Genomic DNA, 54,948 nt, shown 5'->3' with positions numbered 1-54,948 from the left:
AATTGCTCGATGCATTGCCTGCGATCGGTGGAAAACCAGGGCGTGCGCGACGCTGGCCAGGCAAACTGCATGCCGACAAGGCCGACGACATCGACCGTTGCCGCAACGCCCTCAAGCAGCGCGGCATCATTGCGCGGATTGCACGCAAGGGCATCGAACGCAACGACCGCCTGGGCCAGCACCGCTGGGTCGTCGAGCGCACGCACGCTTGGTTTGCCGGCATGGGCAAGCTGCGTATCCGCTTCGAACGCCGCATCGATATCCACTTGGCGTTGCTCTCGCTTGCATGCTCCATCATCTGCTTACGCATGCTTCCTGGGTTTTGTCAGCAGCTCTAAGCCGCTTCTCCCGCGCTCGCCGTGCATGACACGCGCTACGGTTGCGCCGGCCAGGACTGCATGGCCGGCAGCGCCGCTTGCACCTGGGCCGGATCGATGCGCGTACGCAGCCAGGCCAACGCAACCGGCAATGGACACAAGGCCTGACCCCGACAACCGGGCAACACCAGCGTGGACGAGGCCAGCGCATCGCCGTCCAGGCGCCCGCGACGCAGCGCCGCCAGGCTTGGCATCAGGGTGCGCACGCGCAGCGACGGCGCGTCGTTGCGTTCGAGCACGTCCAGCACCAACGCGCCGCCGGGCGGATAGTCATCGGGGCGATCACGGCGATGCTACTGCACGCCGAGCAGTCCACCGAGGGTGGCCAGATTGGTGTCGTGGCCGACCAGCACCAGCAGCCGCGTGGAGGGCGGCGCCAGGGTCGCCACCGACGGTGTTTGCCCGACCGCGGCCTGCACGGTGGCCAGCAGATGCACGAGCAGGTTGGATGCCGCCGCGCGGGCGACCGGCAACGGACGCTTGCTCTGGGCGAACGAGGTGTTGTGCAGGGCAATCAATTGCGTCACTGCGGCGCGATCCACCCTGCCCCAGCCCAGCTGCGCCGCATCGAAGCCTTCGACGTCTTCCAGCATCAGGTTCTCGGCCAGTCCACCGGCCAGCTTCAGGGTGCTGCCCGCGGCCGGCGAGCCGTCGCGCGTGGCCGGCTCGTAGAGCAGGCGGGCCGGCGGCGGCGTGGCGCAGCGTCCGTGCTGGCAGGCACTCAACACCGCCTGCAAGTGCGCCAGCTGCGCGCGTGTTTCGGCCTCCAGCCGCACCGGCGGTGCGGGCGCCTTGCCGCCATCAAATACGGCGTTGCGCTCGCCTTCCGGCAGGGCCTGGTAATGCACTGCGCAGCCAGGCGCCATGCCCTGCAGCAGCGCCTGCGCGCTGGCGTGGTTGCGGGCGGTGCTGTCGGCGAGGGTGACGATCTGTTCGGTGCCCACGCAGCCACTGGCCGCCAGCCCGAGCGGCGGTGCCAGCAGTGCGCGATAACGTGCGCCCAGCGCCTGCATGCCCGCCCGTCCGTGCGGCGTCAGCTGGCCCTCGGCCACCGGCCACCGGCCACTGCGGCCATGGCTGCGCGCTGTAGCGATCCAGCTCGCTGCCGGGCTGGGTCGGTGCACGGATGCCATGCCGCACCAGCACGATGCTCAGGCGCAGGTGCGCGGTTGCGGCGGCGGTCTCTTTTGCGGCGACCGGTTTTGCCATCGGCATGCAGAGCGCCAGACCGAGCAATGCCTGCCGCATCGTCCTGGCAAAAAAGTGATTGCGCATGGCTTTCCTCAGAACGTCGTCGACAACGCGAGCATTACCCCGCGTCCAGGCTGACCGACAGACCTTGGTGCATGGATGCAACAACGCGCGCCGGCGGCGCGCGTGCGGCGAGGCCGGACATCGCAGTGGCGCCATGGCTGCCGCTGCAGGAACAGCGGCAGCGATCTACCGAAGCACACGACAGACATCACCAGCCCAGAAAAATGCGCCCAGCCTGCGTAGACCGGATGACGCATGGATGACAGCGGTCAAACCCGTTGCCGCGCGGTGCGCCTGGTAGTTGATGAGCGGCGATGGCGATGCGCGATCTGCGAAACAACGACGCGGCGTCAGGTCTGCCAAACGCCGCGGCGGCCATCTGTTTGCCGATGCCGGGGCCCACACGGTCCACGCTGCCGGCTATGCCGTGAGCGGCGGCGTTCCCAAGACACGCCCCGGCACACAGGCTGCCCACAATATGTCGTGACCACACCCGACGGGGTCGCACGTGGCCGTCCCCCTCAAACGACAAAGGCCCGCCGAAGCGGGCCTTTGCCTGGGCAGCAGCCAGAGCGCTTACTTGGCCGCGGCATCCTTCGCCGCAGCATCGCCGGCCTTGGCCTGCAGGGCTTCGGTGGTGATGCGGATCTTCACTTCGTCGCTGACGTTCGGGGCGTACTGGCTCAGGCCGAAATCGCTGCGCTTGATGGTGGTGGTGGCGTCGAAACCCGCGGCCGGCACCTTCTTCATCGGGTGCTCGCCGGCACCGTTGAGGGTGACGTCCAGCACGACCGGCTTGGTCTGACCCTTGATGGTCAGGTCGCCGGTGACGGTCAGCTTGTTGGTGCCGGCAGCTTCCACCTTGGTGCTCTTGAAGGTGGCGGTCGGGAACTTGGCCGCGTCGAAGAAGTCACCGCTCTTGAGGTGTTCGTCGAACTTGGCGGTGAAGCTGTTCAAGCCGGACAGCGGCAGGGTGACCTGCACGGTGGACTTGGTCACGTCGGCCGCGTCGTATACCAGGGTGCCGTCGACATTGCCGAAGTTCGCGCTCGGGTTGGAGAAGCCGAAGTGGCTCCACTGCGCCAGCACGTCGGTATGCGCCGGGTCCAGGGTGTAGGTGCCCGACGCCACTTCCACGGCCGGGGCGGTCGAGGCGGCCGGGGCGGTGGCAGCGGCCGGGGTTTCGGCGGCCGGCGCGGCGGCGTTGTCGGCCGGCTTGGAGCAGGCGGCAATGGCCAGGGCCAGGGCGAGCGGCAGCAACAGCTTGTGGGTGGTCTTCATTGGAACTCCATGGGATGAGAGACGCGTCGGATCGACGCGGGTGGGACAGATGCAGACGGACGAGGACTGCAGGAAATCGAGGAACCATGTACGTCGAGACCGTGAGCCAGATCAAGCGGTCAGCCTGCGAACGGCCAACTGCATCGCTTGAACGCGGTAGGCATGCGCGGTGCGCCGGGGGCGCACGCATGCACCGGCTTACTCGAAGCGCGCGGCTTCGTCGAAGCTCAGGCGTGGCGAGCGCGGGAACAGCCCGGCCGGGTCGCCGTAGCCGAGATTGACCAGGAAGTTGGACTTGATCGGGGTACCGGCAAAGAACGCCGCATCCACCTTGGCGTTGTCGAAGCCGGACATCGGGCCGGCATCCAGTCCCAGCGCGCGCGCGGCCAGGATCAGGTAGACGCCCTGCAGCGAGCCATTGCGGAACGCCGATTCGGTGCGGCCCTCGCGCGGGCCGTCGAACCAGCTCTTGGCATCGGCATGCGGGAACAGGTACGGCAGCTTCTCGTGGAAGTCTTCGTCGTGCGCCACGATCACCGTCACCGGTGCGGCCAGGGTCTTGGCGGCATTGCCCTCAGACAGCGCGGGCTTGAGCTTGGCCTTGCCTTCGGCGCTGGTCACGAACACAAAGCGCGCCGGACAGCTATTGGCCGCGGTGGGCCCCCACTTCACCAGCTCATACAGCTCACGCAGCACCTCGTGGCTGACCGGCGTGTCGGCAAACGCGTTTTGCGTACGGGCGGTGCGGAACAGTTGATCCAGTGCGGCGGCGTTGAGCGAGTCGGACATGAGCACTCCAGGGGAAGGGGCGTGCGACGGTAGGCTGCGGCGTCGGCGCCAGTGTGAAGACCCGCAGTGTAGAGTGGCGCGATTGCCGCCACACGCGTTCAATCTGAAACAAATCTATGTCGGATCTGAAACGATGGGGCTGACCTGGGCACTGAGCGACGGCCGTGCCGGCAATGCGTGCCAAGCCGAGGCGCTGGCGCGTGCAGTGCAGCCCGATGCCTACCAGCCCCTGCACCTGCAGCCCAGCGCGCCATGGCGTTGGGCGGCGCCGCGGCGGCTACCCGGCGCACGGCAGGCGTTTGGCGCAGCCTTTGCCCGGCAACTGCAGCAGCCCCCGGCGCTGGCCATCGGCTGCGGCAGGCAGGCGGCCCTGGCCACCCGGTTGCTGCGTGCCCACGGCAGCCGCAGCGTGCAGATCCTGGATCCGCGGCTGGACCCACGGCACTGGGACCTGCTGATCGTGCCCGAGCACGATGCACCGCGCGGCAGCAACGTGCTCACCCTGCTCGGCAGCCTGCACCCAGTGGACGATGCGTGGCTGGCGGCCGGGCGGGTGGCCTTCCCCGCAATCGGCGGCTTGCCGGGCCCGCGGCTGGCCCTGCTGGTCGGTGGGCCCACCGACCAGGTGCCCTGGACGCCACAGGCGCTGGCGGCGCTGTGCACGTCGTTACGCGCCCAACTACGCGCGCTGGGCGGCAGCCTGCTGGTGACCACCTCGCGCCGCACACCGGGCGATGCAATCGCAACGCTGCGCGCGGCCTGCGCCGGCCTGCCGCATCTGCTGTGGTGCGACGAACGCGATGGGCCCAACCCGTATGCCGGCCTGCTCGGCTGGGGCGACGCCATCGTGGCCAGCGCCGATTCGGTCAACCTGCTCTCCGAAGCCTGCGCCACCCGCGTGGCGGTGGCCGCCGCGTTTGCCGAACAGGCACGCGGGCGCGTGGGCACCTACCTGCATGCATTGCGACAACGCCAGCGTCTGCACCCGGTGACTGAAGTTCTCGCCGGTGCTGTCGATATCGTGGCAGTGCGCGAAACCGAGCGCATCGCCATGCAGGTGCGCGCGCGCCTGCTGCCGTGACCCCAGGCCCGTCAGCGGGCCACTGAAACTCTGGACGCTTCGCATGACAGGGACAATCGACGCGCGATGGATGGGGCACACCCGGCGCCGGGCAATCGCGCTGCTGGTCCTTGCCGCATTACCGCTGGCTGCCATCGTAGCAGCACCGCGTTGCGTACCGCGTTACCCCACCCCGCAAGCCACCGCCGCGATGTTCGACCTGGCCGGTTCCACCGCGCAGGCACTGGATGCACTGCCCGACGCCAAGGTAGTGCTGCTGGCGCGCGGCGGCCAGGACCTGAGTCGCTATGGCCTCAAACACAGCCACCTGGCGTTCGCCATGCGCGACGACGATGGCATCTGGCGCGTGCGGCACCTGCTCAATCGCTGCAAGAGCGACGCCTCGCAGCTCTATGTCGAAGGCCTGAGCAATTTCGTCGGCAAGAGCGCGGTCAGCCACGATCTGCGTGTCGGCGTCCTGAAGCCCGCGGTCCAACAGCGCCTGCAGGCATTGTTGAGTGACTCCGGCGAGCTCGCGCATCGCCTGCATGAAACGCGCTACAGCATGGTCGCCTATCCCTTCTCCACCGACTACCAGAATTCCAACCAGTGGGTGCTGGAAGTGCTGGCCGCGGCGCTGGCAGCCGATGCGCAACCACCGACGGTCATCGGCGATCGCCGCGCAGCGCAGGCCTGGCTGCAAGCGGCGCGGTATCACCCCAGCATCCTGCATCTGGATTTGAAGCAGCGCGTGGGCGCACGTTTTGTCGCCACCAATGCCACCACCACCGATCATCCTGTCGGCGAGCGCGTTTCCGGCAACTATTCGGTGGTCACCGTCGAATCGGTGTTCGATTTCCTGCATCAACGCGACGCCCTTGCACAGGAGCTGTCGATCCCGCCCGCCACTGCCACGACTGGAGCCGCGCCATGACACGCCCGCTGTCCGCCCGGGTTGCCGCTGCCCTGTTTTGCTCGCCGCCCTGTCACCAACCTGCGTGCAGGCCGGGGAGATGACCACGGCCGATAAGTCCGGGTTCTATGCCATGTTGACCGTCTCTGTCCCAGTGGTGGCGGCGAGCGCTATCGTCGCGTCTCCTTTCGTTGCGTCCTTCAACGCCTACGCAGACAGACGCGATGACCGCCGTCAACCGCGCGCAGGCACGCTGCCACCGATGCGAGTCGACGCGGTGCAGACCTTGCCCGCGGGCGAACGCGAGGTCAGGCTGCAGGATCCGCAACAGCCTGAGGCGACCGTGATGCTGCGCTGGCCCGCGCGCCAGGACGACCCGGCAGCCGGATTTCGCGTCGGCGACATGGTGTCGTTCCAGCCCAGCCCGGCGGGCAGTGGCTGGACCGTGCATGCGCCGCAGGGCCAGGCCCTGGCGTTCCTGCCAACCAGCGACGCGGCGGCCTACAACAGCAGCCGCAGCTGGTGATTTCAACGCACTGAGCAACAGCGCTGCCTGCACGGCGATCACGTGCAGGCGTGTGCGCTGCGGGGCAACCGTCGGCCCGCAGCGGCCGTGGACCAGGGGTGTCTATTAGGGTCGCGATGCGTGCGTGTTGCCTTCCTGCGGGCAGCGGTGACCTTGCATCGCCCATCGGTCGCGCCCCCAACCCTCGAAGCGGAGCAAGAGCACACAGCACTACCACGCACTGTGCGCTCTACCGCTCCCTCACCGCACCGACAAGGCACCCCCGCCGGCGCAGCGACACTGCCCGTTACGGATTGCTGGGAGAACGCGGAATGCCTGCCGGCGCCGCGTCCAGCGCGCCGATCATCAGCCGCACGATCGGGGTTCCCAAGCCGGTGGTGTAGTTGTACTTGCCGGCGATCGGCACGTCGTTGCTGACGACCCCGTTATTGCCGGGAATACCGCGGTGGTAGGCCTGCGGGCCGTTGGCAGCCAGGCGATATAGGTAATCGTTGAGATTGCCCTGCCGGCCCTGCTTCTGCACCAGCAACGCGGCCACGCTGGCGAACTCCGGTGCCGCCACGCTGGTGCCGATCAACTTGGTGATGGCACCGGCCACGTAGATGGACACCGAGCTGGTGCCTTGCTGACAGGGATGCACGGCGATTCCCGGGCAACCACCGACCAGCATGCCGACATCGGGCAATGCGCGCATCGAGGTGCGCGTGCCGCCCAGCGCGCGCAGCTGATACGCCGGACGCTGGAACAGCGTGCTGACGCCGCCACCGGCACCCCAGTAGCCGCCGCTGAGCAGCGCGCCGACGCCATACGGGTCCTCGGCCTGCAACGGGTCGGCAAACGCACTTTCGCTGAAGTAGCTCGCATCCAGGCTGCCCTTCGTGTAGGCAGTGAGCAGGTTGCCACCACCGACCGCGGTCACATACGCATCGGCGGCAGGCCAATGCACGCTGGGGACGTACCGGCCGTTCTTGCCCTCCACCAGGTATTGCGTGTCCGGACAATCCAGGCCGGCGTTGTCGCCGCTGGAGGCGACGAAACTGATGCCCTGCGCGTTGCCTTGCTTGAAGACCGAATCGAACACGCCAAGGATGGAAGTGGCGTCCTTGCCGTTATAGGCCGCGGTGAAGACCTGTTCGCAGAACCCGAACGAGGAGCTGACCACGTCTGCCTCATTGTCCTGCACGATCTGTCGGTAGCCGGCCAAGATGGAATCGATGGACAGGTCGGGGATCACGTACAGCAGCACGTGCGCGCCCGGTACGCCGCCAAGCGCCATGTCCACATCGAGCGTTGCCTCGCGCGCCGCCGCGCGATTGCCGTCCTGCACCCCGAGCTTGGCACCGGCCACATAGCGGCGTGCATACAGCGTCGGATTGGCATGGTTGCCGGCATAGCGGCTGAAGCGCTCGTGGTCGAACATCGCGGCGATGTCCGTGTCCAGCACGTCGCTGCCGATCAACACGGCGATCGTGCTGCCGCTACCGTCGAGCCGCTGTTGCTTGTTGCCTGGCGCACCCATCATCGTCTGGTAGGACGGATAGCCGTAGGCCTGCTTGAGATCGTTGTACCAATAGCTGGTGGTGCCATGGCCAGTGCGGTTGCCGGGGTCGCCGGCCAACATGCGCGAGTCCATGCGTGCCGCCGGCAGCCCGCGGCTCAGGCCGGTGACGGTGACACCGTTGGCACGCAGCGCGGCCGGCAGCTGCAGCGGAGCGGCGGCGGCCAGGCGCACCTGCTGGCCGGCCTTCAGATCGGCGACCAACGGCGCGGCAAACAACCGCTCTACGCTATCGGCATTCGCGCTGACATGCAGGGTTGGCCCCTGCTGCACCACGGTCATGTGTGCTGCCTGCAGGGCGGCGCGCACCTGCGCGAGCTGTGCAGGCGCTGGACCAAAACGCCGCTGGAATTCGGCCGCCGACAGCCACTTGTGGTACTGCGGCGACAGCGGATCCTGGATGTCGGCCAGCAGCGCGTCCAGGGCCACCTGGTCGCGTGATGGCAGATGCACGTCGAATGACACCGGGCGCTGCGCGCAAGCTTGCCGTCATCGCGTCAATCTGGGCATCGGGGACGGTCGTGGCAGCGTTGGCGCTACTGAGGGCGAACAGCGAAGCGAACAATACGGCAGCCAGCAGCGGCCGACAGCGGGTGCGAGTAAGCATGGATCTCTCCGGGGGCAGAGCAGTGAGCAAGGCCGAATGGCATCGCCGGGGCGTGCACGAGCGTTCGCGGACCAAGGGTGCGATCATGTCGACACGAAAACAGCACGCAGGTGCCGGCTGCGATAGATGGCCGCGCCGGCCGCAATGCACATGGCTGGCCGCTGTCACAGACGACGGCAAGGCCGAGAGCTGCCAGTGCACCATCACGACACTGCACATTCAGCGGCTATTTGCATCGGCATCGGCAGGTCGCGGGGCTGGCAAGGGCCGTCATCAATCAGACGACGTGGGTCATGAGCCGGGACGATACGTGCGATGTCCGCGGCCGAAATGCCAGCGGGCGAGATTGTGTCGCCAACAGCGAGGTGCGCGTGCCTGCGGCTGCAGGTGCCGCTGCATGCCAGTCCGCCGCGCGTGGATGTCGCAAAGTGCGCGCCGTTGTGGCGAGCACCTGCAAGCGACCATGCGCGCCCATGCGCCCGCTCACGCCACCCCTTTCCCAGGTCGAGGCCTGCCGCCCGCTTTGCGATCACCATGTGCTACCGATGCCGTCGGTCAGGCGTCTCGTGCACACGTCACCGATGACGACCCGATGTCGTGGCGCAGGCTTGCCCCCTCACATCACATGCCGACAATGCCGCCGAGCGTCAGCGTGGCCACGAGCGCCAGCGCACGCGCCTCTGGATTGCGGCCGCGATATGCGCACGCGCCCAGTCGGTCGCCGCCGGCGCGACGGGCACGGTCCGGCGGCAGGCGCCTGCGCACTAAAGGAGGGCGTTGCGTACCGGCGCTGTGTCCGGCGAGCGCATCGCTGCGCGGGTCCATCCCGGCCCTCGAAGCGATAATTGCGCGCCCCATCAGCACCGTGTCGCCATGCGTCTTGCCTCGCCACCCGCATTCGCCCCGCTCACCGCCCGTGCATTGCTCTGGGCGGTGCTGGCAATGGGCGCGGTGGTCCTGCTGTCCAACATCCTGGTGCAATACCCGATCAACGACTGACTGACCTGGGGCGTGCTCTATTAACCCCCTGGCGTTCCTGAGGGTCGGCAGGGATTCGTGTGAAAAAACAGCCAAAAGCGAGCTAGCTCTCTGTCAGAGTACGAATCCCTGCCGACCCTCATATCGACCGCAGACCCCGAATTCTAGCTGGCATCGAATCGTGGGGAGTCGACAGGAGGGATGTATCCCATGTCCCCGACCACTGATCGCTACCCGGGCTATTACGTCGGTTACGGCTCCGGCGCGGGTTGGTGCGAAGTATTAGACACAGCCAGGTCCTGATATGGAATACGTTTGTTCAAGGGAGTTTCGCCATATCCAAGTTTACGGGCCAGCGCGGGAAGGGCCTCGAAGCTTGCATTCATGCCTTTGACAATTGCGGTTCCTACATGACGAAGGAACTCGCTTTTGGGAGCCAAAATCTGATGCAATTCTTCTGCAGTAATTTCCCGTGCCCCGCTTTCCATTTGCTCGCTTGCTCGCGCCAGAATGGTTTGCACGACCCGCGCGTGCTTAGCATTGTCTGATTCAAATAGCCCAGGAACATGAATGCGTCCTCCAAGCGCCAGTGCATTCAGAGCGATGGCTTCGATCGGATTAAAGACGGTACTCCGGAAGATACGCAGCACTCTTTCCGAGAGTAATCCTGTGGCTTTGTTGCCGGCGATCAGCGGGATCATCCCGACAATGGATGCCAGCCCCATAGACTTGACGGCGGTGCTCTCGCCAGGGGCAACATCGAGCGCATGACGCGCCACCTGCTCAATCGCCTCTTCCGGGCCCATCTTCTCGCTGGGGCGCGCCATGACACCGTCCTTAATGCTCTGGAACAATCCAGCACGCATCAACTCTTCGCTTTCCTTGACTTCGGGTGGAATGCCAGAGGCGGCGCCAAAGATGGCCGCTTCGGTTGTCGTCATATTGGCCGCAAGATTACCTAATCTTGATTTAAAGCCTGTGTACTGCAAGACGTTATTGGGGAATGACACAATTGAGGAGATGGCACCGGCTTTCATTGCCTTGGGGAGCAGGTCGCGCATGGACCAGTCCTCACCCTTCATACCCTTGATGATTGCAAGCACACACATGGTGTCCATGGTCTCGATTAGCAAAGGCGGCACTGAATCGATTCCTGCCAATTGCAGAGCATACTGACTGGGCGAGAAATTTTTGCCGAAGATGGCTTTTTTCAACAGTTCCGAAGCGCCGAGCTCCCATGCGGAGCCGAGTATGCTGCTGACACCAATACTACCAGCCAAGCCACCGAGCTGGAACTCTTTCTTGGTCGCAACATATAGCAATTCCTGTGCACCCAGACGAACCTGGAGGTCCTCGTCCCCTTTGAGTTTCTGGTTGATGAACACCGACAGGACATCGTCATTGGACATGACATCTGGGGCACACGAGGCGAGGAAGGCTTTCGCGCTGATCTGGCTGCCGTCTGCCATCTCGATCAAAGCGCTTGGGCCAAATGCTGCGGAGCCCCGTTCAATCGCCTTAAGCAATAAGGGGATATGAATGTCAGCATCGATTTGCTCAGCTGTCCGCTCTGACGAGTTGGCGGCAGGCATCAATTGCGCCGTCTTAACCGTGAATGCGTCCTTGAACTCCTCAAGCGCTTTCTCCGGGTCTCGACGCGACACCAACTCTAGTCGGACCCCGTCAGTGCTCGCGACCTGCGATGGAAATGCCTGGTCAAGCTGCGCGAAAGATAGCAACGCGTGCACCACCGGGTCGGCAGAAACAAGTCGGCCCGATTCCCTGCGCACCAATCCCATATGCCTGGGCTTTTGGAAGCCTGTTAACGAGATCGGTCGCAAAGTTTCTAATCCACTGTTATCAGTGTAACCGGAGCCTTGCCCAGTGGACCTGGGGCTAGTCGACCCGCTGCTTGTGCCGCGTCGCCGGGGGGGCCTGGTGGTGGGCAATATGCTATCTTCGGACTGACGGAAGACGCTATGGTTGGGCTGTGCACCAGCTTCTAGATCACAGTCGTAGCCCATACCAGATTCGGGGTGAAGTATGTCCTCGAGTGACGACAGTGAATGGGATCGTGCGAGCTCTGTCTTCATGTCTTCCTATCCTTTTTTGTGAATTATTTGAAAAGTCAGGATCTTTAGAGCGGCTAACAAAACTAATGCGCGGCCGTTAGGCGAGCGCGGTTGGTGATCGGAATCGGCATCTTCCACTCGTAAAATCCGGTTCTGCGCGCCGCCCGCACCCATCTGACGATCGCTGGCTACGTTGTATTAGCCGCATTTGGTATTGGTGAAACCTCGAAATCAATTTGAGAATTTATTTCTAAGGATGGTCTGATCAATCTGCCCTGTGACAGGGGTCGCATAATGTTCAGGTGAGCATGCAGGCACGGCTTTGAACTACATAGTCCCGTGTTGATCTCCTGCAGTGAGTGTTGAAGAAAGTTTAACGCAGAGCTTTCTGAATGTCGTTGTTTGCCCGAAGTCATGGTTGGGACGGCGAAGCATTGCAGGGTAAACCGCCCCGGGAAGTTGGGAGGCTCAAACTCCTGAGAAGATGGGGCCATGAGCAAGACAAAGTATTCCTTGGAAGCGTAAGAGTGGGCGGTTCGGCTGGTGCGGGAGCACCAAGGAAAGTCAGCTCGCGATGGGCGATCGAATCGATTCCCGCGAAAATTGGCTGTTGGTCGCAGACGCTGTGCAATTGGGTGCGTCAGGCCGAGCGTGATGCCGGCAGCGTCAGGGGGCCGACGACGGACGAGCGGACGCGGATAAAAGCGCTGGAACGCGAAGTGCGCGAGCTGGGGCAAGCCAGCGAGATCCTGCGCAAGGCCAGTGCGTATTTCGCCCAGGCGGAGCTCGACCTAAGCTTCACGCCCTGACCCAGGGTCAGCAACCTGATCCACCGCCGCTTCGGTCCGCGTGCGGCGCGCCAGGTTGCCTGGTGCGGATTCGCGCTGGCGGTGCTGCTGTCGATCTGGCTGGCGACGCCACGCATTGCGGTGGCCTCCTGCAGCGCCTTCATCGCGGCGCGATTGCTGGACATCAGCGTGTTCAACCGCCTGCGCGACGGCAGCTGGTGGCGCGCGCCCATCGTGGCCACCACCTGCAGCGCCACCCTGGATACCACCATCTTCTGGAGCATTGCGTTTGCCGGCGCGAGCCTGCCGTGGGCCAGCTGGGCCGCAGGCGATCTGGCGGTAAAACTGGGCATGGGCGTGTTCCTGCTTGGCCCGTTTCGCGCCCTGCTGTGGCGGAGTGCGCCGCGTCGGTAGAGCGCTTGACGCCCATGGGTGCGTTGCCTCCGCCAGGACGGCAACGCACCGTTGCTGCCGTTTGCTGGAGCTGCATCCAAAGCGGCGTACTCACCACTGCACCTACAGCGCTGTTTCATCCTTGCCCAGCGGAAATGTCAGGCCCTGCCCACGCGCTGCGTTGAAAATGATGCCACGTGCCTGCTGGATGGCCGGCGTCGGTGCGATCAGCCGCGGGCGGCGGTCCAGCGTGCAGCTCAGGCCGGCATCGACCAGCGTTGCATGCGCCTGATGCAGCAGCACGGCGCTCTCGTGCGGGAGCCAGTGCGTGCGCGCCAGTGCATCGATCAACGCGGGCGTGTCGCAGGCATCCAGCAGATGCGGCTGCTGCGCTGCCATGCCGAGCACGCCAGCCTGCAGCACGAATTCCAGATCCACCAGGCCGCCAGCGCCTTGCTTGAGATCCAGCCGGCCGGCATCGCTGCGATCCAGTTCGGCGCGCATGCGCGCACGCATCTTGCGCACGTCCTCGTGCAACTGCGCGGTGTCGCGCACCCGCATCAGCGTCTCGCGACGCATCTGTGCGAACGCATCGCAAAGCGCCGCGTCGCCGGCCACCGCGCGTGCGCGCACCAGGGCCTGGTGCTCCCAGGTCCAGGCGCGGTCGCGCTGGTATTCGCGGTAACTGGCCAGCGAGGACACCAGCGCGCCCTTGGCGCCATCCGGGCGCAGCCGCACATCGATGTCGTACAGCCGGCCGGCGCCGGTCTCGGCAGCCAGCAATGCCATCACTTTCTGCGCAAGCCGCGCAAACCAGCGCCCGGCCTCCAGTGGGCGCTTGCCGTCGGAGGCATCCACCTCGGGCGGATGATCGTAGAGAAACACCAGGTCCAGATCCGATCCGAATCCCAGCTCCAGCCCGCCCAGACTGCCGTAGCCGACGATGGCAAAGCTGCCGCCCGGCACGTGTCCGTGCGCGGCCGCCATGTCGCTGCGCGCCAGCTGCAGCACGGTCTGCACCACCGCTTCGGCAAGCCAGGCCAGTTGCCGGGTGCTCTCCACCGCCTGCTGGCGGCCATCCAGCGTGGCCAGCGCAATGCGGAAGCTCAATGCGAGCCGGCGCTCGTTGAGTTCACGCAGCGCCGCTTCGGTGTCGTCGATGTGCAAGGTCTCGGCGCAGGCCGCGTGCAGCGCCGCGCGATCCGGTAGCGGGCCGCTGATGCGGGTGTCGAGCAATTCGTCCAGCAGCAACGGATACGCCGCCAGCCGTTCGGCCAGCAGCGCACTGCGCGAGAGCACATCGACCAGGCGTGCCAGCGCGCTGGGTTGCTCGTCGAGCAAGGCCAGGTAGCTGGTGCGGCGCAAGGTGGCCTGCAGCAGACCAAGCATGCGACGCACGGCCGCATCGGGCTGGCTGGCGCGGGTGGCGGCGTGCAGCAGTGCCGGCATCACCCGATCCAGCCGCGCACGCGCGCTATCGGACAACGCGCGCACGCCGGAGGACTGCGCGAAATCGGCCAGCGCCTGGTGCGCGCCCGCGGCATCGTGCAAGCCAATCCCCGCCAACGGCGCAGCATCGCCTTCCGGCAGCGCGCGCCAGTACTCGGCAAGCGCGTCCGGTGCGATGGCGCGCACGCGTGGAGCCAGCAGCTCGACAAATTCGGCCGCAACCCGCGCGCGCTGCGGTGCCAGTGCGTCGAGCAGGGCCGACCACTGCGCGTAACCCAGACCCAGCGCAATACGCTCGCGATCCAGCGGCGCCTGCGGCAATGCGTGGGTCTGCGCATCGCGCAACATCTGCAGGCGATTTTCCAGCCGGCGTAGAAAACGATACGCCGTCGACAGCGCCTGGCCGTTCTCATGGTCGATCTGGCCTGCAGCCACCAACGCCTGCAGCGCGGGCAGCAGCCGGCGTTCGTGCAGGCTCGGCTCGCGTCCGCCACGAATCAGCTGCAGCGATTGCGCCAGAAACTCGATTTCGCGAATCCCGCCGGGCCCACGCTTGATGTCGTCCAGACGATCGTGCCGCGCCACTTCGGCGGTGATGGCCGCCTTCATTTCGCGCAAGCCATCCAGTGCGGTGAAGTCCAGATACCGCCGGTAGACGAAGGGGCGCAGCGTTTCCAGCCAGGCTTCACCGGCGTCGATATCGCCCGCCACCGCGCGCGCCTTGAGCCATGCATAGCGCTCCCAATCGCGACCTTCGCGCTGGAAATATTGGTCCATGCCGGCGAACGACAACGCCACGCGGCCAGCGGTGCCGAACGGACGCAGGCGCAGATCCACGCGATGGCTGAAGCCGTCGGCCGTGGTTTCGTCCAGCAACTTGGCCAGCTGCTGGCCCAACCGTGCGAAATATTCTTCCGCTGCCAATGGACGCGCGCCATCGGACTGGCCGCCCTGCGGATAGGCGTACACCAGATCCACGTCCGAGGAAAAATTCAGCTCGCCACCGCCCAGCTTGCCCAGCCCGAACACCACCAGGCGTTGCACGCTGCCGTCTGCAGCAACGACCTTGCCGTGGCAGGTGTGGAACTGCTGCTCCAGCGCCTGCAGCCCGCATTGCAGGCACTGTTCGGCCAGCCGGGTTGCGCCGGCCAGGGTCGCCTCCACGCTGTCCAGACCGAGCACATCGCGCCACACCAGGCGCGTGGACTCGGCGCTGCGGTAGCGTCGCAATTGCGCAGGCCACAGTTGCGGCTGCGCCGGATCGAGCTGCGGCAATGGCAGCGGCGGCGGATCGGGTTGTGCCAGGTGCTGCAGCAATGCCGGTTGCCGCGCCAACGTATCGAGTGCGAACTCGCTGGCCAGTGCGACCTGCGCAAGCTGCCGATCGAACGCGCCGCCCGGCCACGCCTGCTCGACAGGCAATGCTAGACGGACACGGGCCACGGCCCGCTCGATCAGGGCGGTGAGCGCAGCAGACATGGAAACGGTAGGCATCGACATGACCGGATTTTGGCATCCCCGCCACGCAGGGAGTGCAAGCATGCGCAACATTCCGCATGGCGACTGCAACAGGGCGTGCCGCATTTTGCCGCTTTGAACATCTCGCTTACGCAGCCCTGACGACACCCATGGTGCACTGCGTCTTTCGTACGAGGTCCTGCCATGTCGCCCACCACCTTGCCTACCCACTTGCTGCCCTCGCAGATTCCGCTCCAATCCGATGGCAACGATCCTGCACTGCCGCCCAGCCTGCCCTTCCTGCATCTGTGGACGGGACCGGATGGCAACAGCTGCCTCAACGTCTCGCAGCTGCCCGGCTTCGGTCGCAAGAGCGTGGGTGGCGGTGCCGCACCGCAGTGGTTGCGACCGTTTCCCGGCGAGGTGCTCGGCATCCAGTTTGCGGTGCTGCCGGTGGGCTGGGTCGGCGACTGGCATGAGAGCCCGCACCCGCAGTGGGTCATTCCGTTGCGCGGCCGCTTTCATCGAAACCGGCGACGGCACACGCGTGGAAATGGGCCCTGGCGACATCCACTTCGGCCAGGATCAGGGCACCCGCGATCAGCGCGGCCATCGCTCCGGCCAGCTTGGCGATGAACCTTGCCTGCAGATGATGGTGCAGTTTGCGCAATCGCCAGGCGCAGCCACCGCACATCCGTTCGGCCATCCGGCGCCGCGTTGATGGATCGCCACTGCCGCCTGCGCGCGCCCGGCGCCGCCCGGCCAGCCGAGTGCCCGCCGCCCACCACGCACCACGCCGCGCTGGCGGCGCGGCTGGGCAACGCGCGCCTGCAGACCCTCTACGACCAGGCCACCTGGAGCGAGGGCCCGGCCTGGTGGGAGGCACAGCGCACGCTGGTGTGGAGCGATGTGGTCGGCCGCCGCGTGCTTGGCTGGCGCGAGGACGGCGCGGTGCACGTTTTATTGGATGCCACCGCCTTCACCAACGGCAACGCGGTGGATGCACAACAGCGACTGGTGCACTGCGAGCACGGGCGCCGCGCGATCACCCGTAGCGATGTGGATGGCCGGGCGCATTTGCTGGTCGGGCGGTTCGAGGGCAAACGGCTCAATTCGCCCAATGACCTGATCGTGGCGCACGACGGCACGATCTGGTTCACCGACCCGCCCTTCGGGCTGCTCAAGCCCAGCCAGGGCTGCCCGGGCCCGCAGGAGCTGGACCATCACGGCGTCTACCGGCTGCCGCCCGATGGCGGTACCCTGCAATGCATGGTCAGCCTGGATCACCCCAACGGGCTGGCGTTCTCCCCGGACGAACGGGTGCTGTACGTGTCGCAGACGCCCGAAGGTGACCCGACCACGCCCGAGATCACCGCCTTCGACTGGCGCGATGGCGCATTGCACAACCGCCGCCGCTTCGTGGTGGTGCCGGACGGCCTGCCGGATGGCTTTTGCGTGGATCGCCAGGGCTGGCTATGGAGCAGCTCCGGCGCGGGGGTGTACATCTTCGACAACCAGGGCCAACGGATCGGTCTGGTGCCGACCCCGGAGACGGCGTCCAACTGCACCTTCGACCTGGCGCAACGGCGGTTGTTCATCACCGGCGGCAGCACGCTGTGGCTGCTGGAGCTGCAGGACTTAAGAACGGCAACTGCCCGGGCGGACGCGGCCGGTGCTGGTACGGCGTGGATCGCTTGTGCTGACGGTTCCGAGCGCGCTGTGCACATCCAGCAGCAGGATCGCTGGCCGGGTTTCGGGTGCAGCTCCAGGCCATGCAAGTCTGCTCGCCACACTGCGCGCGGGCGGCAACTGCGGCATGCAGGGCGGGCTTCATCTCCGGCGGATCTTGCGCGGGCTGATGCTTGCTCCGACAAGCAGCAGGCATAAAAAGCCCGCTTGCAGCGAACTGCCAGCGGGCTTTGCTCCCATCCCCCCACGTCGGGATGCAGGATCATAGTGCGCGCCTGGAATCGGACTTGCACGCTGCACTGCAAAACAACACCAAAAATTACATAACTGTTGTTTTTTCTTCACGCCAGCGCGCGCGATGCGGGCCTCAGCGCAATAGATCCGGCTGCGCGCGATACCACTCCAGCGCACGTCGCAGATGCCAGTCGGGTGTGTCGCCGCGCAAGCCCACTGCCGCGCTCAGCATGCCCCAGCGTGCAAGCAGACTGCCGCTGCGTTGATTGCCCTGCAAGCGCAGCCGCGATCGACCTGAAAGCGTTCGTTGCGCGCCTGCAGCCGATCGACGATGACCGTCGCGCCTTGCCAGTGCGCGCGTGCGGTCAGTTGCGCCTGGCCTGCATCCACCAGCCGCAGCATCCAGTTCGGAATCGAGCGGTCGCGCGCATACAACGCCACCAGAAATGCCAGATCGCGCACCTGGATGCGTACACGCCCATCCACGCCAACCGGTTGCCGCCATTGCATGCGCGCATCGTCCAGCACGATGCGCGCCCACCAGCCATCGCGACGTTGTCCATCCGGGCCGGTGAATCCGACATTGCGCAGCTGGATGCTGCTGGCATCGAGACTGAACTGTTCGGCGCGTAGATCGCCGCGCTGCAGGCGCAGATCCGCATCCACATCGCCGCGCAACACCAGGCCGGCAAACTGCAGCCGCGCTGCACGCGCGCCGATGCGCAAACCGCCCTTGCCGATGCGCCCACCCGGCTCGATCTGCAGATCGCCGCTGAGCACGCCATTACCGCCGTCGAAGCGCAGTTGCTGCTGCGGCAGGTAGCGGTTGTAGGCACGCAGATCCGGCACGCGGGCATTGGCGAATACCAGATGCGCGCGGGTGGCATCGCGCAGGCTGCTCAGGTTGCGCGCATCGGCGCGTGTGCGCAGATCCAGGCGCAGATCTCGGCCTTGCACGAACGGCCGCGTGGGTGGGTCGGTATGCGTGATCGAGAACTGCTGCATCTGCAGTGCAAGCGCCGGCAGCAACTGTCCGTTGGCATCGGCGTCCACGCGCAGATCGGCACTGGCCTGCCCCGTGATCGCATGCCCCATCACGCCCACCTGCGCTTGCACATGCGGCACCTGCAGGTGGCTGCCGGCAGCAAGCTGGCCACGATCGATCCGCAGATCGGCATCGACCAGGCCTTCGCCTTCCAGGGTCAGCCAATCCACATCCGGAAACAGCGCAGGAATCCAGCTGAGCGAAGACAGCTGCCAATGCAGCCGCGCATGCCCGGACGTGCGCGGCAACAGGCTGCGCATGGCATGCACTGGCAATTGCCTGCCTTGCACGCGCACATCGGCGTCCAGCGTCAGCCCGGCATCGGCCGGCTCGGGCATGCTGACCTTGAGCCGCATGTTCTGATCGACCTGTAACTGCGCCGTCAGTTCGCCCAGCAATGCGGCCGGTGCGCGCGTGCTGTCGTGCAGCGGCGCGCGCCATTGCAGCTGGCTGCCAGGCTGCAAGGCACCGCGTCTCCAGCGCAGCTCGCCATCTGCACGCCCCTTGCCGGCACGCGTCGCCAGCGTGTGGCGGCCCGGCGGATTACGGGTGACATCCAGCGCTGCGGTGTCGCCATGCACGGCGCTCAGCGCATCGGTGAGTTGCAGCACCGCGCTTCCACTTGCCTGATCCGGTGCATGCAGCGCGATGCTGGCTTCGATGCGCAGCTGCCCATTGCGCATCACTTCGTCCTGCCCCCACCGCACACGCGCCGATTCGAACACGGCACGTGAGGGGAAGAGTTCCATCGGCACGCCACGCAGTTGTTTGAACAGGCCCAGTTGCAATTGGCCCTGCCCTTCGATGTGCAGCTGACGCAGCGACACGGACTGCACCTGCTCGGCAACGATGCGGTCCAATTGCAGACTCCAGGCGGTTGGTGGCGTGGGTGTGCTGGCTTGGGCATGCGCGCGGTGGGCTGGGTGCGGCGTGTTGGTTGGGGGCGTTGTGGGCTTCGCCGTCGTTGTCGTCGTTGCAGTTGTGACGCGCAGATTCTGCTCGGGCGGCTGCGTCGTCGCCGTTTTTTCGCCATTGGGCGTTGCTGCGGTCGCCTGCGCGTTGGCTGAAGCGGCCGGCATGTCAGCGACACCCTTCACCGGAGTAGGCGCAGTCCGCGTCGCTTGCGTCGCCGCAGGCGATTGCCTCGACACTGTCCCGGGCGCCACGACCTCAGGCTGCACACCGCCACGCACACCGCGCGCATACAATTTCGGCACCAGCAGTTTGCCGGTGCAGCAACGGCAGCAACCGAATCTGCCCGCTCATCCGCTGCGCACTGACACTCCACTTCGTGCGCGTCGAATGGCCTTGCAGATCGACATCCCACAGCACCACACGCCCAAGCCACCAGGTCAGCGCCGGGCCCCAGTGCATCGTGAGCTTGTCGGGCGAGCGGTTCAGCGCAGCCGGGCCGAGCGGTGTGTTGAGCAACAGATTGCCCAGCAGCAGATAGCTTGCGTACAGCGCAATCAGTGCCAATAGCGGCCATCGCAGGACGCGCGGCAAGGCACGCCAGCGGGCGCGAACAGGCATCGTCATGACAGCTGGCTCCTGAAAACCGCGCATGCGGCTGGGCACAGTGTGCCAAGCCAACCGTGAGCGGGGCGCAGCACGATCACGCCAGCGGCTGCATCACGGGGTCTTGGAGGCCGCCGGTAACGGTCCCGGCTGCGCGTCATACCACTCGCGCGCGCCGGCCAGATGCCACTGCCGCTGCTTGCCATCCAGTTCGATGCCGGCACCCAGCACACCCCAGCGCAGATACAGATCGCCGCGCCGCTGCGCATCGTTCAAGGCCAGACGCGCACGCAGCGACAAGCGCGCATTTTCCGCCTGCAGGTCGTCGATCAGCACCTGCTGCTTGCGCCAGCGCACTCGGCCAGTGGCATCCAGTTCGCCTGAATCCAGCAACCCCAGTACCCAGCGCGGATAGTCGGCACGCTGCGCGAACACCGAGAGCAGTGGGGCGATATCGCGCATGCGAAGGGCAGCGTCGGCATCCACCTGGAACGGTGCCTCGGCCTGGATAGTGCCGGCGCCCACTTGCAACTCGCCCCACCAGTCGGCGTCGTTGCCATCGTCGCCCACGCGCATGTTGCGCAGGCGTATGCGCGTGCCGCTGAGGTCGAAGAACTTGTTCTTGAAATCGGCGCGTTGCAGCGTTGCCTGCAGCTCGGCATCGCCGCGCATCTGCACGCCAGCCAACGCCAGATGCGCGCCCTGCCCGCGCAGGTTCGCATGCCCGTTACCGACATCGCCGGACGCATTGAGCGCCACATCGCCGGTCAGGCTGCCGCTACCGCCGAGCAGGCGCACGGTATTGCCCGGCAGATAGCGGTTGTAGGCGGTGAGATCGGGCACACGCGCATCGCTGAAACGCAGCTGCGCCTTGAGCGTGTCGCTCAGGCGGGCCAGCTCGGCATCGCCATGCATGGCCAGTTGCAGATCGCGGCCGTCCAGCAAGAGCTGTTTGGGCGCATCGCGCGGCGCCGCCTTGAAGGTGGGAATGCTCACATCCAGATGCGCCTGCGGGGTGGCCGGCATGGTCGATGCGCCCGTGCGCCTTGGCAACGCCGCTCAGGCGCGTGTCGAACACCTGCGCCACCGCTTCCACGCGCGGAATATCCAGCGTGCTGCGGGCACTCAGCCGGCCCTGTGCAAGGCGCAGGTCCGCTTCGACCAGACCGCCACCTTCCAGCTGGAACCACGGCTTGCGCACGAACAGCTCGGCGATCCAGTTCAAGGATTCGAACTTCCAGCGCCCACGCACCTGCCCCGACAGGCGCGGCAACAGCTGCGCCGGCTGTTCGAACGGAACGCTGCGCCCGGCGATGTGCAGATCGGCGTGCAGCTCGCTGCCGGTCTTCTCATCGCGCGGCAGCCGCGCCTGCACGCGGATGTCCTGCGCCACGTCCAGTTGCAGCGCGAGCATGCCGCGGTCGGTGGCGCCAACGCCGGCCAGCAACGGCAGCCGCCACACCGCACGGCTGCCCGGCTGCAGCGCGCCGCTGGCCAGGCGGATATCGGCCTCCACGCGCGCGGCCGATGGCCCGCTGCCGATGTCCACATGCGGCGCCCCGGTATCGATCTTCAGCGCCACGGAGTTGGCCTTGAGCTGTAGCCGAACGTTGGTGATGCCGAGCTTGCGCAGGCCCAGTGCTTGGTCGCGGTAGTGACGTGGAAACTGGAACTGCGCATCAAGCTGCGCGCCGTTGAATACCTGCACCCCGTCGTAGCTGACCACCGCATCGGTAAAGCCCGCTTCCGAAGGAAACAGCTCCAACGGCCCGCCCTTGAGTTGCTTCAGAAGACCGACCTTGCCGTGTCCTTGCCCGGCGATCAGCAATTTGCCCAGGCGTGCACTGCGAAGGCTGTTGCTGGTGATTGCGTCGAAGCGCAACGTCCAGCCCTGGTTGCCCCGCGGCGGTGGCGGAATGGGCGTATCGGACGTTTCCACTTCTGCGCTCACGCCGGTGGCATGCAGCCACGGCAGGCGCACTTCGCGCCGAAACAAGGCCAGCAGGGCGATACGCGCATGCGCGCGGTCGGCGTGGAAGACGTACACAGTACGGTTGGCCTGCCCGCGCATGCGCACGTTCCAGGCAATGACCTCACCCGGAAACAGGGTCAGTGCCGGGCCGGTCTGCATGGTGAACTTGTGCGGCTGCCGATTGGTGCTGGCGTCGAACAACGGGGTATTGAGATAGAGGTTGCCGGCCAGCAGATACAGCACGTACAGCGCCAATACCACGCCCACTGCACGACACCACGGCCGTGGCCAACGCTGGAAGCGGTCGCGAAGTGAGGGCATGGGCGCAGGCAGGAAAGAGTCTGCCGCCACTATCCCGGTTGCGCTGACCGCGAGGCGTGAACGAGGCTGGTGCCGTTGCGGGATTCGGGATTCGGGATTCGGGATTCGGGAATTGGGAATTGGGAATCGGCGGCGAGCTTGGAGATTGGCGCGCGGCCGATGACCAGTGCAGAAAGATCGCCTCCCTTCCCGTGCAGGCGTTGGTGGTCTTCTGGACTAGAGATCACGCAGCCGAGCGTTTAACGCTTCTCAAACTTCATTGCTGCGCACAACATGCAGCGACATCGCAGGGTCACGTGCCAGGCGGATAATGGTCCTGCCCGCTCGCTTCATGTGACAGGAAGGCTCTCTCCCCCTGCTGTCACTGAGCGAAACCGGCCATCACTGGGTGGTGTCCAATCCGTCGGGCCGGCTCCCTGCGCCGGCCCGACGTTCTTGGTCTGCAGCAGCCAGCGGGACGCCTTCGCTCACGGCCAGGCCGATGGATGTATTTATGGTGAGTAGTGGCCGAGCGTTCAGCGCACCCACTTCATTGCTTGCGCAGTTGCCGACGCTCGCTGCACCGACGCATGTGCCAGCCGTGAGACGCTTTTCCCATCGGAAGAAGGTGACGCCTAGCGCCGGATTAGGGGACGCGCGAGGCCTCACGCTCACCGCAGACCAGCCAACGCGCTGCCTCGCAATCACTCCGAGTTGGCGCTACCCCACGCAGCATCAGCAAGCGTTCCCGCCGATGCTGCTGCGCCGCAACTCACGCAGCTTCGGCGATCCGGCGCATGCGCCGTGCGCGCACTGCGGTCGCCAGACGCTCCAGCACCTGCACCGAACTGTCCCAGCCGATGCAGCCGTCGGTAATGCTCTGGCCGTAGGTCAGCTCGCACCCCGGCAATAGGTCCTGACGCCCACCGACCAGGTGGCTTTCCACCATCACGCCGACGATGCGCGTTTCGCCGTTTTCCAGCTGATTGGCGATGTCCTCGACGACCTTGGGCTGGTTCTCGGGATTCTTGCTGCTGTTGGCGTGACTGGCATCGATCATCAGGCGCGCGGGCAAGCCGGAAGCGTTCAGCACCTGGCTGGCCGCTTCCACGTTGGCCGCATCGAAGTTGGGCTGTTTGCCGCCACGCAGGATCACATGGCAATCCGGGTTGCCCGTCGTCGCTGCCACGGCGGTATGTCCGTCCTTGGTCACGGCCAGGAAATGATGCGGATGCGAGGCCGCACCCACCGCGTCCACCGCAATCTTGACGTCGCCACCGGTGCCGTTCTTGAAGCCCACCGGGCATGACAGCCCGGATGCCATTTCGCGATGCACCTGGCTCTCGGTGGTACGTGCGCCGATTGCGCCCCAGGCCACTAGGTCGGCGATGTATTGCGGCGAAATGATGTCGAGAAATTCCACGCCGGCCGGCAGGCCGAGGTTGTTGATATCGCGCAGCAGGCCACGCGCCACGCGCAGGCCCTTGTTGATCTGGAAGCTGCCGTCCAGGTCCGGATCGTTGATCAGGCCCTTCCAGCCGATGGTGGTGCGCGGCTTTTCGAAGTACACCCGCATCACGATCTCCAGCGCGTCGCCGAACTGATCGCGCAACGGGCGCAGGCGCTGCGCGTACTCCATCGCCGCGACCGGGTCGTGGATCGAGCAGGGGCCGATCACCACGGCCAGGCGGTCGTCGCGACCTTGCAGGATTTCGTGCAACGCGGCGCGCGCGTTGGTCACGGTTTCGGAGGCACGCTCATCGCAGGGCAGCAGCGACAGCAGCTGCGAAGGCGGTGTGAGGGCTTCGATCTTGCGGATACGCAGGTCATCGGTTACAGGCGGCATCACAGTGTCTCGGTGGGCGGTGTTGCATCAGGGAGCCAGGCGCGGCGGCAACAAAAAAGCCGCCAGGTGTGCGCTGGCGGCTTTTCGGGAATGCTGCTGAAGTTTCCTTCAGGGTGAGCGCAATCCTTCCTCCGCCAGCGGCATCGGAAAACCGTAGTACCAAAAATAAAACTGGCTGCGGGGTGCGTTCATGGGGTGCATTGATAGCACGCACTTTTGCGTGTTGCCACTGTTTCATTGGCAACGGACCGGAACGCAGGTGGAAGCAAACGTCCCTCCACAGGCTCCGGGAAATCCCGCGTTGAAATGCGTGCGGCCGGACCGGAGCGTTGAATTCGGCACAGATTCCCCGGGCAATCGCCGGTCCAACGGGTGGCGATCGCGCCCGCGCCAATCGGTGCGATGCACATCATCGATGACGCGTTGATCGAGTCGGCGGTCTCGGGAGGTCTGCCGCCTGCCGGGAGCATTGCAGACACAAAACACCCGCACGCCACGGCACCCACCGTGGCGTGCGCAAGCGCCGCACTCACTCAGAACGTGAACACGTATTCGGCGGCCACTTCGCGGCCGATCGGGTTGAACAGCGTGGTGTTGTAGAAGCCGTAGCCGTAGAAGCGTTCCTTGTGGTCGTAGCCCACTTCGTTGAACACGTTGTTGACGTAGAAATTGACCTTGGCGTGGTCAGTGATCTTGTAACCGGTGCTCAGGTTCCAATAGATCGCCGGGCCCACGCGGCCGAAGTAGCGCTTGCTGGTTTCGCCCAGGTGCACGTTGCCGGTATCGGTCACCAGGCACGCATCGGAGGCGCTGGGTTGATAGCCGTCGTCGAAGCGTTCGCAGGTGCCCCAGTTGACGGCGCGCATCGAGCCGATCCGGCGGAAGTACACGGTCCAGTCCCAGGCGCCGCCGTTGTCCCACTGCACGCTGCCACGCACGCGGCTGCGCACGCGTTCGTCGCGACGGTTTTCGTCACTGTCGGTGCGGTAGATCTGCTCGCGGTAAGCGATCAGATTGTTGTAGTCCAGCGACAGCTGGAAGTTGCCCCAGCCGGCGGTAGCCAGCCGATACTTCAGCGACGCATCGATGCCGGAGGTTTCCATCTGCGCCAGGTTGATCGGGCCGCGCTCGATGCTGGCGATGGTGCCGTCGGCATTGCGCGTCACGCGCGAGGTGATGGTGTCGCAATAGCCCGCGCCGCCGGGATTGTTCCAGGTGCCGCCGCTGATCGTGGTGCCGGTACGGCAGCCGGCTTCGGCCGACAGGATCTCGTCGCGGTCCAGGTCCTTGATCATTTCCTCCAGCTGGATGCGGTAGTAATCCACGCTCAACGACAGCCCTTGCGCGATGTCCCACACCACGCCACCGGTGAACGAGCGGCCGGTTTCCGAGCGCAGGTCCGAGGTGCCGCGACGATTGACGTCTACGGTGTAGAAGATGTTGTTGTTCTCGTCGTTGCAGCCGCCGGTCAGGTACGCGCCCGAGGCAATGCAGCGGTACTGATCGATCACCGTCTGGTTGGTGGAGCTGGGTTCGCCCAGCACGTAATGCATGTCCGGCGCGCGGAAGCTGGTGGCCAGGGTGCTGCGCACCAGCAGGCTTTCCACCGGCCGCCATTCCAGGCCCGCGCTCCAGGTGGTGTCGCTCTGCGTGCCCACATCGGTGGGAATGGCGGCCGAAGAACGGTAATTGCCATAGCGGTCGTAACGGCCGGCCACATTCGCGCTCAACGTGGACAGCAACGGAATCTGGAATTCCAGACCGGCCGAACTGCGCATGCGTTCGCCGCCGCCGCTGTCCACCACGTCCACCGGGTAGCACTCGTTGGCGCACGGGTCGGGCGAGAGTTGATAGCCCTGCTTTGCCACTTCGGCCACGGTGGCGAAACGGATCGGCCCGGCCCAGCCCTGCACGACATCGCCGCTCACGCTGGAACTGGCTTGATTCACCCACGAATAGGCCGAGTTGTGCGATTTGGCGACCAGTGTGTCGTACTGGTCCGACGACAGCGGCGTGTACAGGCGCGCTTGGTTGATCGCATAGATCGGCGTTCCATCGGCGGCAGTGCCGAGGGAGCTGCCGCGGAAGTAGTCGGTGGCGCGCGCGGTGTCCACGGTGCGGATGTATTCGTCGACGGTGTAGCGCGAGCGGCCCACGCTGAACTCCCAATCGAAACGGTCGGCCCACACGCCGCGCAAGCCGGCGCTCAGATCCCAGGACTGCTCCTTGTTGTAGTTGGCAAGCCGGTCCCAGCCGCCGGCTTCGCGCCGGGTGAGCTGGCGGATCAGGTTCAACGAACGCCCGGTGGCCGCGTCCTGGAACGGACCCAGGTAGGCGTACGGCGGGTCGTAGGTCCAGCGGCCGGTGCTGCGATTGGCAGAGAGCGTGGCCCAGGCTTCGGTGTGTTCGCCGAACTTCCAGGTGCCGTAGAGATATGCCGAATGATCCTCGCTGCCGGTGACCAGCCCCCAGTCGCCGTAATCGCGTGCCACGCCGCAGTAATCGCCGGCGTTGGTGAGCGCGCCGGTGTTCTGGTTGTAGCTCAGCCGCTGCGCGTCGATGAACTCGCCCCCGAAGCGCGCGCAGGTGCCGGCCGGCGGTGCCAGCCGCTCGTTGGTATTGGCATCGATCAGACTCAAACCGGTAAACGGATTGAAGCCGTACAGGCGGTTCTGGCCGGTCCAGTTTGGAGTAGGACATGTCGTCCGAATCATCCATCTGTGGGCGATCGCGTCCGCTCAACGGGTCGCGCCTGGTGGCCTGCAGCGCGTAGGTCAGGCTCCAGTTCTCGCCGGTGCGCCCGCCGGCCCAGGACACGTCGAAACTGTCGCGTCCACCTTCGGTGGCGGTGCCGCCACGCAAGCGCACCTGGTCGCCCTGATAGTCGCGCTTGAGGATCACATTGATCACGCCGGCCACTGCGTCCGAGCCGTAAATCGCCGACGCACCGCCAGTGAGGATGTCGATGCGCTCCACCGCAGCGGAAGGAATATTGCTGTAGTTGGAGAAGTTGCTCTCGCCGCCGTAGGGCAGCGGGTAATCGGCCACGCGATGCCCGTTGACCAGCACCCGACCGCTCGGCGCAAACGCCTGCCCAGCGACGCTAAGGCTGCGATGACATCGGTTTCAACAGGTGGTCGCAGAGTGTGACGGCCGTAGAATATCGGGCGCCCTGTCGCGCTCCTTCTGGTGGTCTGCGCGCTCGAAGCGCACGCGACCATGCGCGGGTGGCGAGGTGTTGCGCGGTCACAAGTTTCCGTCGTGTTGTTTCATTGATTCTTCTTGCAGTGCAGCACTTCGCAACGCGCTACATCGGCTGGGCACGTTTGTTCGAATGATGCAGGCGGGCCAGCCCTTGCGAGCTAGCCGCTCCCCCTTACCGAGGAAACCCTCCATGGAGATCAAAAACCAGCAAACCGCAGGCCCGTCTTCTCTCGCGCCATTGCACGACGTCCATACGGATAGCGCCCCCGTCTCCGACGTTGCCGCCTATGCATCACCGAGGCAACCGCCGCTCAACCCCAGCTTGTTGGCGCTTACTCCGCGCGGCCGTTCGCGCGCTGCCAGCGCCGACTCCGAGCACAGCGCTTCGCCGACGGCCTTGCATGACCATGACACGCAGGCGCATTCACCCGAACGCGGCTCCGGCACGTCCAGTTCCGCGACAGTTGCCGCGCGCGCGAACGCTGCATTGGCAGGCGGCATTCAGCAGGCCTACGCTGCGGTATCGAAGGGTGCGTCCAATCTCTGGTCGCTCGCGGATCTGCGCACCATGCTGCAGATCCATGCGGACGATCCCGCGTTTCTGGCAATCCTACGGGGCGCCGATCCGGAACACGTGACGCCGCATACTTTGGCCTCCTGCCGCCAGCAGATACAGGAGCTAGGCCGGGTCATCGAGACAGCAGACGGACTCGGAGCGCGTCAACGCAATCAGCTGCTGGGCGACGTTAAGCAGGTACTGGACGCCCTGCAGCCGCTCGATCACGCCGTACCGGTCGCCTCACGAGTACTGAAATCGATTGGCAACCTCATCAATTTCTGGCCGATCGTGGTTCCCAGCCCGCTGATGGGCAATCAGGCCAAAACCTTCGCCTTCACTATGTCCACCGCCACCAAGGGGGTACTTAGTATGTCGGCCTCGGCGTTACGCCCCACTGCTGACGGCTTTCCCTTTCCGCTCGCCGGGGGCCAGCTAGGCCGCGAGGCGAACGAAATGCATCTCTACAACGCGCTGATCAACACGTTGTTCCTCACTACCGAACTTCCAAAGAAATTTGGCGATCCGGGATTGCGCAGAAACGCCGAGGACATCAGCAAAAACATGGGCTACGCCGCGGGCATTTCGGTGAGCTTCACGGCCATGATGCTGACCCCATTTCTTTGGAACAGCCTCAGTAAGCTCGGCAACAGACTGCTGGACAAAACGACACGCCTGGGCGCCGCCGCAGCGCAGGCAACGGGTCTGAACAACCAGGCGCAGCAACTGCGCGCCCGCCTGACACCTGCCCGCATTAACGAAGAGGTCCGCTCGCAGCTGCAGCTAATCCGCAAACAGCTGGACGCCTCCTGCGCGGCTTTTCAGCAGGCGCGCCGCGACTTTATCCATCAGGATGGAGGGCGCGAACTCACCAGGACGGTAAATACGCAATGCACGCATCTGTTGGAAACGCTGGACAGGTGCAGCAAACGGCTTTCAAGCGTATTGCACCTGGATAGCGAACAGACGCCGAGCCTTCCGCGCCAAATGCCCAACCAGGATGTGTCCTCCAAGGTGGCATTGATGATACTGGCAACTGCGGTGACCGGCTCGACCGTCTACCTTGTCCAACCGGATCGGTTGGGCACGATCAACCTGCTGAGCGACACCTGCATCGTCACAGCGGTGATGGCGCAGTCGACATGGAATAAACAGGCCACGCGGCAAGACGCAATGGACCGCTTCAAGGCCATGTGTGGCGGCAGCATGGTCATCGCCCTTGCGCTGGGCGCAGAAAAGTTGTCCAAGTTGCTCACCGACAAAAGCTTGATCGAATTCTCGCCGAACGCTCAGTTTTATGCTGGGGTCATCATGTCGCTGATGGCGGTGACGATGCCAGGCCCAATCGCACGCGGTGCGGAGCTGGCGATGAACTGGGGCGGACGCCAGCTTGGCCGCAGGTTCACCGGACCGGATGGCACACCGCTGGAAACCCGTGTTCCCTCCTCTACCGAAGAACTGCAGCAAATATCGCAACGCACGTTGGGGTATCTGCTGAGCCTGAGAGATGAACAGCAGCTACAGGAGTACGCGGACAACGTGGGAGATTCGATCCTGCAAGCCATCCAGGAAGCCGGCGAAGCGGCGCAAGCCCGCCCCAGCAGCAGCGTGACCCTTACCGAGATCGATGACAGCCAACCCGCTGCGCCAGAGCGTGCGCAGGGGGGGCGCTGACAGGCCGCGCTCGGATTAAGCGCCGCCGCGCCAACGGTGCATTCGCAGCGAGTCCAGTGACGTCCACGGCCCGCAATGCCATGACATCCACCTCGGCCGCCACAGGAATCAACCGCTGCGGAACGAACGCGCCGTTCCAATGACTCTGCTAGTGCCCAAATCCTATCGTCCCCAATCACCCCAAGGAATATCCCATGCAGATCAAGCAAACGAATCAAGCGGAGGCGGCCATCCAGCCGCACACGCAACTCCCCCAGGAAACCGCACCGGCGACATCGCAGCCGACACCTGAGGGTGCGCCCCCCCAACCCCAACTCAACCCGAGATTGAGCGAGCTCAGCCAGCGCGCACGCAGGCCCTCGTCGCCGGCCGGAAGCTCCGACACCGAGATCATCGAAGCAGACACCGCCAGCGTTGGTACAGATGCGGCACCGCCCCAGGGCACCATGCTGCAGCCTAGGTCGCCTACGGTGGATGGACCCAGTTCTGTGTTTCGCAAAGCAACCGCCGGCTTGGCCGAGGGGGCGCTGCAACTCTCCGGGACGCTCAGAAACGCCGCTTCCAATCTCTGGTCGCTGGCAGACCTGCGCACCATGCTGCAGATCCATGCGGACGATCCTGCATTCCTGCAGATGGTGCGTCACACCGACCCGGAACAGCACGCGCCGCACAGTCTGGCCGCGTGCCGCCAGCAGATCACGCAGCTGCGCGATGCCATCGAAGCGGCACCCGATCTGGAAGCACGCTTCCGTCAGCAATTGCTCGGCGACATCAAGGCCGTGGAAGACGCGCTGCAGCCCCTGGAGCACGGCACACCTGCGGCCGGGCGGGTGCTGAAGTCGCTGGCCAACCTGGTCAATCTCTGGCCCCTGGTGGTCCCCAGTCCGTTGCTGGGCAACCAGGCCAAGACCTTAGCCTATTCCATCGCCGCGGCAACCAAGGGCGTGATGACGCTTTCGGCCTCTGCGCTGCGCCCCACCGCCGACGGGCTTCCGTTCCCACTGATGGGCGGGCAGCTGGGGCGCGACGCCAACGAAATGCACTTCTACCCCATTTTGCTCAACGGACTGTTTCTCACTACCGAACTGCCCAAGAAATTCGGCAACCCATCCATCCGGCACCAAGCCGAAACAGTGGAAAACAGCCTGGGATTTGCCGCGGCCGCATCGACGGCTTGCGCGGCGATGGTGCTCACGCCCTTCCTTTGGAACAGCCTCAACGCGCTTGGCAATCAACTGCAACACAAGGCGTCGCATCTGGGCGCCCAATTTGCACAAAGCGCCGGCTTCCAGAGCCAGGCGCAGCGGTGGCGTGCGCGCCTGACGCCTGGCAAGATCAGCGCGCAGCTGCGCACGCAACTCAACGAGATCTGCGCCGCTCTGGAGAATGGCCGAGAGGCATTTCAACAGGCACGTCGCGCGTTCACCGACCCGAGCCAAGGGCACGAGCTCACCCGCACGCTCAATGCCCAGTGCACGCACCTGCTGGAGACGCTGGACCGATGCAGCAAGCGACTGAGCACTGCGCTACAAGTGGATCAGAACCAGGACCAGCCAACCAAGATCCCGCTCCAGGTAACCAACCACGACATTGCACCCAAGCTGGCATTGACGTTGCTGGGGGCCGGAGTGACCGGGCTGACGGTCTACCTGATCCAGCCCGACCGCATCGGGACGGTGGACCTGGTCGCCGACTCTGTCCTTGTGACGACGGTGATGATGCAGTCGGCGGTCAACGCACATGCGACCCGTCAGGACGCAATGGAGCGCTTCAAGGCCATGTGCTCCAGCAGCTTGGTGATGGCGCTGGCCCTGGGCGTGGAGAAACTGTCCAAGACCTTCGCAGACAAGAGCCTGATCGAGGCATCCTCCTCATCGCCCTACTACGCCGGCGCGATCATGTCGTTGATGGCGATGACCATGCCGGGCCCCATGGCGCGTGGCGCAGAGCTGGCGATGAACTGGGGCGGGGCGCAGGTCATGCGGGTCTTCAAAGGGCCCGATGGCACCACGCTCGCAACCCGCATGCCCTCCTCGCCCGAGGAGCTCATCCAGAACGTGGAAGACACGGCCAGCTATGTGCAAAGCCTGTCGCCGGAACATGCGCAGGAGTACGCGCAGCAGGTCAGCGATATCGCCCTGCAGGTCATCGAGGACGCCGGCATGCAGGCGCAGACCAGGCCCAGCAGCGTCACGATCACCGAGATCACCGAGATCACCGAGATCAACGAGACGAACGACGCCGCCGCGTTGGCCTCAGCCAGCACATCGCCTGAGCAACGCTCGCCTGCGCACACGCATCCGTCGCCGAATCAGGCCGCAACCAGCACAGCGCCTTTGTCCTGACGCTACGACCGTCGGCGTCGGCAACTGCCGCGTGCATGCGCAATCGTGACGCGCATAAAAAAACCCCGCCGTTCGGCGGGGTTTTTTTACTGCAACAGCCTAAGTGGCGTGGATCAGAAATCCATGCCGCCCATGCCGCCCATGCCACCGCCGGCCGGCATTGCCGGCTCGTCCTTCTTCGGTGCATCGGCCACCATGGCTTCGGTGGTGATCATCAGGCCGGCGATCGAGGCGGCGTTCTGCAGTGCCGAACGGGTCACCTTGGTCGGGTCCAGAATGCCGAATTTGACCATGTCGCCGAACTCGCCGTTGGCGGCGTTGTAGCCGTAGTTGCCGGTGCCTTCCTTGACCTTGTTCAGGATCACGGACGGCTCTTCGCCGGCATTGGCCACGATCTCACGCAGCGGGGCTTCCATGGCGCGCAGGGCGATCTGGATACCGTGGGTCTGGTCTTCGTTGGCGCCCTTCAGCTCGCCCACGGCCACCAGCGCACGCACCAGGGCCACGCCGCCGCCCGGTACCACGCCTTCTTCGACGGCTGCACGGGTCGCGTGCAGGGCGTCTTCGACGCGTGCCTTCTTTTCCTTCATTTCGATTTCGGTCGACGCGCCGACCTTGATCACTGCAACGCCACCGGCCAGCTTGGCCACGCGCTCCTGCAGCTTCTCGCGGTCGTAGTCGGAGGAGGTTTCCTCGATCTCCGCCTTGATCTGCTTGATGCGCGACTCGATCGCGGCGGTGTCGCCGGCGCCGTCGATGATGGTGGTGTTTTCCTTGGAGACCTGCACCTTCTTGGCGCGGCCCAGATCCTTGATGGTCGCCTTCTCAAGCGCCAGGCCCACTTCCTCGGAAATCACAGTGCCACCGGTCAGCACGGCCATGTCGTGAAGCATCGACTTGCGACGCTCGCCGAAGCCCGGGGCCTTAACCGCCACGACCTTGACGATGCCGCGGATGGTGTTGACCACCAGGGTCGCCAGCGCTTCGCCTTCGACTTCTTCGGCGACGATCAGCAGCGGCTTGCCGGCCTTGGCCACGCCTTCCAGCACGGGCAGCAGGTCACGCACGTTGGAGATCTTCTTGTCGTGCAGCAGGATGAACGGGTCGTCCAGGTCGGCCGACTGGCTCTGCTGGTTGTTGATGAAGTACGGGGAGAGGTAGCCGCGATCGAACTGCATGCCCTCGACCACGTCCAGCTCGTTTTCCAGGCCCGAGCCTTCTTCAACGGTGATCACGCCTTCCTTGCCGACCTTCTGCATCGCTTCGGCAATGATGTTGCCGATCGACTCGTCCGAGTTGGCCGAGATGGTGCCGACCTGGGCAATGGCCTTGTCGTCGGTGGTGGGCTTGGAGATGTTCTTCAGCTCGACGACCGCAGCCTTGACGGCCTGGTCGATACCGCGCTTGAGATCCATCGGGTTCATGCCGGCGGCCACGGCCTTGGCGCCTTCGCGGATCAGGGCCTGGGCCAGCACGGTGGCGGTGGTGGTGCCGTCGCCGGCGTTGTCGTTGGTCTTGGAAGCGACTTCCTTGACCATCTGCGCGCCCATGTTCTCGAACTTGTCAGCCAGTTCGATTTCCTTGGCGACGGAGACGCCGTCCTTGGTGATGGTCGGGGCGCCGAAGCTCTTCTCGAGCACGACGTTGCGGCCCTTCGGGCCCAGGGTGGCCTTCACGGCATTGGCAAGCACGTTGACACCACGAACCATGCGGGTACGTGCGTCTTCACCGAAACGAATGTCTTTAGCAGCCATTGGTTATTACTCCGGAATTTGAGATTGGGGATTGGGGATTGGCTAGAGCGGGATCTGGAGGAGAGGCGGATTGGTGCGGCAAGCCGCGGTGAGCAATCCCGAATCTCGACTCCCGAATCCCGCCGTCAACGGCTTCAGCCGATGACGGCCAGGATGTCGTCTTCGCGAAGCACCTTGTACTCGACGCCTTCGGACTTGTAGCTGCTGCCGGCGTAATGGCCGTAGATGACCTTGTCGCCAACCTTGACCACCGGCGCGCGCAGGCTGCCGTTGTCCAGCGGCTTGCCGGCGCCGATCGCGACGACTTCACCCTTGGTGGACTTTTCCTTGGCGGAGTCCGGAATCACGATGCCGCCGGCGGAAACTTCGTCGGCTTCGATCGGCTTGACTACAACGCGGTCGTGAAGCGGCTTGATGCTCATAGAGAAGACCTCTTAAGTGTTTGATTGACCTGGAAATTATCGGCGATGTTAGCACTCGCACATGACGACTGCCAGCACAGCGCGCGGAAAAACCCGACAAAGCGGGTGCGGGCCAGAGATTGTGCTGGGCGGACGGGTTTCAAGGGCTGGCGGTAAAAATTTTTTCGCCGGCGGCGATCTCTTCCAGAGACCTTGGAGATTCCGACTCGGGGCCAGGGACGACGCCCGGCCATGCAGGTTGACGGCGGTCGACGTGCTGGCGCTGCCGGTGGCCCCAAACCGCGAGGCACGCCGAGTCGGGGCGCCGCTGAATGCCTTGCCGCCGCCGCGGGCCCGCGCGCGTCCCGTCATGCACTCGAAATGGAACCAGGTTGCATCGCTTGTCATGCGCGCGCCTTACAGTCGGGAACGCATCCCCGATCACAAGGAGCTGTCGATGAGGTTGCCGTCCCGTTTCGTGTCCCTGCGTTGCACCCTTCCGCCGGCCTGCGCGTTCGCGCTCGGTGCCAGCTCCGCCCATGCGGCGGTCTTCATCAACGAACTGCATTACGACGACGCGGGCGCGCCTCCGGCGACAGCGGCGAAGGTGTGGAAGTGGTGGCCACGGCCGGCGAATCGCTGAGCGGCTACCGGATCTATCTGTACAACGGCAACAGCCCCAGTGCGGCAGTGGTGTACGCCAATACGGCGGTGCCGGCCGGCACGGCGGTGAGTTGCGGCAGTCAGGTGCGTATCGCCACGGTGAGCTACGCCAGCAACGGCGTGCAGAACGGAGCCAACGACGGCGTGGCGCTGGTCGACCCCAACGGGCAGTTGGTACAGCTCCTCAGTTACGAAGGCGCCATTACGAAGGCGCCATCACCGGCAGCGGCGGCCCGGCGGCCGGCGTGACCAGCCAGAACCTGCCAGTGAGCGAGAGCAACAGCACTGCGGTCGGCAGCTCGCTGCAACTGACCGGCACCGGCAGCAGCGCGGCCAATTTCAGCTGGGCCGGCTCGGCGGCGCAGACCTTCGGCGCCTGCAATCGCGGGCAGACGTTCACCGGCAGCGACGGCGGCGGCAGCGCCGGTGCGCCCACCATCAGCAGCACCACACCGACGCAAGGCGCCACCGGCTTCCCGGCCGCCGGCGGTCTGGCCGTGGGCTTCAGCGAAGCGGTGACGCTGAGCAGCGGTGCGCTTGCGCTCAGCTGCGCCAGCTCCGGCAACGTGGCACTGACGCACCCGACCAGCGGCACCCGCTTCGCGCTGTCCACCAACATCGCCCTGGTCGGCGGCGAGCGCTGCACGTTGGCCATCACCGCCAGCGCCATCCGCGATGCCAGCGGCCTGAGCCCGGCGGCCAACCAGTCCATCGCATTCACCATGGCCACCCACGCCACCTCACCGGAGCCAACGAAGTTCACGTGTTGTTCCGGAGCAGACGGTCGATCCCCCGCAAACAGGGGATTACACTGCCGGGTCGAATGAGCGCACCTTCCCTCCTTTTGTTAGTGAGCACCTGCCCGGATGCCGACAGCGCCGAGCGCATTGCGCATGCCTTGCTCGAGGAACGGCTGGCCGCCTGCGTCACCCTGCTGCCCGGCGTGCAATCGATGTACCGCTGGAAGGGCGCGATCGAGCGCAGCACCGAGGTGCAGTTGCTGATCAAGACCTGGGACGACTGCCTGCCCGACGCCATCGCGCGGCTGCAGGCCTTACATCCGTATGAACTGCCGGAGGCGGTCGCTGTCCAAGCCAGCGCCGGGCTGCCGGCGTATCTCGATTGGGTCCGGGCCGAAACCCGCAAGGAATTCTGACCTCCATGAAGTCTCTGTCCCGCTGGATCGCCCGCTGCGCGCTCTTGGCCGCCCCCTTGTTCGCCGCCCCGCTGGCGGTCCTGGTGCCCGCCCCGGCGCAGGCCGCCGTGACTGAAGCCGATCTGCTGCCGGTGGACCAGGCCTTCGCGCTGAGCGCCACTGCCGACTGCCGCGACCGCATCGCGCTGAACTGGAAGATCGCACCGGGCTACTACCTGTATCGCCACCGCATCAGCGTCAAGGCCGGAAAGGGGTTTGCGGCCGGCGAACTGGCGCTGCCGGAAGGCGAAAGCAAGCACGACGAGTTCTTCGGCCAGGTGCAGACCTACCGCAAGCAACTGCAGGCCACTCTAGCCGGCAAGGCCGAGCCGGCGGTGCAGACCGCCGTCCTGCAGGTGCAGTACCAGGGCTGCGCCGATGCCGACGTGTGCTACCCGCCGCAGCGGCGCGAGATCCGCGTCGACCTGCCAGCGGCCGATGCCGCCGGGGCGCAGGCCACCGCTGCGCCACGCGAGAACCTGGGCACGCTGGTGCCACGCAGCGCCGCCGGCCCGCGCCTGTTCGGCGCCGCCGGCCAGACCGCCGGGGTGGACGCGTTGCCGCTGCCGGCCGAGCAGGCGTTCAACTTTGAAGCCATCGTCGGCGACGGCAACAGCCTGCTGCTGCGCTTTACCCCGGCGCCGGGCTATTACATCTACCGCGACCGCACCTCGCTGGCACTGGAAGGCGCCAGCGGCGTGCGCACCGGCCTGCCGCGCTGGCCGCAAGGCAAGGCCCACCGCGACGAACACTTCGGCGATGTAGTGGTGTATTTCGACCAGGCCGAAGTGACCTTGCCGCTGCTGCGCTACCACCCCGATCCGGCCCACGTGACCCTGGTGGCCACCTTCCAGGGCTGCCAGACCGACGGTATCTGCTATCCGCCGATGACCCGCCGCGTCGCCCTCGATGTGCCGGCCGGAACCGTGTCGCCGCAGAACCAGGCGCAGGCTGCGCCGCTGATGATTTCGCCGCTGGCCGCCGGCCAGGCGCCGGTCGAGCCCGCGCCTGCCGACAGCACTGCCGGCCCGGTCGCCGATGCCTCGGCCGGCAACCCGGGGCGCACGCCGCCGCCGCATACCGACAAGGGCCTGCTGGGCATGCTGGTGCTGGCGCTGCTGGGCGGGCTGGTGCTGAACCTGATGCCCTGCGTGCTGCCGATCCTGTCGCTGAAGGTGCTGGGCCTGGGGAAAAGCGGCGAGAGCCGCAGCCACGCACGCAGCCATGCGATCTGGTACTCGCTGGGCGTGCTGGTGTCCTTCGCCGCCATTGGCGGGCTGGTGATCGGCTTGCGCGCCGCCGGGCAGGCCGCCGGCTGGGGCTTCCAGTTGCAGCAGCCGTGGTTCGTCGCGGCGCTGGCGTATCTGATGTTCGCGGTGGGGCTGAGCCTGTCGGGCATGTTCACCTTGGGCACCAACCTGGGCGGCATCGGCCAATCGTTGGCTGCGCGCAACGGGCCGCTGGGCGACTTCTTCACCGGCGTGCTGGCCTGCGTGGTCGCCAGCCCCTGCATCGCGCCGTTCATGGGCACGGCACTGGCCTACGCATTCACCGCGCCCGCGTTGCTGGCCATGCTGATATTCCTGGCGCTGGGCCTCGGCCTGGCGCTGCCGTTCCTGCTGATCGGCTTCGTGCCTTCGCTGGCGCGGCGCCTGCCCAGGCCCGGCGCATGGATGGAAACGCTCAAGCAGGTGCTGGCCCTCCCGATGTATCTCACCGCGATCTGGCTGCTGTGGGTACTGGGCAAGCAGCGCGGCGTGGATGCGCTGGCCTTGATGCTGGTCGGCGCCACCCTGCTGGCCCTGGGGCTGTGGTGCTTCGAGCGCAGCCGCTGGAAGAGCCACCGCCTGGGCATGGGCCTGGCCACGGCGATGCTGGTACTGGCGCTGGTGCCGGTAGTCGTGGTCACGCGCCTGAGCCTGCCGGCGGCCACCGCGGCCGAGGGCGTGGTGGCGTTCTCGCCGCAGTTGCTGGACCGCCTGCGTGCCGACAACCGCGTGGTCTTCGTCAACATGACCGCCGATTGGTGCGTGACCTGCAAGGCCAACGAAAAGAACGTGCTGAGCAGCGCCGAATTCCGCGACGCGCTGCGCCGCGTCGATGCGGTCTACATGAAGGGCGACTGGACCAATGTCGACCCCGCGATCAGCACCTTCCTGGACCAGCACCAGGCCGTCGGCGTGCCGCTGTACGTGGTCTACGGCCCCGGCGCCCCACCGGCGATCCTGCCGACTGTGCTGACCGGCGCCATTACCGAAGATGCCTTGCTGCGCGCTGCGCGGTGAGGCGTGCCTTGGCTGCGGCTGATGGCATCGGCGGCGGTCTGTTGGCGGGTTAGGTCGAAGATGTTGCGAACCATGTCGACCGGCGCCCTCGCCACAAGGCGCGTTGCGACACGTCCAAGCGCGGGTTCTGCCCCTCCTGGCCGGCGGTCCAGGCGTCCCGCCTCGGTGGCCGCTCTGCAGAGCTGACTGACCGGTACCGGCATGGGGAGGCGCGGCGTCAGGCTGCGCGCGGCCTCGCCTGTTCGGTACCTCTGACACCTGCCACGCCTCGATGCGTGCGATGCGCACCGAGCGACAGTCACCGCGGCCTGCACGGCGGGCAGCTGCACGAAGCGAGACAGCCAACGGGATCGATCACGCTGATTGCCCCCCGTCATGCCGGCTCTGCCCGGCCAGGTGCCACGTTGTTGGAGCCTGGATCCACGCAAACCGCAGCTCGCAGCCTGCCGCAGCATCGCCTCCTGCGCCCTTGGCCACGAAGATGCCGGCCACTCACCGAAGTGCTGCCACCGGCACAACATTCTGACGCCCGACAGGAGAGGATGCCGACAGCAGCCGTTGCCGCTGGATGGCCGGAGACGGAGCCTCCATCGCGCCAGGCGCAAATCTGCGCTGCGGGTGCGCACGACCGGCTACGGGTTCAGCTCGCATCGGCCCGAGGCTATTCAGGGCCGGCAGCATGGCCTCCGGCGCGCCAATGCCCGCCGCCATCCGCCCCCGCGCAAACCATTCAAAGTTTAAAACGATCGTTTTAAACAGACCTAAGTTCGTCGAACTGGACAGCATCGGCGACATCGCGCAGACTTCCGGCCTTTCCGCTCTTCCGGATCCCATGGCCCATCTGCTGCTGTTGCACGGCCCCAACCTCAACCTGCTCGGTACCCGCGAGCCGGAGGTTTACGGGCGTACCACGCTGGCGCAGATCGATGCGGCTCTGGTGGATCGCGCGCAAGCGGCCGGCCACGTGCTGGACTGCCTGCAGTCCAATGCCGAGCACGTGCTGGTGGAGCGCATCCACGCCGCGCGCGAGGACGGCACTGCCTACATCCTGATCAACCCGGCCGCCTTCACCCATACCTCGGTGGCGCTGCGCGATGCGCTGCTGGGCGTGGGGCTGCCGTTCGTGGAAATTCATCTGTCCAACCCGCACGCGCGCGAGCCGTTCCGGCACCACAGCTATCTCAGCGACAAGGCCGACGGGGTGATCTGCGGATTTGGCGCAGACAGCTACCGGCTGGCGCTGGAAGCGGTGATCGCGCGCCTGGAGCGCGACGCATGACCCCTGCCACATCGACCTCGGCCAGCGCGCCGGCGTCCTGATCCCATTCCGCCGGCATCCACCGGCACTCCCCACCGTTTCACTTCCAGAGGCCCTTATGGATCTCCGCAAAATCAAGAAACTGATCGACCTGCTCGAAGAATCCAATCTCGCCGAAATCGAGATCAAGGAAGGCGAAGAAAGCGTGCGCCTGGCGCGCGTACCCAAGGGCACCCAGGTGATGAGCGCTCCGGTGCAGCAGTACGCACCCGCGCCGGCCGTGCAGGCGCAGGCACCGGCGGCGGCCAGCATGCCGATGCATTCGCCCACCGAAGCCTCCACCGGCGGCGCCAAGCACGCCGCCGCGCTGCCGGAAGGCCACGTGTTGCGCGCCCCGATGGTCGGCACCTTCTACACCTCGCCCTCCCCGGACAAGCCGGCGTTCGTCACCGTCGGCCAGCAGGTCAAGGTCGGCGATACCCTGGCGATCATCGAGGCAATGAAGATGTTCAACCCCATCGAAGCCGACGCCTCCGGTACCATCGTCGCCATCCTCGGCGAAACCGGCCAGCCGGTGGAATTCGATCAGCCGCTGTTTGTGATTGGCTGAAGCGCCGGGATTAGGGAATCGTGATTCGGGATTCGCAAGAGCGACCGCACGAGCGCCTGACGGTTTGGCGCGATGCGATGTCGCTTGTCGAAGCGATCTACCGCCTGAGCCACGACTTTCCCGATTCCGAACGCTTTGGACTGACGGCACAGATGCGCCGCGCCGCGATCAGCATTCCGTCGAACATCGCCGAAGGGGCTGCACGTCGCTCTACGGCCGATTACTTGCGCTATCTGTCGATAGCGCGCGGCTCGCTGGCAGAGTTGGACACGCAATTGCAGATCGCCACGCGGCTGCAGTTCACCTTGCCCGATGTGGCAATCGCCGACCTACTGAACCGCACGTTTGCCAAGCTCAACGCATTGATCCGCACGTTGGAACAGTCGCGACATCTCCGCGAACCCAGCGCCTTGTACGAATCCCCAATCCCGAATCCCCAATCCCATGCTCGATAAAGTCGTCATCGCCAACCGCGGTGAAATCGCGCTGCGCATCCTGCGCGCGTGCCACACGCTCGGCATCCGCACGGTCGCGGTGCATTCCACGGTCGACCGTAACCTCAAGCACGTGGCCATGGCCGATGAGTCGGTGTGTATCGGCCCGGCCGCCTCCAGCGACAGCTACCTCAACATCCCGGCGTTGATCGCCGCGGCCGAGGTGACCGATGCGCAGGCCATCCATCCCGGCTACGGCTTCCTGTCGGAAAACGCCGATTTCGCCGAGCGCGTGGAGCAATCCGGCTTCATCTTCATCGGCCCCAAAGCCGACACCATCCGCCTGATGGGCGACAAGGTCGAAGCGATCCGTGCCATGAAGGCTGCCGGCGTGCCGTGCGTGCCCGGCTCGGGCAGCCCGCTGGGCGATGACATCGTCGCCAACACCAAGGTGGCGCGCGAAATCGGCTACCCGGTGATCATCAAGGCGGCCGGTGGCGGCGGCGGACGCGGCATGCGCGTGGTGCATTCGGAGGCTGCGCTGAAGGCCGCCATCGAAACCACCAAGTCCGAAGCCAAGGCCGCTTTCAGCAACGATCAGGTCTACATGGAAAAGTTCCTGGAAAATCCGCGCCACGTGGAAATCCAGGTGCTCGCCGACGGCCAGGGCGGTGCGATCCATCTGGGCGAGCGCGATTGTTCGATGCAGCGCCGCCACCAGAAGGTGGTGGAAGAAGCGCCGGCACCGGGCATCACCGAAGAACTGCGCGCTGAAATCGGCAAGGTGTGTGTGGATGCCTGCATCCGCATCGGCTACCGCGGTGCGGGCACCTTCGAGTTCCTGTTCGAAGGCGGGCGTTTCTACTTCATCGAAATGAACACGCGCATCCAGGTGGAGCATCCGGTCACCGAGCGCATCACCGGCATCGACCTGGTGTGCGAACAGCTGCGCATCGCCGCCGGCCACAAGCTCAGCATCAAGCAGAGCGACATCGTGCTGCGCGGGCATGCGATCGAATGCCGCATCAATGCCGAAGACCCGGAAACCTTCATGCCCAATCCGGGCCTGATCACCGCCTTCCATCCGCCCGGCGGCCCCGGCGTGCGCGTGGATACCCACATCTACAGCGGCTACAAGGTGCCGCCGAACTACGACTCGATGATCGGCAAGCTGATCGTGCACGGCCCGGATCGCGAAACCGCGATCGCGCGCATGCGCGTGGCGCTGAGCGAGATGGTGGTGGACGGCATCAAGACCAACATCCCGCTGCAGCAGCGCATCATGCGCGACAAGGGCTTCCAGGCCGGTGGGCAGAATATCCACTACCTGGAAAAACGCCTGGCCGAGCGCAAGAACAAGTCGATCACCTTGACCTGATCGCGCTTGCCGTTGCATCGATGAAGCAAAAAAGCCCGGGAAACCGGGCTTTTCTTTTCGTTGTGTTGCGTTACCGCGCTCCGGTGACGAGCAGCGGCAGAGGCCACACCGACAGGCGTGTCGGCGCGGGCCTGCTGCACGACTTACCGCCGCGGCGCAGGCGCTTGCTGGCTACCCGGCACCGACACGATGCCGCTGGCCGATGACGGGTCGACCACGGTCATGGTTTCGGTGGAGCCGTCCGGCCACACCACTTGAAAGGTCGAACCGGCAGGCAAGGTGGAAAACGGCATGGCACTGCTGGCGCGATATACCGCAGCGACCTGGCTTGCGCCATGCCGTCGCTGCTGTTCGTCGGCGGTGACGCCGGTGGACTTGACCGACAGGGGCTGGTAACGGTGATCGGCGGTATCGATCATCACGATACTCACTGCCGCCGCCGAATACGCCACGAACAACGCAACCCATAACCAGAACTTGGCGCCGTGCGCCAACCGACGGTCATTCATGACTGCGCTCCCGGATCGGAGACCAATGTATCGACCATCTCATCCACCTTGTCTGCTCCCTGCCGCGGCACCGCGGCATCGAATACGAACGACACGAAATCCTGCGCACTGTCGCTCGAGCAGATGCCCGCATTGGCGCAATAACTGGTGACCAAGGTGCTGCTGGCGCTGCAATCGAGCCCCAGCCGGCACGCGGCCACTTGCCAGGCCAGCTCGGCGAACTGATCGCCGGCCACATACCCTTGCAGGCTGTCATCGCCGCTGGCCCGTGCGCCCATCGCCGGGGCCAGGGCCAGATAGGCCTCGGGATCGCGCGAGGCCAGCACGCGTTGCACCAGCGCGCGCTTGTAGCCGGGCGATGCGTGCAGCGGTTCACCCAATGCCAGCATGGCGGCCTCGGCGGCCAGGCTGCCGGCGCGCGCGGCAGCCAGGCGTTGCAGCGCAACCATGCGCGGACCCAGCCCGTCGGCGGGGGCGAAACCGGCGCAACGCTGCGCCAGGCGCTCGCGAGCGGCATGCATCGCTGCCACTCCCGGCGTGTGTTGCGCGGCGATCCATGCGCTATCGGCGGCATAGCCGGACGGGCTGGCCGCATAGGGCGCGCAGTAATCGTAGACACGGCTCAACCGCCACCCTGCCTGTGCATCACCGGCACGCACCTGCTGCTGCAATTGCTGCGCGTAGCGATACAGATCCGGTTGCGCTTCCAGCGCATCGCGATGTGGCAGCTGCAACGCGGCATCGTGCGCTGTTGCCGCGTGCGGCTGCGGTGTGGCAACGCTGACCGGCGCCACCTGTGCAGCAACCGGCGCTGCGCGGTCAGCATCACGCTCGGCCGGTTGCGCGCGCACATGCCACCACGCGGCCGCCGCAAGCGCAGCGGGAGCGAGCAGCAGCCAGAGATGGCGGGCACGAGCAAGCGGCATGGATGGCGGCGACCCTGCTGCGGAACCACCCGCCGCGACGGCGCGGAGTCTAGCACCCGCCCACGCGCACAGCGGCCGACAAGCAGACGCTGCCAGAGGAAGTGGCGAGAAAGACGCGACATGCGGTAACGGCCTGAGCGGAATGCACGTGAGTGGCGCGCTGCAGGCGTTCGGTTGCGCTGTTTGCAGCGCTGTGGCGTTTGCTTTTGCTGTGCTGCGTGTTGGTGTTGATGTTGCTCAGCTGCTTGCTGGCTTGCTGTTGAGTTGATCGGTCGCGAGTTCCGAATGCGGCGTTGATCTTCGCGGGTTGGGCATCCGACAGCAGCGCATGTTAAAGAACGCCGCCTCTGACCGAGCCCGCCCCTTGGCAACATCGCCTCGCCGACGCTGCGGTGCCCGGTTGCAGCGCTGTCGTGTAATGGGTGAACGCATCGCGCTGCACGGCGGGACGGAACACGGCAGCACAGAAGGCAGCTGTCTGCGCACGCGACTACGTTTGCGCAAGGATGCAACGCCTCTTCCTGATTGCTCGACGCGGCCGTCAACCAGGTCCTTGCTCAATGACCCAGCAGCCTCATCGGTTCAGTACGAAGTGCGGCGGCATCGGCGCACGGCCATCCGCAGGGCACCATATCCAATCGCAGATGCGCTTCAAGGCAGTGTCACACCGGGCAATCATCCAATTGCTTCAGCACGCCGTCTGCCTGGCAGCGGACGCACCTTGATCGGCAACGCAATGTTTTTCACCGCACGCATGGGCACGACACACCACCCAAGCCGACGGCGCCTGCCAATGCCGTCGCCTGCAGCGCGGCAGGCACGCCGGTACGAATGGTCTAGGATGCGTGCTTTCGAATTGCCCGACCGCCACGATGCCGTTTCTTGAACTGACTCTTTCCTGTTCCGAGGTCACCCTGCCCCGTTTCCAGAATGCACTGGACGATGTGGGCGCACGGGCGGTGACCATGCTCGACGCCGATGCCGATACCAGCAACGAGCGCGCCATTCTCGAACCCGGTGTGGGCGAGATGCCGCTGTGGGACCGGCTGACAATGACCGCGCTGTTCGATGGCGACAGCGACGCGCTGGTGGTGCTGGCGGCGCTGGAGACCTTCGATCCGGGCCTGGACTGGAGCCAGGTGGCGTTTCGCATGGTCGAAGACAGCGACTGGGAACGTGCCTGGATGGACATGTTCAAGCCGATGCAATTTGGCGAACGCACCTTTATCGTGCCGTGGGATCATGACCTGCCCGAGGCGGCCACCACGCCCGGTGCCGCCGTGGTGCGGCTGGACCCGGGCCTGGCCTACGGCTCGGGCGCCAGCCCGACCACCGCGCTGTGCCTGCGCTGGCTCGACAGCCTGCGCACCAGTGGCGCGCTGCAAGGTGCCCACGTGCTCGATTTCGGCTGCGGCTCGGGCATTCTCGCGCTGGCCGCGCTCAAGCTGGGCGCGGCTAGCGCGGTGGGCGTGGACAACGACCCGCAAGCGCTGCTGGCCACCGCCGAGAATGCCGAGCGCAATGGCCTTCAAGCGCAACTGATGGCCTACATGCCAGAAGACGCGCCGGTGCAGACCTACTCGGTGCTGGTGGCCAATATCCTGGCAACTGCGCTGGACGCGCTGGCCGAGTTGCTGGCCGCACGCGTGGCTCCGGGTGGACGCTTTGCGATGTGCGGCATCCTGCACGGCCAGGAAGACGACTTGCTGAAACGCTACGGCCCCTGGTTCGACCAGTTGCGCTGCGAACGCGACGAAGACTGGATGCGGATCGACGGCGTGCGCCGCGGCTGATCCGGCACGTCTTGCACGCCGGCTAGCGCTGTGGGCGGCCGGCGCGGATCTGCGCGGTAGTCACCGCATCGGCCACGCTGATCGCCCGTAACCGGGTCACGGGTTGCCAGCCGTTGCGTTGCAGCGCCGCCGTGCGCCACGGCCCGGCCCGCCGGGCCACCCAGACCCGCAGCAACACCTCAGCCACTAGCAGCGCGGCCCAGGCCACAGGCGACCACGCCTGCATACCTGCAAGCACCACTGCGCCGGCAACCACCAGCATCAGCGCGCTCACCGCCAATAGCGACCAGTGCCGCTGACGTAGCGCCCAGACACGCGGTGCCAGCGCTGCTGACCACTGCGGACCATCGGCCACGGCAGTCCACTCGGCGCCACGCCGCCAGATCGCATACCGGGCGGCGCCACGAAAACGTCTGACCGCAGGGTCCACTGGCGAATGGGCGGGCCAGGGCGCATCTGCCGGCGCGGCGAAGGGGGGCGGAGTGCGCCGCTGGGGGTCGGGTGTGGGACTGGCAGGCTCGACCATGAACATCCTCCTTGAGTTCGCTGTGATGTGGTCCTCATCGACCGATCGACAGTATCGCAAACATATGACGATATGAAAGTTATACGAACTATCTCCGAGTGCTGCAGGGGCTATATCTCCCGCCCCTGCCTGCCCTCCAACGGTGCCGTGTGAGCAAGCTGTACGAACGAGTACGCGAAGCCCGCAGCCTCACCAAGCTGACCCAGGAAGCCCTGGCCGGCGAGCTGGGTGTCACCCGCAGCGCGGTAGCGCAATGGGAGATGGCCGAAGGCACCGCACCGTCGGTGGAAAACCTGATCGGCCTGGCCAAGCGCAGCGGCATGGCGTTCGAATACCTGGCCACCGGCCGCGGCGACCGCGTGTTCGGCCCCCCGGTGTCGGCCATCGCCGAAGAGCCGGCGCAGTACCGCCGCCTGGATGACCAGCAACGCGTGCTGCTGACGCGCTTCGACACCCTGGCGCCGCGCCAGCGCGCCGGCCTGCTGGATCTGTTGCTGGCCGAAGGGAAGACGCGGCGCAGGCGGTAAATCGGGAATCGGGAATCGGCGAGCTGACGTGATCGGCGCCGAGATTCCAAGGCAGTGTTTCCGCTAGCTGTCGTGTGCTGATCCTGGATGCGCCTGGGCGTAGGCGCCGGCTTGCGTTGGTGTGGCGGCGGTTGTCTTCGCAGAGAGGGTGCGCTGCGCGCGTTGCGTCGACATCGGCGCAGACGGCGCCATGACCACGTGGGCCGGATGCGAACACCTGCAGGCATGCGCGCTGCGGATTGATCGCATCGCCGTTGGCACAGGTTCGCCCCTGGACGTGCGCGTGGTTGAATAGGGGTCTTCCCGCTGCACGCCTGCCGATGTCCGAGACTCCGCCACCGCGCCGCCACCTGGCCACGTTCCTGCGTGCGACGCCGGCTGCTCCGCCGCTGGTTCCGACCCCGGTGGTTCCGCCTGTGGAGCCGTCGGAGCAGGCCGCATCGGCCCCGGGTCCGGCATTGCCGCCGGCAACACCGCCGCAGGTGGACGCACCGCCAGCACCGCGCATGCCATCGCCTGCTGCAGCGGTGGCTGCGGCGCCGCATCGCGCAACAGGCACGCCCGGGCACGATGGTTTCCAGGCGCCAGGGGCCGGCGGGGCGCAGCTGCCCGCGCCCGGCAACGCGATGCCGTCCGCTTCGGCGCCCGCGCCCAGACGAATGCCTGATGCGATGCTCGATCCCCCTCGCCCGACGTCGGCCGCCAGCGATGGCCAAGCGGGCGACGACGGGCTGGCCGCGACCGATGCTGACGCCCTCCAAGGCCAAACCGCGCGAACTGCACCTGTCCCGTTGAATTCAGCGCAGCAACGCGCGCTACGCGCGTCAGCGCATGCAGACCTGTCGTCTCGGAATGCGTCGGGCACGCCGAGCACGCTGGCAGAAATGAACGCCGGCGAGGCTCCAGTTGCAGTGACAGCAGCGCCTGCGGGATCTACAGCACCTGCGGCAACGGCGGCAGCCGCCACGCAAGCCGGCACCAGCGCCAGCGAGCGGACGGCGAGCACACCCGACCGCCGGTTGCAGCCGGGCCACCCATCCAGCCATCCCGACCCGGCAGCCGCCGAGTTCGGCGCAGCCAGCGCATTGACCGGCGAAAACGCACAGTCCGATGCCGGCATCGCGCCGCCCCGCACCACCGCTGCGCGATTGCAACCCCTGCCCGCTCCCGCCTTTGCGCGTCGTGGCATCGCCCGGCCGCGGCTGCGCGCCAGCGGGCGCCAGTGGGCGCTGTTGGTAGGGCTGGTCGGCGTGCTCGGATTGCAGATCGTCATCGCCGACCGCGCGCACCTGGCCGCCAACGCGCGCTGGCGGCCGCTGGTCAGCGCGGCCTGCACGCTGGCGCGCTGCAGCCTGCCGGCCTGGCGTGAGCCGGAGGCGCTGACCCTGCTCAACCGCGACGTGCGCCCGCTGCCCGGTGAGGCCGAGGTGTTGCAGATCCAGGCCAGCTTCCGCAACGACGCGCGCTGGGCACAGGCCTGGCCGTGGCTGCAGCTGTCGCTGTCCGATGCCGACGGCCGGGTGATCGGCACCCGCATCCTGTCGCCGCAGGAGTATCTGGGACAGTCGCCGGCTGCGCAGGACACGCTGGCGCCGGGCCAGGCGGTACAGGTCGCGTTTCGGGTGCGCGAACCGGCCGCGAGCACCGCTGCCTTCAGTTTCGACTTCCGGTGAACGGGCGCGACCGCAACATGGGCGTGGCGAGCGATGAGGTCACGCGCTAGACTCACTCCCCCTCGCCGGCCACGTGTCCCGGCTTCGTGACACTGGGAACCTCCTTTGAACGCAGCCCCCTCTCGTCCTGACACCAGTCGTGGCGCCCCGAAGTCGCCCCTGCGCGAACACGTGGCCCAGTCCGTCCGCCGTTATCTGCGCGACCTGGACGGCAGCGACGCGGACGACGTTTACGAAATCGTGCTGCGCGAGATGGAGATCCCGTTGTTCGTGGAAGTGCTCAATCACTGCGAAGGCAACCAGAGCCGCGCCGCGGCGCTGCTGGGCATCCATCGGGCAACCTTGCGCAAGAAGCTCAAAGAGTATGGGCTGACGTAGATCGGGCGTAGCAAGCGCGCTGCCAGCAGCGCACGCGGCAGGTCGAGTGCTCCGCATCGCCACCGTGCACGCCCGGCCTGGAACACAGCGCATCCGGCCAGGCCAACTGCCGCTCGTTGGCAGTTGGCCGCAGCCATGCATCGGCCCTAGCGATCGCTTGCGCTGTGCGCGCTCAGTTCGGTGATGGGGCGATCGGTCGGTCATCGATCGCCGGCATCGACCCGTCGATATGCGCGAGCTCGATCGTGTCGAACGGATCGTCGAATTTTTCCACCACGTTTTTGTCGTCGTCGACCTGATAGGCGATGTCGGCCTCGACGCCCTGCTCTCCTGTCTTGGCAATGATCTTGGTGTAACGCTTGCCGTCCCAGCATCGGAAGATCAGCACCGAGTCTTCGCCGCCGGTAAGCGTGGACCCCATGCTGCCGATCAATCTGCTGTTGGCGCCGGCGGTGAGGAAACTGTCCTTTCCGGCGGTCAACCGACCGCGATCGCCCGCCATCAACGTGCAGTTATCGCCTGCGGTGAGTTTGCTGCGATCCCCGGCAGTGAGATAACTATTGCTGCCGGCCAGCAACTTGCTGCGATCGCCGGCAATCTGCGTGCTGTCGGCGCCGGCGATCAGTTTGCAGCGGTCGCCCGCGGTCTGCACGCTGCACCTGCCGGCGATCAGCGTGCTGCGCGATCCGGCGGTCTGCGAGCTCAGTTTGCCGGCGATCAGCATGCTGCGGTGGCCGGCGGTCTGGATGCTTTCATGCCCGGCGATCAACGAGCTTCCATAACTTGCGATCTGGTTGCTGCCATAGCCGGCGGTCAGATAGCTGCGCACACCGCTGGTCAAGTTGCTGCCGTAACCGGCGATCAGCGAACTGTCCTGGCCTGCGGTCTCGGTGCTGCCATAGCCGGCGGTCAACGAACTGTTGTCCTGCGCGGTCAAGGTACTGCCGTAGCCGGCGGTCAGCGTGCTTTCGTAACCGGCAGTGGAATTGCTGCCATAGCCGGCCGTCAGAATGCTGCCGTGTCCTGCGGTTTGGGTGCTGCCGTAGCCGGCGGTCAGCGAGCTGTCGGCGCCAGCGGTGGAGGTACTGCCATAGCCAGTGGTGAGATCGCTGCCGCTGCGTGCGGTTTGCGTACTGCCATACCCTGCCGTCAGCGAACTATCGCCACCGGAGGTTTGCGTGCTGCCATAGCCGGCGATCAGCGTACTGTCTCCGCCGGCGGTCGAGGTACTGCCGTAACCGGTGGTGAGGTCGCTGCCCTTGCGCGCGGTTTGCGTACTGCCATAACCGGCCGTCAACGAACTTTCTCCACCGGCAGTCTGCGTGCTGCCATAACCGGCCGTGAGCGCGCTGCCGCTGCGCGCCGTCAGCGTGCTGCCGCCTCCTGCCGTCTGCGAACTGCCATAGCCCGCTACGATGGTGCTGTCCGATCCGGCCACACCGGTGCTGCCATACCCGGCAATCAACTCGCTGCGATCACCCGCGGCCTCGGTGCTTCCATATCCGGCGATGAGCTGACTTTGATCGGTGCCGGTGAGCGTACTGCCGTAGGTGGCGATCTCGCGTGTGCGCAGCACGTCGTTGGCAACATGCTGCGCGCTCGCACCGCCGGCATCGGGCAATGGCGCCGCTGGCACGAAGGAATGGCCGCTGTGTTCCACGGTCGGCGCGACAAATTGCGCCTGCGCTGCCTTGGGACGAAATTCTTCGGCCACCACCGCGTCCACAGGCGGCTCGGGCTTGGGCGGCAACTGCTGCTCGATGCCGGCATCGATGCACGCCATGGCGCCGCTGCGGCTACCGGCATAGATCACCTCGGCCCTGGGGAACTTGATCATTCCCTCCTCGCCCAGCCGGATGATGTCGGCCGTGTCCACCATGCAGACGATCCAATGCGCATCGGCATGCATGTTCAGATGGGCACTGGTGCCCTGTCCCCACAACAGTCCGGTCAAGCCGTTTTCCTGCGTCGTGGTGGGCTTCCAATGCCTGCATTCGACAAGCCCTGCTTGTGGCCAGATCAATCCGCAATGATCGGACATGTTGTTCGTGCATGTGCGTAGTGCCAGGACTTTTTCGCGGTTCATAGGGAAGGTCTGAACAACGAGGCCTGACAAAGCGGAAGGTGGCATCGTTCCGGAGAGTCGCGTTTGGAGCTTCGGATTTTTCGCCATTTATAGCGTTTTCCGTGGGAATTTCCCGGGTTACAGGCGCACGCTCCCCATCGCAGGCAGTAATTGCTTTCGCTTCATCCACAGGTTTGACAGCGCAAACAAGGTCAGCACTTGTGCCGTGTTCTTGGCCAGACCGCGATAGCGGACCTTGGTGTCGCCAAACTGGCGCTTGATCACCCGGAACGGGTGCTCCACCTTCGCGCACACGCTGGCCTTGACGTGTTCCCAACGCTGTTCCCGAGCACGCTCGCGTTTGTTGCCGATGGCTTGCATCGTCGAGGGCCTGGCGGCGATGAAGAATGCTGCTTGGCAGTCCCGCAGTTCTTCGCGTTTGTCCGCGCCGGTATAGCCATTGAATCTGCGATAGGCTGCAAAAATTTTTTGCGAAGTCCACTAATCGGACGCTGTTTGCAACGCGATCCATGTCCGCAGCGAAGCTGCCGGCTTCGCGGACACCGGGAAGGTGTCATCAAGTCTGGCTGCGGCCACACCAGCGCGACCGCGCGAGACGCGCGGCGCTCAATAGACAAGGCGTCAATGACACGCGTGCGTCCACCCGCATCGTCGGACGATGCCGCGTCGCTTCCGCTACTCGGCACACAGCAACCCTGCGTGATCGGCCGTCAAGCGTGAGGGATGCAGCACAGGCAGATCACCAGACCCCGCTGCCCTCCTGCACTGCACTCCAGAGAATGGGTGTCGCCGCTACCGAGGGTGGACAGGATCGGTAGCGTCGCATGGGCGATCAGGTCCTTGCCCATACAGGCACGCCGGGTGCAGTCGCACAACCGCGATCCGCATGGCACCGGCGATCGCCGCCACCAGCGCACCGACCATGCGGATGCCCCACGACCGGCCCTGCGCGAAGAACAGACAGCACCATCATCGGCGCCGCACCTGCGCACGCGGTTACCCGAGGCGATGCCGCGCAGCAGCCCGTGCCTGCAGCAACCGCAGTGGCTGCCGATGACGCGCCGTGTGGCGTGGCGCTGCGTTCACGCAGCGCGCGTGCCCAGCGGCATGGCGTCTGACGCCATACCGGGCGGTCTGCGTTGCATAAATCGCCTCCACAGCCGCCATCGCTACCGCCGCTGCGATCAGCGTGAGCCGGTTGGCGGCGATGGCGCCGCGATACAACGCGCCCACCATCGGCCGCAGCAGTGCCTGGACGCGTCCCTTCACGGCACGATCCAGTCCATCCGGGGTGTTGAGTCCCTTCGAGCGCTGGCGCAGCCTACAATATCGGCTGCTCCGCAACGACATTCCCCCACCGATGGCCTCTGATTTCCTGCCCGTGCGCCGGGCCCTGCTCTCCGTTTCCGACAAGACCGGCCTGATCGACCTGGCCCGCGCGCTGGTGGCGCGCAATGTCGAGCTGCTGTCCACCGGCGGCACCGCCAAGGCGATCCGCGAAGCCGGCCTGCCGGTGAAAGACGTTGCCGAGCTGACCGGTTTCCCCGAAATGATGGATGGCCGCGTCAAGACCCTGCACCCGCTGGTGCATGGCGGCCTGCTCGGTCGCGCAGGTGTCGATGAAGCGGTGATGGCCGAGCACGGCATCGTGCCGATCGACCTGCTGGTACTGAACCTGTATCCATTCGAGTCGGTCACCGTCAAGGCCGATTGCACGCTGGCCGATGCGGTGGAAAACATCGACATCGGCGGCCCGGCGATGTTGCGCAGCGCGGCCAAGAATTTCGCGCGCGTGGCCGTGGCCACCGATCCGGCGCAGTACGCCGACCTGCTGGCCGAACTGGAGGCCAACGACGGCCAGCTGTCGGCGGCCAAGCGCTTTGCGCTGTCGGTGGCCGCGTTCAACCGCGTGGCGCAGTACGACGCGGCGATCAGCAACTATCTCTCGGCAGTGGCCGACAGCGCCGAGGCAGTGCCCACGCGCAGCCCGTTCCCGGCGCAGATCAATTCCAATTTCGTCAAGGTGATGGACCTGCGTTACGGCGAGAACCCGCACCAGTCCGGCGCGTTCTACCGCGACCTGTATCCGGTGCCGGGCACGCTGGCCACCTTCCAGCAGTTGCAGGGCAAGGAACTGAGCTACAACAACCTGGCCGATGCCGATGCGGCATGGGAATGCGTGCGCCAGTTCGACGCGCCGGCCTGCGTGATCGTCAAGCACGCCAACCCGTGCGGGGTGGCCGTCGGCGCCGCCTGCGGCGATGCCTATGAACTTGCCTACGCCACAGACCCCACCAGCGCGTTCGGCGGCATCCTGGCGTTCAACAAGACCCTGGACGCAGCGACGGCGAAAGCCATTCTGGATCGCCAGTTCGTCGAAGTGCTGATTGCGCCCGACTACGAGGCCGGCGCGCTGGAATACGCCACCAAGAAGGCCAACGTGCGCGTGCTCAAGATTCCGCACGGCGATGGCCTCAACAACTACGACACCAAGCGGATCGGCTCGGGCCTGTTGATGCAGTCGGCCGACAACCGCAGCATGTCGCTGGGCGAGTTGAGCGTGGTGACCCAGCGTGCGCCCAATGAGGCGGAACTGGGCGACCTGCTGTTCGCATGGCGCGTGGCCAAGTACGTCAAGTCCAACGCGATTGTGTATGCCAAGGACAGCCGCACCATTGGCGTGGGCGCCGGGCAGATGAGCCGCGTGGTCAGCGCCAAGATCGCCGCGCTCAAGGCTGAAGAAGCCAAGCTCACCGTGGCCGGTTCGGTAATGGCGTCGGACGCGTTCTTCCCGTTCCGCGATGGCATCGACGCTGCGGCTGCGGCCGGCATCAAGGCAGTGATCCAGCCCGGCGGCTCGATGCGCGACGGCGAAGTGATCGCGGCCGCCGACGAACACGGCATCGCGATGGTGTTCACCGGCGTGCGCCATTTCAGGCACTGACGTGCCGGGATTGGGGATTCGGGAGTGGGGAGTGGTCGCACCGCCCCTTACTCGCTCCGATCCGTGATCCTGCTTTGACCAATCCCTAATCCCGACTCCCCAATCCCGGTACTTCCATGAAACTCCTCGTCATCGGCTCCGGCGGCCGTGAACATGCCCTGGCCTGGAAGATCGCGCAGTCCGCGCGCGTGAGCGAAGTGCTGGTGGCACCGGGCAACGCCGGCACCGCCACCGAAGCCAAATGCCGCAATGTCGCGATCAAGGTAGACGACCTGGACGGGCTGGTCGCCCTGGCGCAGCGCGAAGCCGTCGCGCTCACCGTGGTCGGCCCGGAAGTGCCACTGGTGCTGGGCGTGGTCGACCGTTTCCATGCCGCCGGCCTGCGCATCTTCGGGCCCACCGCCAAGGCCGCGCAGCTGGAAGGCAGCAAGGCCTTCGCCAAGGATTTCCTCGCCCGCCATGGCATCCCCACCGCGTATTACGCCGTGCACACCGACGTGGACGCTGCGCTGGCCTATGTGCGCGAGAAAGGCGCGCCGATCGTGGTCAAGGCCGATGGCCTGGCTGCCGGCAAGGGCGTGATCGTGGCGATGGCATTGGCCGAGGCCGAAGACGCGGTGCGCGACATGCTCTCGGGCAATGCGTTCGGCGATGCCGGCGCACGCGTGGTCATCGAGGAATTTCTCGATGGCGAAGAGGCCAGCTTCATCTCGATGGTCGATGGCAAACATGCCCTGCCGATGGCCACCAGCCAGGACCACAAACGCGTTGGCGACGGCGATACCGGCCCCAATACCGGCGGCATGGGCGCCTACTCGCCGGCCCCGGTGGTCACGCCCGAGGTGCATGCGCGGGTCATGCGCGAGGTGGTCGAACCGACCGTGCAGGGCATGATCGCCGACGGCGTGCCGTTCACCGGTTTTCTGTATGCAGGGCTCATGATCGATGCGCACGGCGCGCCCAAGGTGATCGAGTTCAACGTGCGCTTCGGGGACCCGGAAACCCAGCCGGTGATGTTGCGCCTGCAGTCGGATCTGGTCGATCTGCTCGACGCGGCCATCGACGGCAAGCTCGACGGCGCGCAGGCGCAGTGGGACCCGCGCCCGTCGCTGGGCGTGGTCATCGCCGCCAAGCCTTACCCGGGCACCCCGGTCACCGGTGACGTCATCACCGGGCTGGACGCAGTGCCGGCCAGCGCCAAGGTCTTCCATGCCGGCACTACGCTAAATGCCGCCGGCGAGGTGATCAGCACCGGTGGCCGCGTGCTGTGCGTTGCGGCGCTCGGCGAGAGCGTGCTGGAAGCACAGCGCAACGCCTACGCCGGCCTGCAGCCGATCCACTGGCCCAACGCCTTCCAGCGCAGCGACATCGGCTGGCGCGCGATCGCCCGCGAATGCGACCAGTAAGTGGTAAACGTTTCACTGAAACAAACTCAAACTGGCTGAGCGACCCTCGCCTGGTGCCGAGCGGCAGTAGATTACAAGTATTCCAGATGCATCGAATACACCACCATGCATCTGTTTTTCATAATAACTAATTACGCGTGGAGCCCGCAGAATGAAGATTGAGTCAATTCGACTAAGAAACTTCAAGGCGTTCCGCGACGTGCACTTGAAGGACATGCCTTCGTTTCTCATCGTCGTTGGTGCCAATGGATCGGGCAAGAGCACGTTGTTCGATGTGTTTGGCTTTCTCCATGACTGCCTAAGGCAACGCTGATCA

General features: G+C 65.6%; 33 protein-coding genes, 1 other RNA gene and 14 pseudogenes. 27 read left to right on the top strand and 21 right to left on the bottom strand.

Features of this window, described 5'->3' with window-relative positions; genetic code table 11:
* On the top strand, positions 1–338 hold a 338-nt coding region (locus XAXN_RS03715; protein ID WP_054318543.1), incomplete at its 5' end, for an IS5/IS1182 family transposase.
* Between the two features lie 35 nt (positions 339–373).
* On the opposite strand, the pseudogene XAXN_RS03710 reads toward XAXN_RS03715, so the two are convergent.
* Positions 374–1,592, bottom strand: a pseudogene (locus XAXN_RS03710) (histidine-type phosphatase).
* Here XAXN_RS03710 and XAXN_RS22950 point away from each other — a divergent pair.
* Positions 1,509–1,706: a hypothetical protein gene (locus XAXN_RS22950; RefSeq protein WP_245149941.1), complete on the top strand. Its 198-nt coding sequence runs from the start codon at positions 1,509–1,511 to the stop codon at positions 1,704–1,706. The pseudogene XAXN_RS03710 and the gene XAXN_RS22950 sit on opposite strands and share 84 nt — an antisense overlap.
* Before the next feature lie 133 nt (positions 1,707–1,839).
* On the opposite strand, the gene XAXN_RS23590 is transcribed toward XAXN_RS22950, so the two are convergent.
* The 3 genes from XAXN_RS23590 to XAXN_RS03695 all read right to left on the bottom strand — a co-directional run bounded on the left by XAXN_RS23590 (position 1,840) and on the right by XAXN_RS03695 (position 3,701).
* Positions 1,840–2,097, bottom strand: coding sequence for a hypothetical protein (locus XAXN_RS23590; RefSeq protein ID WP_054318550.1), 258 nt, complete (start codon positions 2,095–2,097; stop codon positions 1,840–1,842).
* A gap of 110 nt (positions 2,098–2,207) precedes the next feature.
* On the bottom strand, positions 2,208–2,912 hold the full coding sequence (locus XAXN_RS03700; protein ID WP_134980080.1) for a YceI family protein: 705 nt from the start codon (positions 2,910–2,912) through the stop codon (positions 2,208–2,210).
* 198 nt (positions 2,913–3,110) lie between these two features.
* On the bottom strand, positions 3,111–3,701 hold the full coding sequence (locus tag XAXN_RS03695; RefSeq protein WP_054318542.1) for a malonic semialdehyde reductase: 591 nt from the start codon (positions 3,699–3,701) through the stop codon (positions 3,111–3,113).
* Between the two features lie 133 nt (positions 3,702–3,834).
* Here XAXN_RS03695 and XAXN_RS03690 point away from each other — a divergent pair, with 133 nt between their 5' ends.
* The 3 genes and pseudogenes from XAXN_RS03690 to XAXN_RS03680 all read left to right on the top strand — a co-directional run bounded on the left by XAXN_RS03690 (position 3,835) and on the right by XAXN_RS03680 (position 6,200).
* Positions 3,835–4,782, top strand: coding sequence for a mitochondrial fission ELM1 family protein (locus XAXN_RS03690; protein WP_054318548.1), 948 nt, complete (start codon positions 3,835–3,837; stop codon positions 4,780–4,782).
* A gap of 43 nt (positions 4,783–4,825) precedes the next feature.
* Positions 4,826–5,695 carry a DUF2145 domain-containing protein gene (locus tag XAXN_RS03685; protein ID WP_054318541.1) on the top strand — a complete coding sequence of 290 codons (870 nt, stop codon included), beginning with the start codon at positions 4,826–4,828 and terminating at the stop codon, positions 5,693–5,695.
* Positions 5,692–6,200, top strand: a pseudogene (locus XAXN_RS03680) (hypothetical protein). Before XAXN_RS03685 ends, XAXN_RS03680 begins: the two are co-directional and overlap by 4 nt.
* Positions 6,201–6,486: 286 nt before the next feature.
* Here the strand turns inward: XAXN_RS03680 and XAXN_RS03675 are convergent.
* Positions 6,487–8,365, bottom strand: a pseudogene (locus XAXN_RS03675) (S53 family peptidase).
* Between the two features lie 621 nt (positions 8,366–8,986).
* Positions 8,987–9,223, bottom strand: coding sequence for a hypothetical protein (locus tag XAXN_RS03670; protein ID WP_167694751.1), 237 nt, complete (start codon positions 9,221–9,223; stop codon positions 8,987–8,989).
* Between the two features lie 15 nt (positions 9,224–9,238).
* Between XAXN_RS03670 and XAXN_RS22945 the strand changes: the two are divergent.
* Positions 9,239–9,361 (top strand): annotated as a pseudogene (locus tag XAXN_RS22945) (VUT family protein); the annotation flags it as partial.
* A gap of 233 nt (positions 9,362–9,594) precedes the next feature.
* On the opposite strand, the gene xopB reads toward XAXN_RS22945, so the two are convergent.
* The gene (gene xopB / locus XAXN_RS03665; protein ID WP_054318538.1) at positions 9,595–11,142 is read right to left on the bottom strand and encodes a XopB/HopD1 family type III secretion system effector; all 1,548 of its coding nucleotides are present in this window, start codon (positions 11,140–11,142) and stop codon (positions 9,595–9,597) included.
* Positions 11,143–11,544: 402 nt separating this feature from the next.
* Here xopB and XAXN_RS20480 point away from each other — a divergent pair.
* From XAXN_RS20480 to XAXN_RS03655, 3 genes and pseudogenes are all read left to right on the top strand, one after another.
* A non-coding RNA gene (locus XAXN_RS20480) (sX9 sRNA) lies at positions 11,545–11,619 on the top strand.
* Between the two features lie 336 nt (positions 11,620–11,955).
* Positions 11,956–12,208: pseudogene (locus XAXN_RS22940) on the top strand (transposase); the annotation flags it as partial.
* Between the two features lie 22 nt (positions 12,209–12,230).
* Positions 12,231–12,617 (top strand): annotated as a pseudogene (locus XAXN_RS03655) (VUT family protein); the annotation flags it as partial.
* A gap of 102 nt (positions 12,618–12,719) precedes the next feature.
* On the opposite strand, the gene glnE reads toward XAXN_RS03655, so the two are convergent.
* A complete protein-coding gene (gene glnE, locus XAXN_RS03650; RefSeq protein WP_054318536.1) occupies positions 12,720–15,545 on the bottom strand; it encodes a bifunctional [glutamate--ammonia ligase]-adenylyl-L-tyrosine phosphorylase/[glutamate--ammonia-ligase] adenylyltransferase in 2,826 nt (941 codons plus the stop codon).
* A gap of 162 nt (positions 15,546–15,707) precedes the next feature.
* Between glnE and XAXN_RS03645 the strand changes: the two are divergent.
* Positions 15,708–16,224: pseudogene (locus XAXN_RS03645) on the top strand (cupin domain-containing protein).
* Positions 16,224–17,138: pseudogene (locus XAXN_RS03640) on the top strand (SMP-30/gluconolactonase/LRE family protein); the annotation flags it as partial. The pseudogenes XAXN_RS03645 and XAXN_RS03640, both read left to right, overlap by 1 nt.
* A gap of 421 nt (positions 17,139–17,559) precedes the next feature.
* Here XAXN_RS03640 and XAXN_RS03635 read toward each other — a convergent pair.
* The 4 genes and pseudogenes from XAXN_RS03635 to XAXN_RS03620 all read right to left on the bottom strand — a co-directional run.
* A pseudogene (locus tag XAXN_RS03635) lies at positions 17,560–20,010 on the bottom strand (hypothetical protein).
* Between the two features lie 93 nt (positions 20,011–20,103).
* Positions 20,104–22,282: pseudogene (locus tag XAXN_RS03630) on the bottom strand (translocation/assembly module TamB domain-containing protein).
* Positions 22,283–23,033: 751 nt separating this feature from the next.
* Positions 23,034–24,107, bottom strand: coding sequence for a 3-deoxy-7-phosphoheptulonate synthase (locus XAXN_RS03625; RefSeq protein WP_054318535.1), 1,074 nt, complete (start codon positions 24,105–24,107; stop codon positions 23,034–23,036).
* Between the two features lie 533 nt (positions 24,108–24,640).
* Positions 24,641–27,176 (bottom strand): annotated as a pseudogene (locus XAXN_RS03620) (TonB-dependent receptor domain-containing protein); the annotation flags it as partial.
* A 325-nt stretch (positions 27,177–27,501) separates the two neighbouring features.
* Between XAXN_RS03620 and xopX (XAXN_RS03615) the strand changes: the two are divergent.
* Together xopX (XAXN_RS03615) and xopX (XAXN_RS03610) are read left to right on the top strand one after the other, a co-directional pair.
* Entirely contained in the window at positions 27,502–29,541 is a 2,040-nt protein-coding gene (xopX, locus tag XAXN_RS03615) for a XopX family type III secretion system effector (RefSeq protein WP_134984832.1), read from the top strand.
* Between the two features lie 446 nt (positions 29,542–29,987).
* Positions 29,988–31,886: a XopX family type III secretion system effector gene (gene xopX, locus XAXN_RS03610; protein WP_425511810.1), complete on the top strand. Its 1,899-nt coding sequence runs from the start codon at positions 29,988–29,990 to the stop codon at positions 31,884–31,886.
* Between the two features lie 113 nt (positions 31,887–31,999).
* Here the strand turns inward: xopX (XAXN_RS03610) and groL are convergent, their stop codons facing one another.
* Both groL and XAXN_RS03600 read right to left on the bottom strand, forming a co-directional pair.
* Entirely contained in the window at positions 32,000–33,640 is a 1,641-nt protein-coding gene (groL, locus tag XAXN_RS03605; protein ID WP_054318533.1) for a chaperonin GroEL, read from the bottom strand.
* Positions 33,641–33,774: 134 nt separating this feature from the next.
* Positions 33,775–34,062, bottom strand: coding sequence for a co-chaperone GroES (locus XAXN_RS03600; protein ID WP_054318532.1), 288 nt, complete (start codon positions 34,060–34,062; stop codon positions 33,775–33,777).
* 436 nt (positions 34,063–34,498) lie between these two features.
* Between XAXN_RS03600 and XAXN_RS03595 the strand changes: the two are divergent.
* The 3 genes and pseudogenes from XAXN_RS03595 to XAXN_RS03585 all read left to right on the top strand — a co-directional run.
* A pseudogene (locus XAXN_RS03595) lies at positions 34,499–35,435 on the top strand (Ig-like domain-containing protein); the annotation flags it as partial.
* 92 nt (positions 35,436–35,527) lie between these two features.
* On the top strand, positions 35,528–35,860 hold the full coding sequence (gene cutA / locus XAXN_RS03590) for a divalent-cation tolerance protein CutA (RefSeq protein ID WP_054318531.1): 333 nt from the start codon (positions 35,528–35,530) through the stop codon (positions 35,858–35,860).
* Positions 35,861–35,865: 5 nt separating this feature from the next.
* Positions 35,866–38,184 carry a protein-disulfide reductase DsbD family protein gene (locus XAXN_RS03585; RefSeq protein WP_054318530.1) on the top strand — a complete coding sequence of 773 codons (2,319 nt, stop codon included), beginning with the start codon at positions 35,866–35,868 and terminating at the stop codon, positions 38,182–38,184.
* A 492-nt stretch (positions 38,185–38,676) separates the two neighbouring features.
* Here XAXN_RS03585 and XAXN_RS22370 read toward each other — a convergent pair whose 3' ends face one another.
* Positions 38,677–38,979 carry a hypothetical protein gene (locus XAXN_RS22370; RefSeq protein ID WP_164514272.1) on the bottom strand — a complete coding sequence of 101 codons (303 nt, stop codon included), beginning with the start codon at positions 38,977–38,979 and terminating at the stop codon, positions 38,677–38,679.
* Positions 38,980–39,016: 37 nt separating this feature from the next.
* On the opposite strand from XAXN_RS22370, the gene aroQ reads away from it, so the two are divergent.
* The 4 genes from aroQ to accC all read left to right on the top strand — a co-directional run bounded on the left by aroQ (position 39,017) and on the right by accC (position 41,864).
* On the top strand, positions 39,017–39,463 hold the full coding sequence (gene aroQ / locus XAXN_RS03580; RefSeq protein WP_042821192.1) for a type II 3-dehydroquinate dehydratase: 447 nt from the start codon (positions 39,017–39,019) through the stop codon (positions 39,461–39,463).
* Positions 39,464–39,560: 97 nt separating this feature from the next.
* Entirely contained in the window at positions 39,561–40,052 is a 492-nt protein-coding gene (accB, locus tag XAXN_RS03575) for an acetyl-CoA carboxylase biotin carboxyl carrier protein (RefSeq protein WP_054318529.1), read from the top strand.
* Positions 40,053–40,129: 77 nt separating this feature from the next.
* The gene (locus tag XAXN_RS03570; RefSeq protein ID WP_241148147.1) at positions 40,130–40,507 is read left to right on the top strand and encodes a four helix bundle protein; all 378 of its coding nucleotides are present in this window, start codon (positions 40,130–40,132) and stop codon (positions 40,505–40,507) included.
* Positions 40,497–41,864, top strand: a complete 1,368-nt coding sequence (accC, locus tag XAXN_RS03565) for an acetyl-CoA carboxylase biotin carboxylase subunit (RefSeq protein ID WP_054318527.1) — start codon at positions 40,497–40,499, stop codon at positions 41,862–41,864. Before XAXN_RS03570 ends, accC begins: the two co-directional genes overlap by 11 nt.
* Before the next feature lie 143 nt (positions 41,865–42,007).
* Here the strand turns inward: accC and XAXN_RS03560 are convergent, their stop codons facing one another.
* Together XAXN_RS03560 and XAXN_RS03555 are read right to left on the bottom strand one after the other, a co-directional pair.
* On the bottom strand, positions 42,008–42,373 hold the full coding sequence (locus tag XAXN_RS03560) for a hypothetical protein (RefSeq protein WP_054318526.1): 366 nt from the start codon (positions 42,371–42,373) through the stop codon (positions 42,008–42,010).
* On the bottom strand, positions 42,370–43,299 hold the full coding sequence (locus XAXN_RS03555) for a hypothetical protein (RefSeq protein ID WP_054318525.1): 930 nt from the start codon (positions 43,297–43,299) through the stop codon (positions 42,370–42,372). Before XAXN_RS03555 ends, XAXN_RS03560 begins: the two co-directional genes overlap by 4 nt.
* Positions 43,300–44,171: 872 nt before the next feature.
* Between XAXN_RS03555 and prmA the strand changes: the two genes are divergently transcribed.
* The gene (gene prmA, locus XAXN_RS03550) at positions 44,172–45,092 is read left to right on the top strand and encodes a 50S ribosomal protein L11 methyltransferase (protein ID WP_054318524.1); all 921 of its coding nucleotides are present in this window, start codon (positions 44,172–44,174) and stop codon (positions 45,090–45,092) included.
* A gap of 22 nt (positions 45,093–45,114) precedes the next feature.
* Here prmA and XAXN_RS03545 read toward each other — a convergent pair whose 3' ends face one another.
* Complete coding sequence (locus XAXN_RS03545) at positions 45,115–45,624, bottom strand: hypothetical protein (protein WP_054318523.1); 510 nt, start codon at positions 45,622–45,624, stop codon at positions 45,115–45,117.
* A gap of 143 nt (positions 45,625–45,767) precedes the next feature.
* On the opposite strand from XAXN_RS03545, the gene XAXN_RS03540 reads away from it, so the two are divergent.
* The 3 genes from XAXN_RS03540 to fis all read left to right on the top strand — a co-directional run bounded on the left by XAXN_RS03540 (position 45,768) and on the right by fis (position 48,196).
* Positions 45,768–46,145 (top strand): helix-turn-helix domain-containing protein, encoded by a 378-nt coding sequence (locus XAXN_RS03540; protein WP_042821184.1) that lies wholly within the window; start codon positions 45,768–45,770, stop codon positions 46,143–46,145.
* 884 nt (positions 46,146–47,029) lie between these two features.
* Positions 47,030–47,818 carry a DUF3426 domain-containing protein gene (locus XAXN_RS03530; protein WP_134980346.1) on the top strand — a complete coding sequence of 263 codons (789 nt, stop codon included), beginning with the start codon at positions 47,030–47,032 and terminating at the stop codon, positions 47,816–47,818.
* A gap of 105 nt (positions 47,819–47,923) precedes the next feature.
* The gene (fis, locus tag XAXN_RS03525) at positions 47,924–48,196 is read left to right on the top strand and encodes a DNA-binding transcriptional regulator Fis (RefSeq protein ID WP_025981816.1); all 273 of its coding nucleotides are present in this window, start codon (positions 47,924–47,926) and stop codon (positions 48,194–48,196) included.
* A 172-nt stretch (positions 48,197–48,368) separates the two neighbouring features.
* On the opposite strand, the gene XAXN_RS03520 is transcribed toward fis, so the two are convergent.
* The 3 genes and pseudogenes from XAXN_RS03520 to XAXN_RS23585 form a co-directional block, all read right to left on the bottom strand.
* Entirely contained in the window at positions 48,369–50,282 is a 1,914-nt protein-coding gene (locus XAXN_RS03520; RefSeq protein WP_134984831.1) for a hypothetical protein, read from the bottom strand.
* 117 nt (positions 50,283–50,399) lie between these two features.
* Positions 50,400–50,723, bottom strand: a pseudogene (locus XAXN_RS03515) (transposase); the annotation flags it as partial.
* Between the two features lie 705 nt (positions 50,724–51,428).
* A pseudogene (locus XAXN_RS23585) lies at positions 51,429–51,518 on the bottom strand (CDP-alcohol phosphatidyltransferase family protein); the annotation flags it as partial.
* Between the two features lie 124 nt (positions 51,519–51,642).
* Between XAXN_RS23585 and purH the strand changes: the two are divergent.
* The 3 genes from purH to XAXN_RS20455 all read left to right on the top strand — a co-directional run bounded on the left by purH (position 51,643) and on the right by XAXN_RS20455 (position 54,945).
* Positions 51,643–53,226: a bifunctional phosphoribosylaminoimidazolecarboxamide formyltransferase/IMP cyclohydrolase gene (gene purH / locus XAXN_RS03505; protein WP_054318520.1), complete on the top strand. Its 1,584-nt coding sequence runs from the start codon at positions 51,643–51,645 to the stop codon at positions 53,224–53,226.
* Positions 53,227–53,342: 116 nt separating this feature from the next.
* The gene (purD, locus tag XAXN_RS03500; RefSeq protein ID WP_054318519.1) at positions 53,343–54,632 is read left to right on the top strand and encodes a phosphoribosylamine--glycine ligase; all 1,290 of its coding nucleotides are present in this window, start codon (positions 53,343–53,345) and stop codon (positions 54,630–54,632) included.
* 151 nt (positions 54,633–54,783) lie between these two features.
* Positions 54,784–54,945 (top strand): AAA family ATPase, encoded by a 162-nt coding sequence (locus tag XAXN_RS20455; protein ID WP_241148146.1) that lies wholly within the window; start codon positions 54,784–54,786, stop codon positions 54,943–54,945.
* Positions 54,946–54,948 lie beyond the last annotated feature (3 nt).

The sequence above is a fragment of the Xanthomonas axonopodis genome (assembly GCF_001304695.1).
Taxonomy (GTDB): domain Bacteria; phylum Pseudomonadota; class Gammaproteobacteria; order Xanthomonadales; family Xanthomonadaceae; genus Xanthomonas; species Xanthomonas axonopodis.
This window is presented reverse-complemented; position numbering and strand designations above follow the sequence as displayed.

Bases quoted from the DNA above. Each gene is read 5' to 3' on its own strand.
- XAXN_RS22950 (WP_245149941.1), top strand. From the start codon at position 1,509: ATGCCGCACCAGCACGATGCTCAGGCGCAGGTGCGCGGTTGCGGCGGC.
- XAXN_RS03700 (WP_134980080.1), bottom strand. From the start codon at position 2,912: ATGAAGACCACCCACAAGCTGTTGCTGCCGCTCGCCCTGGCCCTGGCC.
- XAXN_RS03695 (WP_054318542.1), bottom strand. From the start codon at position 3,701: ATGTCCGACTCGCTCAACGCCGCCGCACTGGATCAACTGTTCCGCACC.
- XAXN_RS03690 (WP_054318548.1), top strand. From the start codon at position 3,835: ATGGGGCTGACCTGGGCACTGAGCGACGGCCGTGCCGGCAATGCGTGC.
- XAXN_RS03685 (WP_054318541.1), top strand. From the start codon at position 4,826: ATGACAGGGACAATCGACGCGCGATGGATGGGGCACACCCGGCGCCGG.
- XAXN_RS03670 (WP_167694751.1), bottom strand. From the start codon at position 9,223: ATGGGGCGCGCAATTATCGCTTCGAGGGCCGGGATGGACCCGCGCAGC.
- xopB (WP_054318538.1), bottom strand. From the start codon at position 11,142: ATGGGATTGGTGCGCAGGGAATCGGGCCGACTTGTTTCTGCCGACCCG.
- glnE (WP_054318536.1), bottom strand. From the start codon at position 15,545: ATGTCGATGCCTACCGTTTCCATGTCTGCTGCGCTCACCGCCCTGATC.
- XAXN_RS03625 (WP_054318535.1), bottom strand. From the start codon at position 24,107: ATGCCGCCTGTAACCGATGACCTGCGTATCCGCAAGATCGAAGCCCTC.
- xopX (WP_134984832.1), top strand. From the start codon at position 27,502: ATGGAGATCAAAAACCAGCAAACCGCAGGCCCGTCTTCTCTCGCGCCA.
- xopX (WP_425511810.1), top strand. From the start codon at position 29,988: ATGCTGCAGCCTAGGTCGCCTACGGTGGATGGACCCAGTTCTGTGTTT.
- groL (WP_054318533.1), bottom strand. From the start codon at position 33,640: ATGGCTGCTAAAGACATTCGTTTCGGTGAAGACGCACGTACCCGCATG.
- XAXN_RS03600 (WP_054318532.1), bottom strand. From the start codon at position 34,062: ATGAGCATCAAGCCGCTTCACGACCGCGTTGTAGTCAAGCCGATCGAA.
- cutA (WP_054318531.1), top strand. From the start codon at position 35,528: ATGAGCGCACCTTCCCTCCTTTTGTTAGTGAGCACCTGCCCGGATGCC.
- XAXN_RS03585 (WP_054318530.1), top strand. From the start codon at position 35,866: ATGAAGTCTCTGTCCCGCTGGATCGCCCGCTGCGCGCTCTTGGCCGCC.
- XAXN_RS22370 (WP_164514272.1), bottom strand. From the start codon at position 38,979: ATGTCGCCGATGCTGTCCAGTTCGACGAACTTAGGTCTGTTTAAAACG.
- aroQ (WP_042821192.1), top strand. From the start codon at position 39,017: ATGGCCCATCTGCTGCTGTTGCACGGCCCCAACCTCAACCTGCTCGGT.
- accB (WP_054318529.1), top strand. From the start codon at position 39,561: ATGGATCTCCGCAAAATCAAGAAACTGATCGACCTGCTCGAAGAATCC.
- XAXN_RS03570 (WP_241148147.1), top strand. From the start codon at position 40,130: ATGTCGCTTGTCGAAGCGATCTACCGCCTGAGCCACGACTTTCCCGAT.
- accC (WP_054318527.1), top strand. From the start codon at position 40,497: ATGCTCGATAAAGTCGTCATCGCCAACCGCGGTGAAATCGCGCTGCGC.
- XAXN_RS03560 (WP_054318526.1), bottom strand. From the start codon at position 42,373: ATGAATGACCGTCGGTTGGCGCACGGCGCCAAGTTCTGGTTATGGGTT.
- XAXN_RS03555 (WP_054318525.1), bottom strand. From the start codon at position 43,299: ATGCCGCTTGCTCGTGCCCGCCATCTCTGGCTGCTGCTCGCTCCCGCT.
- prmA (WP_054318524.1), top strand. From the start codon at position 44,172: ATGCCGTTTCTTGAACTGACTCTTTCCTGTTCCGAGGTCACCCTGCCC.
- XAXN_RS03545 (WP_054318523.1), bottom strand. From the start codon at position 45,624: ATGTTCATGGTCGAGCCTGCCAGTCCCACACCCGACCCCCAGCGGCGC.
- XAXN_RS03530 (WP_134980346.1), top strand. From the start codon at position 47,030: ATGAACGCCGGCGAGGCTCCAGTTGCAGTGACAGCAGCGCCTGCGGGA.
- XAXN_RS03520 (WP_134984831.1), bottom strand. From the start codon at position 50,282: ATGAACCGCGAAAAAGTCCTGGCACTACGCACATGCACGAACAACATG.
- purH (WP_054318520.1), top strand. From the start codon at position 51,643: ATGGCCTCTGATTTCCTGCCCGTGCGCCGGGCCCTGCTCTCCGTTTCC.
- purD (WP_054318519.1), top strand. From the start codon at position 53,343: ATGAAACTCCTCGTCATCGGCTCCGGCGGCCGTGAACATGCCCTGGCC.
- XAXN_RS20455 (WP_241148146.1), top strand. From the start codon at position 54,784: ATGAAGATTGAGTCAATTCGACTAAGAAACTTCAAGGCGTTCCGCGAC.